Below are 55,204 nucleotides of genomic sequence, written 5' to 3' on the forward strand. Positions count from 1 at the left end.
GCAACTGCCAGACTTGAGCCACATCGATATCAGCCAACTGCCCCACTCGCTGCAGGCCCTGATCGACTGCATCGGCATCGACAACGCCTACCAGCTGACCTGCGCCTACGGCGGCAGGCCCAAGTACATCCCCAAGCACCGCGAGCGCACCAAGCTTGCCGACGTGCTGCCGGCCGAAGCGCTCGACGCACTGATCAAGCGCTTTGCCGGTGTCGCCCTGGAAATTCCCAAGGCTGACCATTTCATGCGCCAGTTGCGCAACCTGCAGATCCAGAAGGAAAGCGCCAGCGGCTTGTCTCGCAGCCTGCTCGCTGACAAGTACGGCCTGAGCCTGCGCCAGATCGGCAACATCCGCCGCCAGGAACATTGCGCGCGCTAAAGCCCAGGCATCGTGACCACGATTGATAGCCACGTTTTGAACTCAACCAGAAGAGAACCCAGCAATGTCGATAGATAACAGCCTCATCGGTTCCGTAATCAATGCCTTGCCGATGGACCGCATGATCGCAGGCCCCCTGCAGGCCATGGTCCAGGCCCAGGTCACGGCCAGCAAATCCTACGCCGACTTCCTGATGCAGGTGTGCGTCCAGGACGGCAAGGCCGTGGCCATCCAGTTCGACTACGACGAAACCATCGTCGACGAACAAGGCGAGTACAAGGGCGTGGTCAGCAAGACCATGAAAGTGCCGCTGGTGGCAGCCATCACCCACCCGAACATTTCCATCGAAGAAGGTAATGTCGAGTTCGAACTGGTCATCAACCAGATGTCGGAAGACGTTTCCAGCAAGGACATGAATGCCGAGGCAAGCGGTTCGCTGGGCTGGGGGCCGTTCAGGCTCAACGTGAAAGGCAGCGTCAGCCACAAGTCCACGCAAACCCGCAAGACTGACACCCGCGCCCGCTACGCCTTCAACACGACCTTGAAGCGCCAGGACCCGCCTGAAGCGATGATGCGGGTGATCGACTTCCTGACCGACGCCGCGACAAAGCCGACCGTGGTCAAAACCGCCACACTGGAAAGCCAGGACTTGATTTCCCAGGCCGATACCTTGAAGAACCCTGCGGCCGACGGCGCTCCGGCCCTCGGCACCGCCACCTCTTGAGGCGCACCTCCCCGCCCCGAACAGCCCCCCTGACCAGCAACAGGGGGGCACCACCTGGCCTGAGGAGTCGAAGCATTGGATAAATCCCCCGCCCCCATGACTTCCATCGACCTGCGCGAAATCACCCGTGGCCTGCAGGAAGCCGCCAGTGCTACCAACAGCCTGATCGCGCAGCAGTACATCAACCTGTTCGACCAGTTCTTCGAATGCGACACCGAAGCGTTGGGCGCGCCCATGAAAGCCAAGATGGTCGAAGTGGCCATGGACGGCCAGCACATCATGCGCGTACCGCTGTTCGCGTTGGTGTCGCCCAAGGGCCTGGCCCTCGAGCGCATGCAGGTCGACCTTTCGGTAAGGGTCAAAGGCACCGAAGCACAGCAGGCACTGCTGACCGCAGGCGAAAACAAGGCGGCCAGCTTCAAGGTGACCATCGGTGGCCAAAGCCGTCAGGGCGACAACCGTGACCCCGATGAAGTGCAGATCCGCATGCAGTTCCAGGCCAGCGAACCACCAGAAGCCCTCAACCGGCTGATCGAGGAGTACACCAGCCTGATCATCCCAGTACGCGCCCCCAGCCCGCCGCCCTCGCCCGACACCAATGAGTTCATCGAGGCGGCCATCGTCCGTTGACGGCCGCCCCCGCGACGGCTCAGAAGTCGCGCTTGTAGAAGATGTCCAGTGAGCTGGCCAGCCCGCTGGCAGCCTCGAGGTAAACCTTCTTGCTCAGCTTGTAGCGCAATGCAATGGTGTTCGCAGGCTCGAACACCCCCACCCCATAGCGCAGGCTCAGTTTCTCGGTGAGGTTGCCGCTGGCGACCACGCTGGTGGTATTGCCCGAACCTTCGGTGTCCAGCTGGAAGTCGTCGATACCCAGGCTCGAGGCCAGGCTGCCGGTGATCCCCGCGCTACCCGCCAGGCCCAGGCCCAAGGCCGCTTCGGCAAGCATGTTGTTGTCTTCGCCGGACGCGCCCAGAGGCCGCCCCAGTACCAGGTACGACAGCGCCTGCTCCTGGCTCATGGCCGGCTCCGAGAACACTTTGCTGGTGGGCTGCTCGGCACTGCCGCTCAGGCGGATACCGGCAATCACGTCGTCGACCTTGCGGATCGCTTCAATGTCCAGGTACGGCTGGTCGATCGGGCCTGCGAACAGCAGCCGCGCACGGCGAATGGTCAGGCGCTGGCCGTAGGCACGGTAGCGGCCATCGGCCAGGCTCAGCTCGCCACGGGTGTCGAGGTTGTCGCCGATGTGCACATGGCCGAGCAGGTTGGCCTTGAGGCCAAAGCCACTGAACGAAAGCTTGTCGCGGCCCACTTCGACATCGATGTCCATGGCCATCGCCATGGGTGGCTTGCCCTCTTCGGTCTGGTGGCCGACGATCACCGTGTCATCCGAGACCTTGACAGTGGATGGTGGCAGCTCGCGTACAATGATCGTGCCCTTGGGCACCTGTACCTTGCCGGTCACCGCCAGCTTGTCGTCGATCAGGCGCAAGGTCAGGTCCGGGGCGACCTCCAACGTCGCATAGGGCTCGACCGTGACGGGCAGTTGCTGGCCCTGCAGACGCAGGTCCATGCCCAGTGCCTGGCCCCAGGTGAGGTTGCCATTCAACTGGCCACGCCCCACCTCGCCACTGCGCCAGCCGCCATTGAGCTGTACCTGCTCGCCGGCAATCAATGCCTGCAATGACAGGTCCTCGAGGCTGACCGGCAGCTCGGCACCGCTGACTTCGCCACCGCTGAGCATCAGGTTGCCGTTGACCTGCGGCGCCAGCAAGGTGCCCGACAGCCGGCCACTGCCATTGAGCTGCCCGGCCAGGCGCTCGACCATAGGCACGAACGGGCGCGCCACCGACAGGTCGAGACCGGCAAGGCGGAAATCACCCGACAGCGGTTTGTTCTTGCCCAGTGGATCGAGGCGGGTGTTGACGTTCAGCTCGCCCAGGCGCTCGCCGCGGAACGCCAGGCGGGTATCGATGCGCCGTGGCGCCAGCATGCTGTCCAGGCGCAGGGCCTGGTACGGGAAGTCGACCCAGCGGTCCTTGTCGCGCACGCGCAGGGTACCGCCACTGGCGTCGACGACGATGTTGCCCTTGGGGCCGCTGGCCGGGATATCCAGATTGATGTCGGCATTGAGCAGGCCCTGCCAGGCGAAGTCCTTCGGCAGCCACTGGGCCAGGCTGTCCAGCGGGAACTGCTTGAGGTGGTAGCGCAAGCGTGGCTCGGGGGCCAGACGCTGGTCGTCGCCACACAAGCTGGCCTGGCCGGAGCGCCAGCAGTGCGCAGCAAAGTCCAGCTGGCCGCTGGCCAGCCGCTGCAGGCGCGCCGGTGCCTGCAACTGCCAGTCCTGGCCGCCGGCCTGGATCCGCCCACTGGCCAGGCGCCCACGCCAGTCCCCCTTGTTCAACTGGCCGTCCAGGCCGAGGTCGAGCTTGAGCTGCGGGCCGTCCAGCGCCAGGGTCAACGCTTGCTGGCGAATGTCGCCTTTGCCGTTGGCCTGCAAGGTGCCCAATACCGTGTCACCCAGGTGAATGCCGCTGGCCTTGAGTTCGATCACGCCGCGCTGGGCGTTGTCCAGGCGGGCATCCAGGTCCAGCTGCTGCAAGCGGTTTTCCGCCTGGGCCAGCCGCTGGCCCTGCAGGGTCAGCGTACCTTGCGGGGCCTGCAAGGTGCCAGCGACGTCCAGCCGACCCTTGACCTGGCCCTGCAACCTTGGCCACAACTGGCCCAGGCGCGGCAGGTCGAGGTCGACCCGCCCGGCCAGGCGCTGCTGCAGGCTGCCACTGCCATTGATGCGGTTATCCCCCAGCTGGATTGCCAGGGCGCCCAAGGTCCAGCTCTGCCCTGCCCCCTGGGCCTCGACCTTGAGCATTGCCGGCTGGCCGCGCAGGCGGCCTTTCAGGTCAAGCTGGGCATCGAGGCTCAGGGCGTCGCCTTTCATCTGGCCTTTGCTGCGCAGCGGCCCCGCCAGGGTACCCGGCAGCTCGGCCAGCCAATAGGCCGGGTCGAGCGCCGACAACTGCAGGTCGACATCCCATGCCAGGGTGTCGGCAAAGCGTACGGCGACACTGCCGGCAGCCTTGCCTTGCCCGGCGCTCAGCGCCAACTGCGGCAGCTTCACCTGGCTCAGGTCACCTTCGAACGGGCTGGCCAGGCTGAACGCGCCGGCCGGGCCATCCAGGTCGCCATTGAAGGTGCCCTGGTAGTTGCCATCGCGATAATGCACCTGGGCCATGAACCGCTTGAGGGTAACCTCGGGCGGCGTCTCCAGTGGATACAGGCGCAGCCACGGGAAGTCCTGCCAGTCCAGTCGGGCGTCGGCGACCAGGCCTTGCTGCCAGTCAGCCGTGGCTTGCAACTTGACCCGCTGGGTATCGCTGGCTTTCAGGTCCAGGGCATCGAGCCTGGCGCCTTTGCTGTCGACCAGCCCGGACAACAGCAAGGCGATCGGCGACTGCTCGGCCGGCAGGCTGGCCGACCCCGACAGTTGATAGCCCTTGAGCAGGTCGCCCCGGGCGTCGAGCTTGAGCTGGTTGAACTGCACGGTGTCGGGCAACGAGGCGGCCGGCTTGAATGCCTCGGAGCGGATCTGCAAGGTCGCCGGCAGGTGCTCGGCCAACGCCTGCAATTGCCCGTTCAGCGTGGCGTCAAGGTAACCACTGCTGGTGCCGGCGAGTTTCAGGGTTTTCTGCAGCTCGCCGGTGGCGGTCAGCGCCAGCTGCCAAGGTTTGCCGTCCACCGCTGGCAGTTGCAGCTGCGCCTGGAGTTGCACCGGCCAGTCAGCTTCGGGCTGCAGGTCGCCCTGCAGGTTCAATTGCAGGTCATCGCGCTGCAGGTGCAGGCTGTCGATGCGCAGCCCTGTATTGGTCCAGTGCGCCGCCAGTTGCAAGTCGCCAAGCAGGTCGCTGCCATCCAGGCGCAACTGGCCAACCTTGACCTCTCCCAGTTCGATGGCCAGCGGCAAGCGCAGGGCAGGCAACTGCAGCGGGCCACTGTCGGCCGATTCGGCGCTGGGCGCGAAGGCCATGTCGATGCGCTGTGCCTGCAACTGGTCAATGCACAAGGTAGAGCGCAGCAGGCATGCCGGCGACCAGGCCAGCAGCGGTGCCTGCACCTCTACCGTGCTGCCGGCATCGGCCCAGCTCAGCCGGCTGGCTTGCCAGCTACCGGCCAGGCGGCCCTGGAAGTCAGCCACCTCAAGCCCGGGCACCTTGCCCAGCACCCAGCGGCTGCCGGCCTCGGTCCCCAGCAGCAGGCCGAGTACCAGGCCCAGGCTTGCGGTTACCCCGAGCAGGCCCGCCAGAATGTACTTGATCACGCGTTTCACAGCTCAGGCCCCATGGAAAAGTGCAGGCGAATTCCCCCTTCATCATCCAGCGCCTTGGCCAGGTCCAGGCGCAGCGGCCCGACCGGCGACACCCAGCGCACGCCAAAACCGACACCGGTCTTGAGGCTTGGCAGCTCCAGGTCGTTGAACGAGTTGCCCTGGTCGACGAAGGTTGCCAGCCGCCACTTTTCGGTCAGCGAATACTGGTACTCGACACTGCCGGCGACCAGGTAGCGCCCGCCAATGCGGTCGCCGTCGCTGTTCTTCGGCGACAGGGTCTGGTAGTCATAGCCACGCACGCTCTGGTCGCCACCGGCGAAGAAGCGCAGCGACGGCGGAATGTTGTTCTTGAAGCCATTGGTCGCGCTGCCACCGAACTGCACCCGGCCGAGCAAGCGGTGGTCATGGCCAAGCGTTGTCAGGCCCTTGAGCAGCACGTTGCCATGCAGCAGGTTGGTGTCCGAGACCAGCCCTTCCTTGGCCACCTGTACATCGAACTGCAGGCGGTAGCCGTTATGCGGGTCGATGCGGTTGTCACTGCGCAGGAAGGAGTAACTCACCCCCGGCATCAGCAGGTTGCTCAGCCCGGAGTCATCACCCAGGCGGTACTCCTCGCGCTGGTACTTGAGGGAAATCACCCGCTGCCAGCCGCTTGGCAGCTTGCTGTGCCACTCGGGACCCACCGTCAGCAGTTTGCTGAGGGTGTCGGTGCCGGCAATTTCTTCGTTCTGGTAACCGCCGGCAAAGCGCAACTTGTCGGTCAGCGGCGGGTCGAGCGGGATGTCGTACCAAAGGCCGACGTTCTGCCGGGGCGCCGACAGTTCGGTTTCCCAACCGTAGCTATGGCCCTGCGGGTTGACCCAGTGGCGGGTCCAGTTGGCCTTGCCGCGCGGCCCGACGTCGGTCGAGAAGCCCAGGCCCAGGCCCATGGTGCGCGGTTTGCGGGTTTCCAGGCGGACATCCACGGGGATTTCTTCGCCCACGGCGGCGGTGGGCGCCGCATCCACGCGCACGCCTTCGAAGTAGCCGCTCGATTGCAGGTCATTGTTCAGCTCGGCGATCAGTTCCGAGTCGTAAGGTGTACCCGGCTTGAACGAGACCATGCGCTGCAGCAGGTCGTCGTCCAGCGGTGTGTCGCCACCAAAGGTGACGGCGCCCAGGTGATAGCGCGGGCCGCTCTGGTAGACCAGTTCGATATCGGCCACACCCGCCTGAGGGTCGACCGCCAGGCGCTGGCGGCTGAAGCGCCCACTGAAGAAGCCATAGCGCGACGCCTGGTTCTGGATCAGCCGTTTGGCATCCTCGTAATGGCCATGGTTGAGTTGTTCGCCGGCGCGCAGGGCCTTGCTGTCGGGCACGCGAAAGGCCTTCATCTCGCTGGCGGGGCCTTCGATGCGTACGGTCACGTTGCGCAGGCGAATCGGCTCGCCGGGGTCGATGGTGATGATCAGTTGCGGGGAGCGGTCAGCCTCGCTGGCGGGCTTGACCTCTGTGTCGATCTGCGCCTGGTAGTAGCCAAGTGCCTGCGCGGCTTTGCGCGCCTGCTCCTGGGCGCCGCGACTGAAGCGCAGCAGCGCTTCTTCATCGCGGTCACCAAGGGTACCGATATAGCCTTCGACATTGGCCTTGAGCGCCTTGTTGGCCGGTTTGACCTTCACCAGCAACTCGCTCTGGCCCCATGCTGCGAAACTGGCGACCCAGATAACCAGGCCCCAGGTCAATCTTCCTGAATACGTCATGCGGCGCATGCTACCAGAGCCGGGCGCTCAAGGGAGCCGCCGCGCAGTCTGCTCAGGCAAAAGCAGAATTGGAAGAGACCGGGTTGGGATGGAAGAACACCCTCTCACGGATTGGTCCTACAGCCACCTCGCCAATTTCCTCATAGCCCTGGCGCTGGTAAAAGGCCAGGTAGTGCTCGTTGCCGGTGTCCAGCACCACACCCTGGGTACCAGGGTCGTCTGCGCACCAGTCATGCACAGCTTGTAACAATTGCTCGCCGTAGTGCTTGCCCTGAAATTGCGGGTGCACGCCCAACAGCGGCAGCACATGCACCTCGTCGGTGGGCAGGCAGGTGGCCAGGGCGGCCTGGTAGTCCATGTAACGGCGCGTACAGCGCAGGCCGGTGCCCATCATCATGCGCAGGCGCCAGGCCCAGCTGTCGGCCACGCCCAGCCGGCGCAGCGGCGGCACGATCAGGGCCAGGGCGATCAGGCGGTCCTCCACCAGCAGGCCGATGGCGGGCAGTTGCAGGTAGAAGTGCTGGCGTACCCACTCGCGCACCATCACCCGCAGGCGCCGCTCATAGCCTGGGCGCTGGGCCTCGAAGATATAGGCGAAGGTAGGTTCGTGACGGTAGGCGTTGTACAGCAACGAACGCGCCTCGCGGCTGTAGCCGTCATCGAGCAGGCAGACACGGGCCGGAGTGGCAGTGGTTTCGGGCATTGCGGGCAGTCCTCCTGGAATGGGCTTACAGTGCCCTGGGAAGGACGTTAGCAGCAGGCTCCCGAAGCCGCCATGCTGGTGATGGCAAGCGATGTCGGCTAGCATCGCGCCTTTTACCGGGATTATCTTTCCATGAAGATCGTCTGTTTCAACATCAACGGCCTGCGGGCCCGCCCGCACCAGCTGGCGGCGCTGATCGAAAAGCACCAGCCGGACGTGATCGGCCTGCAGGAAACCAAGGTCAGCGACGATCAGTTCCCGCTGGCCGACGTGCAGGCGCTGGGCTACCACGTGCATTACCACGGCCAGAAAGGCCACTATGGCGTGGCCCTGCTGTCGCGTCAGGCACCGCTGAGCCTGCACAAAGGCTTTGCCAGCGATGAAGAAGACGCCCAGCGCCGCTTCATCTGGGGCACCTTCGCCGATGCCGATGGCAACCCGATCACCATCATGAACGGCTACTTCCCCCAGGGTGAAAGCCGCGACCACCCCACCAAGTTCCCTGCCAAGCAGCGCTTCTACAGCGACCTGCAGGCGCTGCTGGAAGGCCAGTTCCGCAACGACCAGCCACTGCTGGTGATGGGCGACATGAATATCTCGCCGCAGGACTGCGACATCGGCATCGGCCCGGACAACGCCAAGCGCTGGCTCAAGACCGGCAAGTGCAGCTTCCTGCCGGAAGAGCGCGAGTGGATGGAACGTTTGAAAGGCTGGGGCCTGGTGGACAGTTTCCGCCACCTGTACCCGGAAGTTTCCGACCGCTTCAGCTGGTTCGACTACCGCAGCCGCGGCTTCGAGGACGAACCCAAGCGCGGCCTGCGCATCGACCTGATCATGGCCTCGCAGCACCTGGTGCCGCGGATCAAGGCGGCGGGTGTGGACTATGAACTGCGCGGGATGGAAAAGCCGTCGGACCATGCGCCGATCTGGCTGGAATTGAGCTGATCGCCAGCACCTGTAGGAGCGGCCTTGTGTCGCGATAGGGCCGCAACGCGGCCCCAGGATTTCAGCTTCGATGCACAAATTGCTGGGGCCGCCATGCGGCCCTTTCGCGACACAAGGCCGCTCCTACAGGGACCGCGCATCTGTTACAAACCCAACCGCAACGCCTCCCCCACCCCCGCCCCGCGCACATCGTCCGCCGCGCTGACCAGAGCAAAGTTGTAGGCCCCATGCGACCAATACCGCGCCTCCAGCTGGCCATCCACCCGCTGCCCGTCCGGCATGCGCCGATACTGATCACCTGGTGAGCGCAGGAACAGGCTGATGCGCTGGCCCTTGCCATCCTCGAACACCAGCAACGCCGCCGGCCCCTGCTCATTGCTCAGCAGGCGCGCGCCCACCGGTTTGAAGCCGTAGCCCGCCAAGTCCGGCAACTGGCCCACGCGGCTGAAGTGGCGCCCCAGCCAGTCACGCAACTGGCCCGGGTCGCTGGCCTGGATATCCAGCGCCTGGCTACCGGCAAACAAGCGGTGTGCCTGGACGGCATCGGCCATCGGCAGGTCGGCACGCGCCAAGGTCGCGTCGCGCACCTGCCACCCACCCAGGCCACCCACGCCCAACGCCAGCAGCAACACCGCCGCCGTGGCCCAGCGGCGCTGGCGGCGTTGGCGCAATTGCCGGCGCAACTGCCCCAGGTCCAGCTGCGCCGCCCCGGGCACTTCGCCAAACCCGGCCAGTGCCGTGCGCAGGCGGCGGGCGTCGGCACGCCAACCCTCGACCTTGGCCGCGGCCTGCGGGTTGGCCGCCAGCCAGGCCTGCACCTCGGCCCGGCGCACAGGCTCCAGGCGCTCGTCGACGTAAGCGTGCAGTTCGTCTTCGCTGGGGATCAGGCGCGTCATTTCAGTCTCCGCAAGGCCGGGGGCTGCGGGCTGCCCTCGGTCAGTTCGCGCAAGGCATTGCGGGCGCGCGACAGGCGCGACATCACAGTGCCGATAGGGATACCCAGGGCCTGGGCGGCCTCCTTGTAGCTCAAACCCTCGATGCTGACCAGCAGCAACAGCGCACGCTGTTCTGCCGTGAGCCGGGCGAAAGCCTGCAGGTCGGCCTGGGCCAGGACAATGGCCTCGAGGTTGCCGCCAACCGGCTCGTCGTCGCGCTCACCACGGCCGAACCAGGACAGCCAGCGCGCATGCAGGCGTTCGCGGCGCTTGCCGTCGAGGAACAGCCGATAAAGGATGGTGAACAGCCAGGCCCGCAAGGCATCGGCGTCGCGTTGCTGGTCGCGCCGGCTCAAGGCCCGCTCGACCGTGGCCTGCACCAGGTCGTCGGCGCTGCCCGGCTCGCGGGTCAGCCATACGGCAAAGCGGCGCAGGCGGGCCAGCAGCTCGCGCCACTGGTGGTCGTCCAGATCATGCATGGCAAAGTCCCGGCCTCTGGGGCTGTCAGTGTAAGAGGCAGACGCCTGTGAGGAAATTCTATTCCCGGCGAGGGAATAAGTTTTTCCCTGCGCCGTCGTACCGGCACCTTCACCGAACCGGACAATGACCATGAACTCACCCCTGCACGGCCCGGCCAAGGCCCTGCGCCTGGCCGCCATCGGCGCCGTGATGCTGGGCGCGGGCGCCGCCTTTGCCTATGCCGCCGGCTGGCTTGGCGAAACCCGCCTGACCCCGCAGCGCATCATCGACACCTTCGAAGCCCAGGCCGGGCATTACCCGGGTTACCGCAAGAACCACGCCAAGGGCCTGTGCGTCAGCGGCTACTTCCAGCCCAGCGGGCAGGCCGCCAGCCTGTCCACGGCACGGGCGTTCAGCCAGCCGCGGGTGCCAGTGATCGGCCGCTTCGCCATCGGCGGCGCCAACCCGTTCGCGCCGGATACCGGCATACCGGTGCGTAGCCTGGCCATCGAGCTGAGCACCGACGACGGGCAGGTCTGGCGTACCGGCATGAACAACCCGCCGGTGCTGGCGGTAAGCACGCCACAAGCCTTCTATGAACAGGTGCTGGCGGGGGCGCCAGACCCGGCCACCGGCAAGCCGGACCCGGGCAGACTGCAGGCGTTCTTCGCCGCCCACCCGGAAAGCGCGGCGTTTCGCCAATGGGCGGCGGGTTACAAGCCCAGCAACAGCTTCGCCAGCACGCAGTACCACAGCATCAACGCCTTCCGCCTGATCGATGCAAGCGGCGCGGCCCACCCCGTGCGTTGGCAACTGGAGCCGCAAACAGCGTTTGCCGCCCTGCCTGCCCAAGTCGATGACAAACAGTTCCTGCAGCACGACCTGCAGCAAAGGCTGGCCCAAGGCCCGCTGCGCTGGACCCTGCGCCTGGTGCTGGCGGAACCTGGCGATGCGGTGGACGACCCGGCCAGCCCCTGGCCTGCCGAACGACGCAGCGTGGACGCCGGCACGCTGGTACTGGAGCAGGTCGACGGCCCCGAGCAAGGTGCCTGCCGTGACCTCAACTTCGACCCACTGATCCTGCCCCGGGGCATCCAGGCCTCCGCCGACCCGATCCTCGCCGCCCGTTCGGCCGCCTACTCGGAATCCTTCAATCGCCGCAGCCGCGAATCGCTCGGCACCGGAGCCCACCCATGAAAACCGACGCCTTCCACCCCCTCGCCCGCCTGTTGCACTGGCTAATGGCCGTGCTGATCCTGGCCATGTTGTTCATCGGTGTGAGCATGGTCGCCGACCTGTCGCCGCGCCACCCCGTGCTGATCGGGTTGCACAAGGCAACCGGCCTGGCCCTGCTGGTGCTGGTGCTGCTGCGCATTGCCGTTCGCCTGGCCCTGCCCCACCCAGCCCTGCCGCACGACCTGCCCACACTGCAACGCTGGGCCGCCGGGGCCTCGCACCTGCTGCTCTATGGCCTGATGCTGGCCATGCCGCTGCTGGGCTGGGCCATGCTGTCGGCCGGTGGCTACCCCCGCCCGCTGGGCTTGCCGGCGATTGCCCCGCATGACCTGCAGTTGTACGCCGTGCTGCGTCAGGCCCATGGCTGGGCCGGCTACCTGCTGTTCGCCACGGTGCTGGTGCATGTGGGTGCGGCCTTGATGCATGCGTGGGTGCGCCACGATGGTGTGTTGCGTAGCATGTGGCCTGGCCCACTGCGCCGCAGCGAATGAAGCTCGGCAGCCCAGGGGGTCGACAATCGATAACAATTCCCAACAAGATCGGCTTTCTATTTGCCGTACCCCCTGGACTGACCTATGAACGTCGCAAAGGATCCTGCCACCCTTGTACCCGCCAGCGCCCTGGACTTGCGTCCGCTGCTGCTGGCCAACATGGCCTGTACCATGTCGATGATGGCCTTCGTCGCCCTGATCGGCCCGATCGCCCGCCAGCTCGGAATGGCCACCTGGCAAGCCGGTGCCGCCGTGACCGTGGCGGGCGTGGTCTGGGTGCTGCTGGCCCGGCCCTGGGGGCGCGCCGCAGACCGCCTGGGCCGTCGGCGCATCCTGCTGCTGGGCAGCGCCGGTTTCACCCTTGCCTACTGGCTGCTGTGCCTGTTCGTCGAAGGTGCGCTGCGCTGGCTGCCGGGGGCGACCCTGGCCTTTATCGGCCTGATGGTCGCGCGCGGCTGTATCGGCGCCTTCTATGCTGCCATCCCGGTGGGCTGCAATGCGCTGATCGCCGACCATGTCGAACCGCAACGCCGGGCCCGGGCCATGGCCTCGCTGGGGGCGGCCAACGCCGTCGGCCTGGTGGTGGGGCCGGCGCTGGCGGCGCTGCTGGCGCGGCATAGCCTGAGCCTGCCGTTCCATATCATGTCGCTGCTGCCGGCCAGTGCCTTCCTGGTCCTGCTGTTCACCCTCAAGCCGCAGGCGCTGCCGCACAGCCATGCCCCCAGCCCGGTGCGGCTGAACGACCCGCGCCTGCGTCGGCCCTTGCTGGTGGCGTTCAGCGCCATGCTCAGTGTCACGGTATCGCAGATCATCGTCGGTTTCTTTGCCCTCGACCGCCTGCACCTGGGCCCTGCCGAGGCGGCCCAGGCCGCCGGCATCGCCCTGACCACGGTGGGTGTGGCGCTGATCCTGGCACAGGTGCTGCTGCGCCAGCTGGAATGGCCGCCGTTGAAGATGATCCGGGTCGGCGCCACGGTTTCGGCCCTGGGCTTTGCCTGCGGCTCGCTGGCAACCACGGCGCCCTGGCTGTGGGCTTGCTACTTTGTCGCGGCGGCGGGCATGGGCTTTGTCTTCCCGGCGTTTTCGGCGCTGGCGGCCAATGCCATGCATGCTTCCGAGCAAGGCGCCACGGCCGGCTCCATCGGTGCTGCCCAGGGCATGGGCGCAGTGATCGGGCCGCTGGCCGGCACCTTGGTTTATGCCGTCGATCCGCGCTTGCCATTCCTGGCGGTGGCGGCGCTGTTGCTGCTGGTCGGGTCATGGCCGATGCCCCGCGATCAGCGGGCCTGACAAGCACAGCGCGCAAGCGCGCAGAGTGTGTTTTAATGCGCATCGCTCATTATTATTGACACCTCTGATTACAAGGCGGCTATGGACACGGGGACGCGACTCAAACTGGTGCGTGAACGCAACAACCTCTCCCAACGGGAACTGGCCCGCCGCAGCGGGCTGACCAATTCGACGATCTCGCAGATCGAGCAGAATCGCGTCAGCCCTTCGGTCAGCTCCCTGAAAAAACTGCTCGAAGGCATTCCGATGAGCCTGGCGGAGTTCTTCAGTTTCGACGAGCCGGTGCGCGAAGAGCGCTACGTGTTCCGTGGCGGCGAGCAGCCAGACCTGGGCCGCAACGGCCTGCGCATGCTGCTGGTCGGCGCCAGTGTCGAAGGCCGGCAGATGCGCATGCTGCGTGAACTGTATGCACCGGGCGCCGATTCGGGCGAACCGATCGTGCATGCCGAGGGTGAAGAGTGTGGCCTGGTCACCCGCGGCACCGTCGAGTTGTGGGTCGATGGCCAGGTGAGCGTGCTCAACTCGGGCGACGGGTACTACATCCCCACTACCCTGCCGCACAGCTTCAAGAACATCGGCCCGGACGAGGCCGAGATCATCAGCGCCAACACCCCGGCTAACTTCTGATTGGGTGATGCAGGGGCTGCCCTTTCCCAGCCCCGACGTACGCGGTCTTTGTGGGAGATTGCCCAGCCCTTTGGGCTGCGCTGTCGCACAGGGAACAATATTCGAGAGCGTGTCACAATCCCTTGTGGGAGCGGGCATGCCCGCGAACACCGGCGCAGCCGGTGCCATACACCGCGTTGGCCGTTTCGCGGGCACGCCCGCTCCCACACCGCTTGTGCACTCAGCTGGAACGGCTACCGGCGCCCTGACACAGCGCCTCTTCGACAAAGTCCAAGCGGTCCTGCCCGAAGAACATCTCGTCACCGACAAAACAGGTCGGCGCGCCGAACACCCCGCGCTCCACTGCCTCTTCGGTCGCGTGCCTGAGCGCGGCCTTCACCTCGTCATCACCCGCCAGCGCGCGAAATGCCTGCGGGTCGAAGCCGCCTTGGCTCAGCGTGTCGTCGAGGACAGCGTTATCGCCCAGGTTGCGGCGCTGCGCAAACAGCCCATTGAACAGCACCGCCAGCAACGCCTCGAACCGCTCCGGCGAACGCAGCTGGGTGCCCACTGCCCCGCGCATCAGGGTCAAGGTATTGACCGGGAACCCCGGCGGTAACTCGAACGGTACTCCATAGCGCGCGGCGAAGCGCGCCAGGTCGGTGAACATGTAACGGCCCTTGGCCGGGATCATCACCGGCGAGGCGTTGCCGGTGGCCTGGAAAACCCCGCCCAGCAGCATCGGCCGGTAACGCAGCGTGGCACCCTGGCGGGCACACAGGCCAGGCAGTTGGGTCCAGGCCAGATAGCTGGCCGGGCTGCCCAGGTCAAAAAAGAAATCGACAGTCTTATGCATGGTTGCGGTCCTTGCTCGGAGAAAGGGGCTTACCAACGCTCCATCCAGGGGCGCAGGTCCAGCTCGAAGGTCCAGGCGTCGCGGGGCTGGGCGTGCAGGAACCAGTAGCTGTCGGCGATGTGGGCCGGGTCTAGGATGCCATCCTGGTCCTTGAGGGCATAGCGCTCGGGGAAAGTGTCACGGATGAAAGCGGTGTCGATGGCCCCGTCAACCACCACGTGGGCGACATGGATGTTCCGCGGCCCCAGCTCGCGCGCCATGCTCTGGGCCAGGGCGCGCAAGGCATGCTTGGCCCCGGCGAATGCCGCAAAGCCCGCCGCGCCACGGGTGCCGGCAGTGGCACCGGTGAACAGGATGGTGCCGCGCTCGCGCTGGACCATGCGCCGGGCCACCGCCTGGGCGGTGAGGAAACCGGCAAAACAGGCCATCTCCCAGATCTTGAAGTATTTGCGCGGGGTTTCCTCGAGAATGCTACAGGGCACATTGGCACCGATATTGAACACAAACGCTTCGATCGGGCCGATATCACGCTCGATGGTTTCGACCAGCGCCGCCACCTCCTCCTCCTTGCGCGCATCGGAGCCAAAACCGTGGGCCTGGCCGCCGGCAGCACGGATTTCGTCCAGCAGCGGCTGCAACTTGTCAGCCTGGCGCCGGGTAACACAGGCAATGTAGCCCTCGCGGGCAAAGCGCTTGGCGATCTCGCCGCCGGTAGCATCCCCCGCGCCAATCACGAGCACCACTTTTTGTTGTTCTGTCATGCCTGCCTCCATTGGTGAATGATCGTTTAGTAAACGAACGCTATGTTATGATCGCCGCCACCGTCAAGCCCGCCTGCAGAGGCAACTGAATGCGCTACACCAACGAACACAAGCAGCAAACCCGCGAGCGGCTGCTGGCCAGCAGCGGCTCGCTGGCCAAACGCGGGGGTTTTTCCAGCACCGGCGTGGCCGGGCTGATGAAGGCGATCGGCCTGACCGGCGGCGCCTTCTACAACCACTTCCCGTCCAAGGACGACCTGTTCACCGAGGTAGTGCGACAGGAACTGTGCAACAGCCCGCTGGCGCGCCTGGCCAACCAGGGCGCCAGCCGCGAACGCCTGGGCCGTTGCCTGCAGCAGTACCTGAGCCTGGCCCACCTGCACAATGCCGAAGGTGGCTGCCCGCTGCCGCCATTGGGGGTGGAGATTGCCCGGGCCGAAGCACCCGTGCGCGCCGTGGCCGAGCATTGGCTGGTGGAGCTGCACCAGGCCTGGAGCGAAACCCTGGAGGACGACGAATTGGCCTGGGTGCTGATCAGCCAGTGCGTCGGTGCCTTGCTGGTCGGGCGCATGCTGGCCACTGAAAGCGTGCAGTCGCAGGTACTGGACGCCAGCCGCAACTTTGTCGAGAAGGCCCTGCATGAAGCGGATTAGTCTACTGCTGGGGCTACTGCTGAGCCTGCCTGCACTGGCCGAACAGGCCTGCCCGCCAGGGCAGTACCAGGTGTGCCTGATGGGGTGTTTCTGTGCGCCCATCGACCCCGGCCAGGCCGGGCAGATTTTCAAGGATGTGGAAGTGTTGGCTTCGTCCAGCCTGACCTACGCCCTGCAGCAGGCCCGCGACGAAGCCACCGCCAGCGGCGTCGAGCCGATCCCGTTGCATATCCGTGCGCAACTCGAACCCTGGTACGACTTTGCCGTGCTCGACGCGGCGCGCTTCCGGGTGGGTGACGAACAGCAGATGAGCGCGGCCAATGCGCTGCTGCAGAACCCCGACGTGAACGCCGTGACGCTGATCGACACGATCATTTTCCGCCGCCCCGCCGATGCCGAGGACAACGTGGCGTTGTGGGCACACGAGCTCAAGCATGTGCAGCAGTATCAGCAGCTGGGTGTGGAAGAGTTCGCCCGGCGCTACACGCGCAACTACGACGACCTGGAAGCGCCGGCCTACAAGATCGAGGGCGAGGTAAGCAAGGCGCTGCGCGAGCGTGGTTCAGGGCAGGTCCGGTAAGTCTGGGGCTGCCTTGCAGCCCATCGCCGGCAAGCCAGCTCCCACAGGGACTGCACAGGCCTTGAGAGCTGTGCGGTCGAGGTGGGAGCTGGCTTGCCGGCGATAGGGCCCTGTCAGGATGCCGCCGAAGCTTCTTCAGCCACCTGCTCACGGCTGGCATAACGCTGCGCCAGCACCGCACAGACCATCAGCTGGATCTGGTGGAACAGCATCAGCGGCAGGATCATCGCGCCAATGCCACTGCCGACGAACAATACCTGCGCCATTGGCACCCCGGTAGCCAGGCTCTTCTTCGAACCGGCGAACAGGATGGTAATGCGGTCCTCCAGGTCAAAGCCCAGCAGCTTGCCGAGCAGCCGGGTACCGTACAGCACCACTGCCAGCAAAATCCCGCACACGGCAAACAACCCGGCCAGGTGCTGCGGCGATACCGTGTGCCACAGCCCGGTGACCACCGCCTCGCTGAACGCGGTGTAGACCACCAGCAGGATCGAGCCCTGGTCCACCACCTTGAGCCAGCGCGCATTGCGCTTGACCCACGCACCGATCCAGCGCCGGGCGACCTGCCCGGCCACGAACGGCACCAGCAGCTGCAGGGTGATCTTCAGCACCGCATCCAGGCCGGAACCGGTATCGCCGCTGGCCCCCAGCAACATCATCACCAGCAACGGCGTGAGGAAGATACCCAGCAGGCTGGATGCCGCCGCGCTGCAAATGGCCGCCGGCACGTTGCCACGCGCCAGCGAGGTGAAGGCGATGGCCGACTGCACGGTGGCCGGCAAGGCACACAGGTAGAGCACGCCAAGGTACAGCTCGTTGCCCACCAGCGGCACGAACAGTGGCTTGAACGCCAGGCCCAGCAACGGGAACAGCACGAAGGTGCAGGAGAACACCAGCAAGTGAAGGCGCCAGTGCCCGGCACCGGCGATGATCGCCTCGCGCGACAGCTTGGCGCCGTGCAGGAAGAACAGCAGGCCGATAGCCAGGTTGGTCAGCCAACCAAAGTACACCGCGCCGTCGCCCGAGCAAGGCAGCACGGTGGCAATCAGCACCACCCCGAGCAAGGCCAGGGTGAAATTGTCGAATAACATGCGCAAATACTTCATCACAGTTTCCGTCTTGTCATTGTGCAAGGGCAGACGATAAGGTCTTCGGTTTTTCGCCGCTAACGCCGGAACCCCCACCGGTGTCGCTCAACGGACACGCTCCAGCACAGGACCCGCTCATGCCCCTCTCCCGCCTGGCTGCACTTGCAGCCGCCATCACTCTCACCCTGGGCTACAGTGCCGCCCAGGCCGACGACCAGTTGCAGGCCAAGGTCGACCAGATCATCCGCCCGTTGATGCAGGAGCAAGGCATCACCGGCATGGCCGTGGCCATCTATGCTCGCAACCACGCGCACTACTTCAGCTATGGCGTGGCCAGCAAGGCAGACAATGTGCCGGTCAGCCGCGACACGCTGTTCGAGATCGGCTCGCTGAGCAAGACCTACACCGCCACTTTGGCCGCACTGGCCAGTGCCGAAGGCAAGCTGGACCTCGATGCCCCGGCCAAGCGCTATCACCCTGCCCTCGCCGGCGCCCCCATCGGCGACGCAAGCGTGCTGGAACTGGGCGCCTACAGTGCCGACTGCCTGCCGTTGCAGTTCCCGGATGCGGTGCAGACCCCGCAGCAGGTGGTCGATTTCTTCCGTCACTGGCAACCCCGCGCCAAACCTGGCACCCAGCGCTGCTACTCGAACCCCAGCCTGGGCCTGTTCGGTGACCTGGCCGCCCGCGCGCAGCATCAGCCGTTTTCCACGCTGATGAGCGAGGGCCTGCTGAAACAGATGGGCCTGGAAAACACCTATCTGCAGGTCCCGTCCAGCGCCCAGGGGTTGTATGCCCAAGGCTACGACAGTGCCGACAAACCGGTGCGTGTCGGCCCCGGCCCTTACGCCGACGAAGCCTACGGCATCAAGACCAGCGCCAGCGACCTGCTGCGCTATGTGCGCCTGCACATGCAGCCGGAGGGGCTGCCGCCGGCGCTGGCGCAAGCCACCGCCATCACCCAGCGGGGCTACTTCCAGGTCGGCGCCATGACCCAGGGCCTGGGCTGGGAGCGTTACCCCTACCCGGTCACGCTGGGCACACTGGTCGATGGCAACGGCCCGCAGCTTATCCGTGAACCGCAGGCAACCACGCGCTTGCATCCAGCCCTGCCGCCGCTGCCGGCAGCCTGGTACAACAAGACCGGCTCGACCAATGGTTTCGGCGCCTACGCCGCGTTCGTGCCCGCCGAACAGCTGGCCGTGGTGTTGCTGGCCAACCGAAATTACCCGAACGAAGCCCGGGTGCGCGCGGCCTTCGACATTCTGTCCGGGCTGTAGTGCGGGCAGCGATTGTCGAACAAAACGACACGATGTAGTGGCTAAAAATATTCACTACAAAATGGTTGACGCCGTTCATCGCCCTTGGGCATGATGAAGCCGTCTCCCTGATCGGGAGCGGTGGCAAGGGTGTTCCAGACGGCCTGCGCGGTAACGCAGGCCGTCCGTGGAGAGGGAAACTGTCCAAAAGGCAGCGTGAGAAAGCCCCTGTTGCGATGCTGCTGTAGCAGCCTTGGTAGTGCGCTACACCGTGGTAGCGCCAACTGTGAAAAATCACCTACGAATGGGTAATGGGGGCTTTATGATGAACTTGAACAACAATCCGACTATCGACCAATTGGCTCAGCTGTTCGCCGTACGCAAGGACAGCCTTGACGACCATCTGCTGTGGGTCAGCCAGACCGGTGAAGTGCGCCTCGACCGCCTGCCACCGAACACCGTCGAAGATGAATTCGAAGAGCACCTGCCCAGCATGCGTGCCCGCTTCAAGGTCTACCGCCGTGGCCAAGGCTACGTCGGCAAGAAGGCCGCCGCCGACACCGAGTTCGTTGGCCGCGTCCTGCAGACCCTGCAACAAGAATGGCCCGCTGCCCGTGAGCAGCAGGCAGTCAAGGTGATCGAACCGCTCAACTGAGGGTTCCCACCCTTACCTGAGCCCGGCCCGCATAGGCCGGGCTTTTTCATGCCTGGCGCCGCTGGCTGCGGTGCTCTGGCAGCGGCAAGGCGCCGGTTGCCATCGCCCGGGCACGGTCGACACCCCACACCAGGGCGCGGGTCATGGTCTCGCCTGGCCGTGCGGGGTAATACTCCTCCAGCAATGCTCGCCCATCCCCGGCATACAGCCCCAGGAACAGCTGGGTCGCCCCCAGGCGCGACAAGCGCACCTGCACGTCCAGCGTGGTGCCGTCACTGAGTGCTTCGTCGTGGCAGCGGCTGTGCAGCTGGGCGTCGGCCCATTGCCAATAGGTCTCTTCCCTGACTCGCATGAGCATTCAATCCTCCGTTGCTGGAATGCCGCGCAAGAAAACCACAGCCTTGGCCATCCTGCGAGCGCTACCCGGCAATGCCATGAGGCGGATCAAGAAATGGCAATAAAAACCCCGCCATTCGGCGGGGTTGTGCTGGAGCGGGATCACTTCTTCAGCGGAACCCGCGGCATGAAGCGGCCTTTTTTGCTGCGCTGCAGGTGTGCAGGCTGGAGCTGTTCGGAATCATCCAGCGTCATGTGGGCGAAGCCCAGGCGGAATGCCGCCTGGCCGCAACGCACCTGGCTGTTGATGGGGAACGCGTCGTTCAGGTCTTCGAAAAAGGATTCGCTCATGCCCTGTCTCCCTCCAGTGGCGGACGCGCCGGCAACCAGAACAGTTGCTCCACCAAACGCGACCTGTGAAGGTGAGACTAGCTGGTCATTTGCGGACCGCCCAGACCGAAGCCCTGGACCCGACCAGCGGCAGACGCTCTACTTCAGGCGCACCGCTGTGCCGGTAGCAAATACCACGACCATGCCGCCCTGTACCGACGGCATGCTGATCTCGAAATCCACCCCCACTACCGCATCGGCTTGCAACTGGCGTGCCCGCGCCTTCAGTTCTTCGGTGGCCTGTTCCCGGGCTTCGCGCAGTGCGCTTTCCAGGGTTTGCGAACGGCCACCGAAGAAGTCGCGAAAACGTGCAAAGAAATCGCGCACGAAGTTGATGCCCTGCACCGATTCGGAGCTGACCACGCCCAGGTATTCGGCAATAGGGCGGCCTTCGAGCTGGCTGGTGGTGGAAATGATCATGGGGTGCACTCCATTGGCCTGGCAAAAGAGGCCGATTCTAACAGAGCGCCCTGTTTGCAACGCGCATTTGTGGGAGCGGCCTTGCGTCGCGAAAGGGCCGCAACGCGGCCCCAGGATCTCAACAGCATGCAGAAACCCGGGGCCGCTTCGCAGCCCTTTCGCGACGCAAGGCCGCTCCCACAGAGTCAGCTACGCGCTGACAGCTTTTAACCGGCGCCCAAGCCTTGCGCCAAACACGTTCACCAGCAAACCTGCCATCACCAGCAATGCGCCCCAGCCCTGGGTCGCGGTCAAACGCTCGCCCAGCAACAACGCCGATGAACTCAGGCCAATCACTGGTACCAACAGCGAGAACGGCGCCACCTTGCCGGCCGGGTGGCGCGACAGCAGCTTGCTCCACAGGCTGTAGCCGAGCATGGTGGCGACAAACGCCAGGTAAGCCAGGGCCAACACCGAACTCCAGCTGATATTGGCAAGGGCATGGCCAATACGCTCCGGCCCCTCCAGCCACCAGGACAATGCCAGGAACGGCAGTGGCGGAATCAACCCGCCCCAGATCACCAGCGCCACCAGGTCAACCGAGCCAAAGCGCCGGGTAATGATGTTGCCCATGCCCCACATGGCGCCGGCACACAGGGTCAGCACCAGCGCCAGCATCGGTACATGGCCGCCGTCTTCGCTGCCGATAAGCGCCAGGCCGCTGGCGGCCACCAGCAGCCCCAGCACGCTGGCCAGGCGCAACCGCTCGCCAAGGAACAGCGCGGCAAAGCCGAGGGTGAAGAACGCCTGCGACTGCAGGATCAGCGAGGCCAGCCCTGGCGGCATGCCGCTGTACATGGCCTGGAACAGAAAAGCGAACTGGCCCAGCGAAATGGTCGCACCATAGGCGATCAGCCAGCGCCAGGGCAGCTTGGGCCGCTTGACCAGCAGGATCGCCGGGAACGCCACCAGCAAGAAGCGCAATGCCCCCAGCAGCATCGGCGGCAACCCATCGAGGCCAACCTTGATGACCACGAAGTTGACTCCCCAGGCAACAATCACCACCAGGGCGATGAGCAGGTCCTTGAGCGGCATTGCGACATCCTTCTTCAAGCGTTCTAGACATATTTCGTTACAGCATAAGGCTATTCCTTCGACAGGGACCAGCACAGTTGCAACCCATCATTGCGCAACAGCACGACTGTTTCACTCGCAAGAGATGGCTTGACCGTACTTGTATATACATGCTCATATCATGCGAGGTCATCCGCCTTGCGTCCCGCCGATGACTGACTCGCTTACACAAAAACAATGAAGCGGAGCCACTGAATGTCCAGCAAACCCGTACTCGAGCGGCGCTCGATCGACTACATACCCGAGACTGAACGCCATGGACGCGTGTACAGTCAGTTCACCCTGTGGCTCGGAGCCAACCTGCAGATCACGGCAATCGTGACCGGCGCCCTGGCCGTGGTGCTCGGTGGCGACGTGTTCTGGTCGCTGATCGGCCTGCTGCTCGGTCAATTGATCGGCGGCGCGGTCATGGCCCTTCATGCCGCTCAAGGTCCTCGTCTGGGGCTGCCGCAGATGATTTCCAGCCGCGTGCAGTTCGGGGTCTACGGCGCGGCCATACCGATGGTGCTGGTATGCCTGATGTACCTGGGCTTCACCGCCACCGGCACGGTGCTCTCCGGACAGGCGATCGGCCAATTGCTCGACGTCAGCGACAGCACTGGCATCCTGATATTCGCCAGCATAATCGTGCTCGCCACCCTGGCCGGATACCGGGTGATCCACTGGATCGGCCGAATCGCCAGCGTGCTGGGCATCATTGCCTTCGTCTACCTGTTCAGTCGCATCATGATGCTGGCCGACATCGGGCAGTTACTCGACAACCGCCACTTCAGTTGGGCATCGTTCCTGCTCGCCGTATCACTGGCTGCGTCCTGGCAGATCGCCTTCGGCCCCTATGTGGCCGACTACTCGCGCTATCTGCCAAGCAGTACATCGCCAGTGAGGACCTTCCTCGCCGCAGGCCTGGGCTCGGTGATCGGTGCCCAGGCATCAATGATCCTCGGGGTGTTCGCCGCCGCCATCGCCGGTGCCCAGTTCTCCGGTCACGAAGTGGCCTACATCGTCGGCCTGGGTGGCGCCGGTAGCACCGCAGCGCTGCTGTATTTCTGCATCGCCTTTGGCAAGGTGACCATCTCGACGCTGAACTCTTATGGCAGCTTCATGTGCATCGCAACCATCATCAGCGGCTTCCGCGGCCACCTGGCGATCAGCCGTGCGCAACGCCTGCTGTTCGTACTGGGCATCGTCGGCGCCGCCACCCTGGTGGCCTTGCTTGGCCAGCATTCGTTTCTCAGTGCGTTCAAGTCCTTCATCCTGTTCCTGCTGACGTTCTTCGTGCCATGGAGCGCGGTCAACCTGGTCGACTACTACTTCATCACCAAGGAGCGTTACGACATCCCCGCCCTCGCCGACCCGCAAGGCCGATACGGCCGCTGGAACTGGCCTGGAATCATCGTCTACACCGTGGGCGTGCTGATACAGATGCCGTTCATCGACACCAAACTGTACACAGGGCCGCTAGTCGCGCACCTGGGCGGTGTGGATATTTCGTGGCTGATCGGCCTGGTAGTGCCGAGCGTGCTGTACTACTGGGTGGCACGGGGGCGGGCGCACGAAGCACCGGCAGCGATGATCGCGCCTGAGGTCCGGTAAGCTCTCGCCGACAGCGTAGAAACGTCTTGCCCTCGCGCCGCAAACGCGATGCGAGGGCAAGACGGCTTTCACCGCGAGCGCGCCAATGTCAACGACGATAGTCCGGCGCGACTCGCTCCAGCATCCGCAACAACGCCGCCCACGCCAGCTGCAGCGCATCCGGATCCGCCAGCTCGCCCTGCTTCAAGCCCCGCCCCGGATCATTGAACTGCCGCTCGGTATGCCTACACACTTCGGCGGGCGGTAAAATCACCTGCCCGGCGCTCTGTGCCGCCAACTGGATCTCGCACGCCTTCTCCAGGTAGTACATGCGCAGGAATGCTTCAGCCACGCTGCGCCCGGTGGTCAGCAGGCCATGGTTACGCAGGATCATCACGGGCTTGTCGCCCAGGTCGGCTACCAGCCTTCGCTGCTCATCCATGTCCAGCGCAATCCCTTCATAGCCGTGGTACGCCACCTTGCCATAAAACTCCATGGACATCTGGTTGAGCGGCAGCAGCCCACATTCCAGCGCCGCCACCGCACAACCTGCCCGGGTGTGGGTGTGCAGCACACAACGGGCATCCTCGCGGGCAGCATGGATGGCGCTGTGGATGACGAAACCGGCCGGGTTGACCGGGTGCGGCGTCGCTTCCACTGGCCGGCCTTGCAGGTCGATCTTCACCAGGCTGGAGGCCGTGATCTCATCGAACAGCAAGCCGTACGGGTTGATCAGGAAGTGGTGCTCCGGCCCCGGCAGGCGCAGGGAAATATGGGTGAAGATCAGGTCGCTCATGCGGAAATGGGCGATCAGCCGATAGCAGGCGGCCAGCTCCTGGCGCAGGCTTTGTTCCGTTGCGGTCATCATCGTTATTCCTTTGCAGAACGCTATTTGCTGGCCCACGCATTGAAGCGCTGTTCCAGCTCTTCGCCATGGTCGACCCAGAATTCCACATTCATCGCCAACGCCCCCTGCAGGTTCTGCGGCGAAGTAGGCACCCAACTGGCCAGGGACGGGTCGAGCTTCGCTGCCGCCTGGGTGTTGGTCGGCCCATAGGGGATCTGCTGCACATAACGCACCTGGGTGTCCGGCTGGTTGGCGTAGGCAATCAGCCGCTTGGCCTGGTCGACATGCCGCGAGCCCTTGATGATCGCCCAGTAATCCATGCCATACAGGCTGCCAGGCCAGACCACTGCCAGCGGGCTGCCCTGCTGGGCCGCCACGGCGATGCGCCCGCTGTAGGTCGAGGTCATCACCACGTCACCCGCCGCCAGCCACTGGGCAGGCTGGGCGCCGGCGTCCCACCACTGGATATGCGGCTTGAGTTCGCTGAGTTTGGCAAAGGCACGCTCGACCCCGGCCGGCGTGGCCAGCACCTTGTATACATCCTCGACCTTGACCCCGTCGGCGAGCAGGGCGAACTCCAGGTTGTACACCGCACGCTTGCGCAGGCCGCGCTTGCCCGGGTACTTGCTAACGTCCCAGAAGTCGGCCCACGACGCAGGCGCCTGGGCCAGCTTGCTGCGGTCATAGGCAATGGCCACGCTCCATACCAGCGCGGCCGAGCCGCAGGCTTGTGCCGCGTCGGCAATCAGTTCACCCGCATGGCCCATGCGCTGCCAGTCCAGCTGCTCGTAGATGCCCTCGTCGCAGCCACGCATCAGGTCAGGCCCTTCGATCTGCACCACATCCCAGTCGACATTGCCGGTGTCGGCCATTACCTGGATCCGTGCCATTTCGCCGTTGTACTCGCTCTGGATCAGCTTGCTGCCATCCTGGGCACTGAACGGTTTGAAGATCGCCTCGTCCTGGGCTTTCTGGCCGGCACCACCATAGCCGACCACGACCATCTGCGGCGCCGCTTGCGCACTGCCCAGGCCCATGGCCAGCAACGCTGCGCAAAGGCTGCTTACACGTGGGAATACCTGCATCGTAGTTGCCTCCTGCCGGTGCCCGAGGGGCCCGTTTTCTTGTTGTTGTGAGGTCACGCCCTCGCCATGAGGGTGAGAAAAACCTAGTCGTCGACCAGTAAAAAAACAAGTTGATTTTTTACTGGCGCTACACTTTCATAAAAAAACAAGAACAACACCGCACCGGAGCCGCCTGTATGCAGACCGCCTTCCCTCACCTGTTCGAAGCCTTGCAGATCCGCGGCAAACGCTTGAAGAACCGCATCATGTCCACCGGCCACGACACCTGCCTGCCTACCGACAACCTGGTCAATGACAAGCTCATCGCCTACCAGCGCTCCCGCGCCGCCGGTGGCGTCGGCCTGATCGTGCTGCAGGTGGCCGGGGTGCATGACAGCGCCCGCTACACCTCGCATGTGCTGATGGCCACCGACGATGCCTGCATCGACGGCTATCGCCAGCTTGCCGAGGCCTGCCATGAGCATGGCACCGTGGTGCTGTCGCAACTGTTCCACCCCGGGCGGGAGATCATGGAGTCGGCGGACGGCTTGCTGGCGGTGGCCTACTCGGCGTCCGCAGTGCCCAATGAACGCTTCCGGGTGATGCCACGCGCGCTGGACCAGGCAATGATCGACGAGATCGTCCAGGGCTATGCCAGCGCTGCCCGCCGCCTGCACCAGGCCGGGCTGGATGGCGTTGAAGTGGTGGCCAGCCATGGCTACCTGCCTGCGCAGTTCCTCAACCCGCGGGTGAACCAGCGCACGGATGGCTACAACGGTGAGCTCGAACAGCGCCTGCGGTTCCTGCGCGAAGTGCTGGCTGCAGTACGAGCGGCCACCGACGAGCAGTTCATCATCGGCCTGCGCATCAGTGCCGACGAGCGCGACAGCCAGGGGCTGAGCGAGGACGAATCGCTGGCTGCAGCGGTTGCCTTGCAGGGCCAGCTCGACTACCTGCACATCGTTGCCGGCACGTCGGCATCACTGGGCGGCGCCGTGCATATCGTGCCGCCGATGGCCATTCAACCGGCCTACCTGGCCCGGGAGGCCGGCACCTTCAAGCAGCACCTGGGCATCCCGCTGTTCGTCACCGGGCGTATCAACCAGCCCCAGGAAGCCGAACTGATCCTGGCCCGTGGCCAGGCCGATGTCTGCGGCATGACCCGTGCGCTGATCTGCGACCCGCAGATGCCGAACAAGACCGAGCATGGCCAGGTCGAGGACGTACGTGCCTGTATCGCCTGCAACCAGGCTTGCATCGGGCACTTCCACCGCGGCCTGCCCATTTCCTGCATCCAGCGGCCAGAAACCGGCCGCGAATTGCAGTACGAGCAACTGTCCATCACCACCCACCCCAAGCGCATCCTCGTGGCCGGTGGCGGGCCCGCCGGCATGAAAGCCGCCGCCGTGGCCGCTGCGCGTGGGCATCAGGTCACGCTGTACGAGGCTGGCCCGCAGCTCGGTGGCCAGGTGCTGCTGGCCCAGTTGCTGCCACGACGCAGCGAGTTCGGTGGCGCCAGCACCAACCTGCAGCGGGAAATGGCCCTGGCAGGCGTGGAAGTTGTGCGCAACACCCGGGTCGACCGCGCACTGGTAGAACGAGAACGCCCCGACCTGGTGATCGCGGCCACCGGTGCCACCCCCTACTGGCCGGCCTTCGAGCGCACCGGTGAGCTACAGGTGGTGGATGCCTGGCAAATACTGCGCAATGAAGTAAAACCGGGGCGCTCGGTGCTAGTGATCGACTGGCGCTGCGACTGGATCGGCCCAGGCATCGCCGAACGCCTGGTACGCGAGGGCCACCAGGTGCAACTGGCGGTCAATGGCACCCATTGCGGCGAAAGCCTGCCGCTGTACGTGCGCGACCAACTGGCCGGCGAGCTGCATCGCCTGGGTATTCCCGTCACACCGTATGCCCGCCTGTATGGCAGCGACGACAACACGGTGTACCTGCAGCACACCGCCAGCGGCGAACCGATGATCTTCGAAGGCATCGACACCCTGGTACTGTGCCTGGGCCATCAACCGGAAGACCGCCTGGCCACGGAGCTGGCCGGCCTGGTCGAGGTGCGCCGCATTGGCGACTGCCTGGCGCCGCGTACCGCCGAAGAAGCGATTCACGATGGCCTGACGGTTGCCTGGGCGCTCTGAGGCTGTACATACTGCGGCTTTTCACGATGGACCGACGTGCATGAGCCAACTCCCCCAGCCCCCCGCCAGCGAAGCCGGGGGCGCCGCGCCGCAGTTTCTCGGCAGCCGCATTCGCGGCCTGCGCAAACGCCGTGGCATGACCCTGGCGGAGCTGGCCACGCACAGTGAACTGACTGCTGGCTACATCAGCCAGCTGGAGCGCAACCTCTCCTATCCATCGATTCCGGCGCTGTTCAACATCGCCCGCAGCCTGGGGGTGACTATCCAGTGGTTCTTCGCCAGCGAAGCCACCACTGCGCCCGAGGACCAGGGCTATGTGGTACGGCGCAACAGCCGCCTGAGCGTGCATTACGAAGATGGCATCGTCGATCAACTGCTCACGCCCCAGCCCAACCGCCAGCTGGAAATCCTGCATTCGCGCTTCCCTCCGGGCAGCTACAGCCAGCAGAGCTATAGCCACGACGGTGAAGAGGCCGGCTACATCCTCAGCGGCAGCTTCGAGCTGTGGGTGAGCGAGCGGCATTTCCAGCTGGGTGAAGGGGACAGTTTCAGCTTCTCGAGCCAGGAACCGCACCGCTATGGCAACCCCGGCGAGGTGGATGCCGTAGTGATCTGGGTGATCACGCCGCCAACATTCTGAAGCATGCTCGCTCCCCAACATCCAGCAACAGGGTCTACCTTGTTAACCGAAATTCAGAGGAGCACAACCATGAAGCAGATCCTGATCATTGGCGCGGGCTTTGCCGGCCTGTGGAGCGCGCTCAGCGCCGTCCGCCAGCTTGACCTCCACGGCCGCAAGGATGTCGAGGTCACCTTGCTTGCCCCCCAGGCCGAGCTGCATGTGCGCCCGCGCTTCTACGAGCCCGACGTCCATGCCATGGCCGCGCCGTTGCAAGAGCTGTTCGATGCCGTCAACGTCCGCTTCGTGCAGGGCACGGCCTTCCACATCGATGAAGCGGCCCGCCGCGTCAGCTACCGCACCCGCAGCGGCACCCAGTGCAACCTGCCCTACGACCGCCTGATCATGGCCTGCGGCAGCGTGCTCAACCGGCCCGACATGGTCGGCATCGAGCATGTGTTCGATGTCGACAAGCTCGACAGCGCCGCGCGCCTGGAAACCCACCTGAAGTCACTGGCGAACCTGCCCGACACACCGGCGCGCAATACCGTGGTGGTGGCCGGCGGTGGCTTTACCGGCATCGAGACCGCCACCGAACTGCCGGCCCGTCTGCGCGAAATCCTCGGCGAGGACGCGGCGTTGCGCGTGGTGGTAGTCGACCGTGGGGCGAGGATTGGCGCGGCCCTGGGTGACGGCATCCGCCCCGCCATCGAGCAGGCCTCCGAGGCCCTGGGCGTGGAGTGGATCTGTGGCGCCACGGTAGCCTCGGTCGACCCTGGCGGCGTGCTGCTGGACAACGGCCAGCGCATCGACGCCAGCACGGTGATCTGGACCGTGGGTTTCAAGGCCAACCCGCTCACCGAGCAGATCAGTGGCGAGCGCGACCGCCAGGGCCGCTTGCATGTCGACGGCAATCTCAAGGTGAAAGGCAATGATGCCGTGTACGCGGCAGGTGATGTGGCCTACGCCGCCTGCGACGAGGCTGGCAATTACGCAGTGATGTCCTGCCAGCATGCGATTCCGCTGGGGCGTCATGCGGGCAACAATGCGGCGGCCGAGCTGATTGGCGTGGCACCTAAGACCTACAGCCAGCCCAAGTACGTGACCTGCCTGGACCTTGGGGCCTGGGGGGCGGTGTATACCGAAGGGTGGGAACGCACGGTGTCACCACCGGAGGACAAGGCCGAGGCCAAGGTGTTGAAGGCGCAGATCAATACCGTGTGGATCTATCCGCCGGCGGCCGAACGTGCTGCAGCGCTGGCAGCGGCTGACCCGGCTATTCCAGTGGCCTGAGGTTGATTGTGGGAGCGGCCTTGTGTCGCGAAAGGCCGCTCCCACAGAGTTCGCGCAAGCCTTTGAAGCTTGCGCAAGACAGCAGGATCAGGCAGCAGCAAACAGCTCGTTGGCAATCTGCGCCTGGGCAGCATCCATCGCCTGGCTGCGGTGCTCAGGGCCATAGGCCAGGCCATGGGCGCGGACGATTTCCAGGTCGGTGACACCGATGAAGCCCAGGAACACCTTGAGGAAGTCCTCATGCCCGGCGCCAGTCGGCTGGCCAGCGTGCAGGCCACCGGCGGTGGACACCAGCACTACCTTCTTGTTGCCGCACAGGCCTTCCGGGCCGGCTTCGGTGTAGCGGAAAGTCTTGCCGGCGACGGCAACGCGGTCGATCCAGGCCTTGAGCTGGGTCGGCACGGTGAAGTTGTACATCGGCGCACCAATCACCACGGCATCGGCAGCCAGGAACTCTTCCAGGGTTTCCGCGCTCAGCTTGGCTTCGAAGGCCTGGGCTGCGTCGCGCATGTCTTCCGGGGTGCCAGCCGCTACCAAGGTAGCCGCGGAGAAGTGGGCGATGGCGTCAGCGGCCAGGTCGCGGTACACCACTTCCACGCTCGGGTCGGCGGCTTTCCAGGCTTCGACCACTTCGCGGCTCAGTTGGCGGGAGGCGGAATTGTCGCCCAGGATGCTCGAATCGATATGCAACAGTTTCATGGGACTCTCCTGTGAATGAAGACCGCGACGTTGGGCGATCACGATGGGGAGAATCCTACCGACATCAACAATAGCTGATAAGGCAGCAAAAATGCGTTAGTTTGTCCTACAGGTGGAACAGTGAGACATTCCCATGCAAGACCTCAACGACCTTTTCTACTTCGCCCGCGTGGTCGAAGCCGGCGGTTTCGCCGCAGCCGGCCGCCAGCTGGGCATCCCCAAGTCGCGCCTGTCGCGGCGTATCGCCGAGCTTGAAGAACGCCTGGGCACGCGCCTGCTGCAACGCACTACAAGGCAACTGAAGCTCACCGCGGTGGGCGAGCGCTACCTGCACCACTGCCAGGCCATGCTGCTAGAAGCCGAAGCCGCCGACGAGGCCGTCGCCAGCATGAGCAGCGAACCGCGCGGGCGCTTGCGGGTGTCCTGCCCGGTGGCATTGGCCCACGCCTTTCTGCCGGATGTGATCAGCCGCTTTCTCGCGCAGTACCCGCTGGTGCAACTGGACATGGTGCTGCTCAACCGCCGGGTCGACCTGATTTCCGAAGGTATCGACGTGGCCCTGCGCGTACGCGACCTGGGCGATGAAGACCCGGCCCTGGTCACCCGCCGCCTGCGCCAGGCGCAGATGCAGCTGGTTGCAGCGCCCGGTTTCGCCGACCACATCCGCGAACCGGGCCAACTGGCATCATTGCCGGTGCTGGGCGCTGCCGAGGCGGACCGGCTGGTACACTTCCGCCTGTTCGGCCCCCATGGCAAACAGCAGGAAATCGCCCTGGAACCGCGCCTCGCCATCGATGATTTCGTAGTACGTAATGCTGCTGTACGGGCAGGCCTCGGGTTTACCGCGCTGCCCAGCATGTTCTGTGAAGAAGAACTGGCGCGCGGCGAACTGGTGCGCCTGCTGCCGGACTGGTCGCTGCCGGGTGGCTACCTGCAGGCGGTGTACCCGCACCGGCGCGGCTTGCTGCCTGCGGTACGGGTATGGATCGACCACCTGGCGGCGTCGTTCGAGGCCTGTGGAGAAAAGTATGTCTGAGCGGAACATGAGCGAAGCCCAGGTGGCAGCGTTCTGCCTGAGCCTGCCGGGTGCGCGGGAAGACTACAAATGGGGCGGCATCCGGGTGTTCTCGGTGGCGGGCAACAAAATGTTCGCGGTGCTCGACCTGGCGGGTGCGGGGTTATCGTTCAAGGTGGCCGACGAACTGTTTCTCGGCTATTGCGATCGCCCGGGGGTGCGGCCTGCGCCGTACCTGGCGCGGGCGCGGTGGATCAGCATGGCATCGCCCTACCCCATGGGGCGTGAGGAGCTGTGTGATCTGTTGCAGCGCTCGCACCAGTTGGTGGTGCGGCGGTTGCCTAAGCGGTTGCAGGTGGGGTTGGTAATCTAGCTAGCCTGTGCCGGCCTCTTCGCGGGCTTGCCCGCTCCCACAGGTATTCCACTGGTCTTGAGGGCAGTGAAAACCCTGTGGGAGCGGGCAAGCCCGCGAAGAGGCCGGCACAGTCACATATCAACTGAAGGGCAGATACCGCCCGCCAAGAAACAGCCAGTCCGCCCAGAACACCTGGTGCACCAGCACAATCCCCCAGAACACCAGCTGGTACGCCACCTTTCGAGTCTTGTGCCGATACAGCTGCTGCGCCAGCAGTGCCCCCGGCCAGCCGCCCAGCAGCTCACTGGCATGCAGCACCTTCTCGGGCGTACGCCAGGCCTGGGTACGCGCCTGCTGTTTGTCCTGCCAATACAGCAACAGGCTGATCAGGCTCATTGCCGGGTACAGCGCCAGCGGCCACCAGGCCTGGTCGACCCAGGCCATCCGCGCCGCGCCCAGGCCCGGCAGCAGGCACAGCAGGCCCAACAGCAGCAGCTTCAAGCGCACATTACGTACGCCCTCCCCCCTTTGCCCCCGCGCTGCCTCAGCCATGTGCCGTCGCCCAGTCGACCCAGCCGAACTGCCAGGTCGCCAGGATCAGCAGGCCAAAGGCAATGCGGTACCAGGCGAACACCGCGTAGCTGTGGTTGGCAATGAACTTGAGCAAGCCACGCACGGCAATCATGGCAAAGATGAACGAGGTCACGAAGCCGATGGCAAATACCGGCAGGTCGCCGGGCTGGAACAGGTCGCGGTACTTGTAGCCCGAATACACCGCCGCACCGACCATGGTCGGCATCGCCAGGAAGAACGAGAACTCGGTCGCCGCCTTGCGCGACAGGCCGAACAGCAGGCCACCGATAATGGTCGAGCCGGAACGCGAAGTGCCCGGGATCATCGCCAGGCACTGGATGAAGCCGATCTTCAGCGCGTGGCTCCAGCGCATGTCGTCCACGTGGTCCACCTCCACACGGTGCTCGCGGCGCTCGGCCCAGAGCATGATCACCCCGCCCACCACCAGCGCAGCCGCCACGGTGATCGGGTTGAACAGGTATTCGTGAATCAGGTCGGCGAACAGCACGCCCAGCACCACTGCCGGCAGGAACGCCAGCAACAGGTTACCGGTGAAACGCCGCGCCGTGGGCTGGCTGGTCAGGCCGAAGACCACGTCGAAGATCTTGCCGCGAAACTCCCACACCACCGCCAGGATCGCCGCCAGCTGAATGATGATGTTGAAAGCCATGGCCCGTTCGCCACCAAACCCGATCAGGTCGGCGACGATGATCTGGTGGCCGGTACTGGAGATCGGCAGAAACTCCGTCAGCCCTTCGACCACGCCTAAGATGATTGCCTGGAAGGCAGTCCAAAAATCCATCGTTCCCCCGATGGAGCGCTGCTCGTTGCAGGCCCCTTGTTCTTGATTTGCTTGAAGTTGCCGCACGCGGCCCGGCTGTTTTACAGCGACTGTTGGGCGCAATGCCAGTAGAAAAGTTCACGCCGCCTAAAGGTTTCATCTTGCGCGGCCGAAATCCTAGCAGAGCGCGTTTGCAATCGCCTTGTACAAACTGCTGCAGACTATTGGATGGACAGCACTTAGCCATTAGTCGAGTGGGGGCGTGGCGCAAAGCATGCTTGGATGCGCCTGAATAAAAAGAACAATGCGGGAGCTGTGGTATGAAAACCCTGAGATCGATGTCTATCAGCCGCCGTCTGTGGCTGATCCTTTTGGTGGCGGTGGCCATGCTGGTGGTATTGGGCCTGCTGATGCTGCGCCAGATCCACGGTGACCTGTACCAGGCCAAAGCGGAAAAGACCCGCCACGTGGTACAGACCGCAGCCGGTGTGCTGGCCTATTACCAAGGCCTGGAAGCAGCCGGCACACTCAGCCGCGAAGCGGCCCAGCAACAGGCGCTGCAAGTGGTGCGCGCGCTGCGCTACGACCAGAACGACTACTTCTGGATCAATGACCTGGGGCCGAAGATGATCATGCATCCGGCCAACCCCAAGCTCGACGGCCAGGACCTGTCGGCCATCCGCGACCCCGACGGCTTTGCCGTGTTCAACGAGATGGTCGCCCTGGCCCGGCAGCAGGACGCCGGGCCGGTCAACTACCGCTGGCCCAAGCCCGGTGCCAGCGAGCCGGTGGCCAAGACGTCCTACATCCAGCTGTTCAAGCCCTGGGGCTGGATCATCGGCTCAGGCGTGTATGTCGACGATGTACAGGCCGAATTCGCTCGCCAGTTGCGTGACGCCTCGCTGGTAGGCGTGGCCATTGCCCTGCTGATGGCGCTGGTGGTCATGCTGATTGCCCGCAGCATCGCCCGCCCGCTGCAGGAAGCGGTGCAGGCCATGGGCAACATCGCCAGCGGCGAAAGCGACCTGACCCGGCGCCTGGACACTCACGGCCGTGACGAAATCACCCACCTGGGCGAACACTTCAACCGCTTCAACGGCAAGCTGCAAGGCGTGGTCGGCCAGCTGCAAGGGGCGGCCCATGCCCTGGCCCGGTCCGCCGGGCATGTCGGCGACAATGCCGGTGCCGCGCAACAGCACAGCGCCCAGCAATCGCTGCAGATGGACCAGGTGGCCACTGCGGTCAACGAAGTGACCTACGCCGTGCAGGATGTGGCCAAGACCGCCGAACAGGCCGCTGGCGAAATGCGCACCGCACAACAGCAGGTAGCACACGGCCAGGAGGCCATTCACGGCAGCCTGGCGCAGATCGACCGGCTGTCGCTGACCATCGACCAGGCCGTGCAGGTGATCCGCGACCTGGCCGGGCACAGCACGCGCATCGGTGGTGTGCTGGACGTGATCCGCTCCATCGCCGAACAGACCAACTTGCTGGCGCTGAACGCAGCCATCGAGGCGGCGCGGGCCGGCGAGCAAGGCCGTGGCTTTGCCGTGGTCGCCGACGAGGTGCGCCTGCTGGCCCAGCGCACGGCGCAGTCGACGGCCGAGATCCATACCATGATCGAGCACCTGCAAAGCCAGTCGGACGCTGCGGTCAAGGCCATCGACACCAGCAGCGAGGCCTCGCGCCAGACCGTCGAGCAGGCCCGCGAGGCCGGTGCCAGCCTGGATGCCATCAACCAGTCGCTGAACAACCTCACTGCGTTGAATGCCTCAATTGCCAGCGCCACCTTGCAGCAGTCGCACGTGGTCGAAGAGATCAACCGCAACGTGCTGGATACTGCCGGGTTGTCCCAGCAGACCGCCGATGCGGCGCGGCAGTCCAGCGATGCCGGGATGGCGCTGGGGCAGCTGAGCGAAGAGCTGGAGCAGTTGTTGCGGCAGTTCCGGGTATAAGGTTGAGAATGCCGGGGGCGCTTTGCGCCCCTTTCGCGACACAAGGCCGCTCCTACAGACGATCGCGTCCCCCTGTAGGAGCGGCCTTGTGTCGCGATGGGCTGCAAAGCAGCCCCAAAGGCCCCAACGCCCTACACCTTACCCGGCCGACCCGCTACAATCGCGCCCCTCCCCCGCAGTCTCCAAGGATCGCCGATGTCCGGCCTTGAACTCATCGCCGCCGTCCTCGGCGTCACCGCTGTCTGGCTCACGGTCAAGCAGAACGCCTGGTGCTGGCCGATCGGCCTGGTCATGGTGCTGATCTATGGCTGGCTGTTCTACGAGGTGAAGCTGTACTCGGGCATGCTGCTGCAAGTGGCCTATGCCATCCTGCAGGTCTACGGCTGGTGGCAATGGAAGCGCCCGGGCCATGCTGAAGACGCCCGCCAGGTCACCCGCCTGCAGCGCCCGGCATTGCTCGCCGGCCTGGCCGGCGGGGTGCTGCTGAGCGCCGCCCTGGGCGCGGCGATGGCCACCTGGACCGACGCCGCCCTGCCCTGGCTGGACGCTACCCTGACCGGCTTCAGCCTGGTGGCACAACTGTGGATGGCGCAGAAGCGCCTGCAGTGCTGGCCCCTGTGGGTGGTGGTAGACATCATCTACGTGGGCCAGTACCTGCACCAGCAGCTGTACTTCACCGCAGGCTTCTTCGCCGTGCTCACCCTGATTGCCGTGCGTGGCTGGCTGGAATGGCGCCGTGACCCGGCGTTGGTGCAGCCATGAGCGCGGCACAATCCATGAAAGTACTGGTGCTGTGCGGCCCGGAATCCAGCGGCAAGAGCTGGCTCAGCGGGGTGATCCAGGCGCATTTCGGCGGCGTGGTGGTGGCCGAATACGTGCGCCACTTCATCGACCAGGAATGCCGCGACACCTGCTATGCCGACATCCCTGCCATCGCCCGCGGCCAGCTGGCCTGGGAAGACCACGCACGCGAGCAGGCACCGCCGCTGCTGATTCTCGACACCCATCTGCTCAGCAACATGCTCTGGAGCCGCGCCCTGTTCGGCGACTGCCCGGCCTGGCTGGAGCAGGCGCTGCTGGCACGGCATTACCACCTGCACCTGCTGCTGAGCCCGCAAGGCGTGGATTGGGTTGCCGATGGCCAGCGCAGCCAGCCCGAACTGCGCGACCGCCAGCGCTTTTTCGACGACAGCCTGCACTGGCTGCAACGGCATGACCAAGCGTACAAAATAATTGAGGGCAATTGGCCACAACGCCAGTTGCTGGCACTGCAAACAGTGGCTAAGCTCATTGGTAGCGATGCGCCATCCTGCCCCACCGAGTGTTAATCCCCCGACACACCCCTGTGGGGCGAAGCCCCTGAAAACATGGGGTTTTGCTGGGCGTCGAAGGTAGTGTCAAGGCGCTGAAACACTCCTGCAAAAACCCTTCCAATCAAGGCCAACACTGGCTTTGCCTGCACCGCCAGCGGCTGCCTGTTTCAATCCCGAGACAGAATACGCCGCAGCTTGTCATGGTACTCACCTTAAGCTTTTGATCTGAAAACGCTTCTCAAAAGCGGCACACCTTCTGCTGCCTGGTTCGCATCGCTGAACAGGGCCAGCGCTCATTGAAGGAGTTGCCGTCGTGAGGAAAACTGACAAACGCCTCTATCACCTGTTGCTTATGGGATGTGTGCTGGGCTCGTTGAGCCTGACGGCCCAGGCCGACAACGGCATCATCGTGATAACCCGTGACGTGCAGACACGCAACGCCGTTGTCCCGCCGTTACGACCCGACCCCAACCCCACCACCGTCAATGCCAACCCTTCCGCCCACATCCTCAAGCAAACCAACGAACTGAGTGATGGCGACTTCGCCAACATCAGCAGCGGTGCAGGTATCAGTACCCTGATTACCCAGCAGACCAACAACCTGGGCGGCAACCTCAACAACCAGTCCCAGCTGCCCAACCTGGCCGGTGGCCGCGGCACGGGCTCGGGCAATGGCATCTCGAACATGGTCAATTCGAGCTTGCAGCGCGGCCTGGCGCCGCTGCAGATCCTGACCGGAGGCAAGTGAGATGAAGCACACGCTGCTGATCCTGATCACGCTGTGCAGTACATCGACCTTCGCGCAATCCCCGGTTCCCGTGATCAACAACGCCGATATCGACAATTCGGGCAGCCGTTACCAGGGCAACCTGTCGGTCAATCAAGCGGCCGGTGACCAACAGCAACAGGCCAACGCGCGCGCCTTCGCCGTTGGGCCCGAGGCCAGCGCCACCACGCAGATCCGCCAGCGCCTGAACACCCCAGCAGACCCCGCAATGAACGCACGCTCGACCATACAGGGCGACGCCTTCAGCAACGGTAGCGGCGCCCTCGGAATCAACCAGAGCGCCGGCGCCAACACCCAGCAAGCGAACGCACTGAGCATCAGTATCGGTGCCCAGCCGCAAAGCATCGACGACAGCGTCCTCATGCAGCAGAACGTGGCGCTGCTCAACAACTCCGGTCCGATTGACACTTCAACTGGCCATCGCCAGGTCACCACCAGTGACCAGGCCTTCACCGGTAGCCGTGGAGTGATTCAGTTGAACCAGAGTGCCGGGGTGGGAAACCGCATGGCCAACACCCTGAGCATCCGGGTCGCGGATTGACCCTGCCAGTCAAGAACGACACTTAACCTAATCGTACGGAGAATCACCATGAAACCCTCGATGGCAATAAAGCCTCTGGTTTTCGCAATTGCTGCGGTCATGGCTGTTGCTGTACAAGCTGATCAGAACGACCGGCGTGGCGGGCACCACAATGGTCACCACAACAACGGGCAGCACACGCCTCCTCCCACCAGGATCCCTGTGTTTGCCACCGCCAACGCCATGGACAGCCAGCGCAGCACCGGCAACACCATCACCAACCAAGGCACCATCAACGAAGCCGAGATGAGCAGCTCGGCTTCTGGTGCCAGCGGCAACGTAGGTGTCAACGTGGCGGCCGGTAACGGCAACCAGCAGGACAATGCTGCGGCCATTGCCAACGCATCGTCCGAATCCAGCCTGGACAACAGCTTCGTGTTCGGCTCCGCCGAAGCCACCGCTGACGTTAGCCAGTTCAGCAACAACAACCGTGTCGACAACTGGTCCACCCAGAACTCGGCAGTCATGACCGGCTCGGCCGATGGTGCAGAGGGTAACGTCGGCGTCAACATCGCTGGCGGCGACCTGAACCAGCAGAAGAACACCATGGCCATCGCCAACACCGGAGCCCCACTGGGCAACGCCACTGCCACCGCCTCTGCCGACCAGAACGGCCCAGGCCTGACGGTGAACAACGGCGCCGACCGCACCTACCGGGTGGATACGCTGACCATCACCACCACCAAGAGCGGCTCCAGCTCGCGTGAGGGCACGTTCAACTCGACCGACGACCGCAGCTCGTCCTCGAGCTTCAGCGTGGCCGGCTCGCAAAGTGCCAGCTCCAGTGGGTCCAGTGGCTGGAACTCCAGCGGTTCGAGCAGCATGAACGCCAGTGGTTCGCGCAGCTCCACTGCCAGCGGCTCCAATAGCTGGAATGCCAGTGGTTCCATGGCCAGCAACGCCAGTTCGTCCAGCAGTTCCAGCCTGAACGCCACCCTGGCCGCTGCTGCCGATGCGACCCGTACCGTGACCACCGATGACGGCCGTCGCGAGCGCACCCGCACCGATAGCTTCGATGCCTCGCTCAATGCCTCGCTCAATGTAGATGTCGACCGTTCGCGGGAAAGCTCGCACGACGCGTCGTTCGAGAAGGCGTTCGACTCGTCGTACGACAAGGCCCGCCAATCGAGCTACGAGAAGTCTCGCGACTCCTCGTATGAGAAGGCTCACGAGTCGTCCTATGCCAATGCATCGGAATCGGCGTTTGAAAAGTCTGGCGAGAAATCGTCTCAATCGTCGAACGACGTGTCGAAGAGCTACAGCGAAAGCAGTGCCTACGACTTGAGCAATACCGTGTCCTTCCAAGTGCTGACCCCGACCGGCTGGGCCAACCCTGTTACCAACACTGCAACCCTTAGCGGTTCGGTGAACGGTGGCAGCGGCAACCTGGGCGTGAACGTGGCAGCCGGTGTGGGCAACCAGCAGAGCAACTCGCTGGCCATCTCCAACACCTCGTTCTGATCGCTGCGCTTGAGGCCCCCTTCGGGGGGCCTTTCTTCAACAGAACCGGAAGGCATCCGATCATGCGCATCATTGCCTTGGCGTTTTTGCTGTGCCTGGCCAGCGTGAGCGAAGCGGCGCAAATGCCGCTGTCCGTACTGCCGGGCGGTGCCGTGGTGTTCAAGCCCATCCAGAGCGTACGCGAGCGCAAGTTCGCCGACCTGGTGCAACAGAAGACCGACTTCAGCTGCGGCGCCGCCGCGCTGGCCACCATCCTGCGCCAGGCCTACTGGCTGGACGTGGACGAGCAACAGATCATCGAAGGCATGCTGGCCCACGCCGACCAGGACTTGGTACGCACGCAAGGCTTCTCGATGCTCGACATGAAACGCTACGTGGAAAGCCTGGGGATGCGTGCCCGCGGCTACCGGGTGGCGCCCGAGACCCTGCACAGCGTGCGCATCCCGGTCGTGGTGCTGATGGACGTGCGCGGCTACAAGCACTTCGTGGTCATGCAGAAGGTAGACAAGGGCTGGGTGTACATCGGTGACCCGGTACTGGGCCACAAGCGCTACAGGGTCGACGACTTTCTCAAGGGCTGGAACGGCATCATCTTCGCCGTGATCGGCCAGGGCTACGACAAGAACAACATCCTGCTCGACCCGCCCCTGCCCCTGACCGCCAAGGGCCGGGTGAACAACTTCACCCCGGTGCAGGATGCAGAGCTGCTGGACTTCGGGTTCATCAAAAGCGACTTCTTCTAACGACTCTTGCAACGACAAGGAGCACGAGGCTCCGGGGAGCACCCCAATGAAGAATGCATTCTGGCTTGCAATCGCGTGCCTGACCGTCAGCCTTCCTACCCAGGCCGAAACCTTCAAGCCCATCGAACTGAAGGACCATGAGCTGGCGACCTTGCGTGGCCGCTACGTGATGCCGGGGCGGATCGTGAGTTTCGGTATTGTCATGTCCAGCACCTGGCAGAATGCCAAAGGGGACGTGATCGGCGCGACGAGCACGATGCAGATTCAGCAGTCGACCATCAAACCGCAATTCTACGTGTCGTTGATCGACGAAAGCGGCACTGGCACAGCGTCAGCTGGAGCCACGGCACCGGGCACCGGTACCGTTACAGGCGGTACCGGCCTCAACACCACAGAGGGTGTTACCCAGGTGGTACGCGCAGCTGGCGACAACAATACCGCCTACAACAATGTCGCCATCAATGTTTCCAAGGCCGATCAGGCGCCCACCGTGCAGCCACAGGGCCAGGCACTGGCCAACGGCCAGACACTGACAGGCGCAAACGGCGCAGGGGCGCTGAGTGTCTCCGCCAGCGGCGTAGGGGTGCAGTTCAACATCAGTGCCAGTAACAACCAGGGCAGCAGCGTGCAGCGCCTGGCGCAGGGTGGCCTGATGCAGAACTCGACGCTGCTGGGCAATGGCAACCGGGTCAATAACGTCACCACGCTCAATGTAGTGATGCGCGAAAGCGTGCCGACAGCTGCTTCGTTGAACGGCAGCCTCGACCAGCTCAAGGGCTTGCGCACATTCGGTTATTGATCTCCAAGTTCAAAGGCAGTCGAAAGGGACGGCAAATCCATGCACCGATCATTCACGCTCAGCGCCATTGTCTGTTTGACCACCCTGGCTCCGGCCACCTCCCTTTTCGCAGCTGCCGACCCGCAGGTCGAGGCACTGAAGCAGGAACTGCTCGAACTCAAGCAGCGCTACGAGGCACAGCAACAGGCGCTGATGGTACTGGAACAGCGCGTACGCCAGGTCGAGGAAACCCCGGCAGCCCCCCCACCCAAACGCCTGGTCAGGTCCCCGGCCGAAGGGGTCAAAGGTGCACAGACGGTGGCTTCGGGCGCACCGGGCACTACCGGCAGCTCCTATGGCCAGGCGCTGACCGCCGACGCTGAACCGGCTCAGAGCGTGTCCAACCTGTACGATGAGGCCAGCGGCTTCTTCGGCGGCGGCAAGTTCAGCTTCGAGACCGGTGTTACCTATACCCACTACGATACCCGGGCGCTGGTGCTCAACGGCTTCCTGGCGCTGGACTCGATCTTCCTCGGCAGTATCAACCTTGACCGGGTGAAGGCAGATAACTGGACCCTGGACATGACTGCCCGCTACAACCTCGCCCAGCGCTGGCAGTTCGACATCAACGTCCCGGTGGTGTACCGCGAGTCCACCTACTCTTCCGGCGGTGCGGGCGGCGCCGGGGCGAGCACCTCGGACGAAACCGTAACCCGCGACCCGGAAATCGGCGACGTCAACGTCGGTGTCGCCTACAAGTTCCTCGACGAAGACGAGACCTGGCCTGACGCCGTCGCTACCTTGCGCATCAAGGCGCCGACCGGCAAAGACCCCTATGGCATAAAACTGCGCCAGGTAGAGGGTAACGACAACCTGTCAGTACCGGAAAGCCTGCCGACCGGCAACGGCGTCTGGTCGATCACGCCGGGCATCTCGCTGGTCAAGACCTTCGACCCCGCCGTGCTGTTCGGCAGCCTGTCCTACACCTACAACATGGAAGACTCGTTCAGCGACATCAGCCCACAGGTCAACAGCAAGGTACCGGGCGATGTGAAGCTGGGCGACTCGTGGCAGATCGGCGGCGGTATCGCCTTTGCCCTGAACGAGAAGATGAGCATGTCGTTCTCGGTGTCCGACCAGTTCGCCCGCAAGAGCAAGATCAAGCCGGATGGCGGCGACTGGCAGTCGATCTCCAACAGCGACTACAACGCGGCCAACTTCAACATCGGCATGACCTTCGCCGCCACCGACAACCTGACCATCGTACCCAACCTGTCCATTGGTCTGACCGATGACGCGCCGGACTTTTCCTTCAGCCTGAAATTCCCCTACTACTTCTGATACTTGCCATCGGCCGGGCCCGCGCGAACGGGCCCGGCTTTTGGTTACCAGCCTTGTCCCGGACCGCCTTCCCTGCCACGGCCTGTTATCATCAAGCACAGTTACATGACGATTTAATGGCAAAAGGGATGTTTTTGTGAAGAACCTGTCAGACCACCCACGTACCCGGCTTGTCGCCCTGGCGACCCTGGTACTGGTGATCCCACTGGGTACGCGCGCCATGCTGGGCTGGTCCAACCCACTCGGTTACCTGTCCGACCTCGCCCTCGGCAGCTTGCTGGTCTTGCTGCTGCACCGTCGGCCGTGGTGGCTGGCGTTCCCCGTATTGCTGGCCTGGGCGGCCCTCTGGGTGGCTTCGGCCGAACTGGTGAGCGCGGTGGGCCGGTTGCCCACCAGCGCCGACCTGACGTACCTGCTCGACCCGCAGTTCATGGAAAACTCGACCGGTGGCGGCCTGGCCCATGCCTGGCTGCCCTGGGCCATGGGCGCCGGCCTGCTGGCCTGGCTGGCCAGCGCCTGGCGCAGCCGTACCCAACCCAGCCAGCCGCTGCCACGCACGGCCTGGGCCATTCCGCTGCTACTGTTCGGCGCCCATTGGGGCAGCCAGCAACTGGTACCTTCCGACGCCGACCAATGGCGGCAATACAACCTCACCCACCAGCTGCTGTCGGCCGGGGCCGGCAACCTGCAACGCCAGGTCGAAGGCTGGATGGGCCGTACGCAAACCTTCACCCCTCTGGCCAGCACCGGCCTGACCCAGTCCGACCTGCATGGCCAGCGCCTGCTCGCCGGGCCAGGCAACGCCCGGAACCTGCTGGTCATCACCGTGGAAGGCATCCCCGGGGCCTACCTGCGGCCCAACCGCCAGGCCCTGCACAGCCGCTTCGACGAAGAGCTGATGCCCAAACTCAGCCAGTGGGCCGAGCGCGGCATGAACACCCCGGACTACGTGCTGCATACCCATCAGACCATCCGTGGCCTGTACGCAATGCTGTGCGGTGACTACGACAAGCTGGCCAACGGCACGCCCAAGGGCGTGGAACTGCTGACCCAGAACGAACGCAACCAGGCCTGCCTGCCGGCGCAGTTGCGCCAGGCCGGCTTCACCACCCACTACCTGCAGGGCGCCGGCCTGCGCTTCATGGCCAAGGACCGCATCATGCCGCACATCGGCTTTGACGCGGTGCACGGCCAGGAGTGGTTCCGCAACAGGAACTACCTGGACTTCCCCTGGGGCAAGGATGACCGCGCCTTCTTCGAGGGTGCGCTGGATTACGTCGGCCAGCTGCAAAAGCAGGACAAGCCATGGATGCTGACCCTGCTCACCGTGGGCACCCACCAGCCCTACTCGGCACCGGCCGAGTACCTGGAGCGCTACGACACGCCGAAACAGGCGGCAGTCGCCTACCTGGACGACGCACTCGGTGCATTCCTCGACAACCTCGAACGCCAGGGCGTGCTCAAGGACACCCTGGTGGTGGTGACTTCCGACGAGTCCCACGGCATCGACGGTGTGCGCCTGGCCTCGTCCTGGGGCTTCAACCTCACCCTGGCGCCGGAGCAGGCACAGTTGCCACGGATCAAGCGCGGTACCTATGGCCATATCGACCTGGCCACCTCCCTGCTCGACTACTTTGCCCTGCCCATCCCCATGGCGCTCGGCGGTCGCTCGCTGTACCGCGACTACGACAGCGGTCGCGAGATGATCTCCTACACCAACGGCATGCTGCGTTATCACGACGGCCAGGGTGTGTTCACCGAATGCGACTTCCAGCAGCGCTGCCGGCGTTACGCCAGCGAGGGCTTCATCGCCGACCAGGCACGTTACCTTGGCCCGGGCGACAGCCTGCTCGGCCAGCAGATCGGTGCCCTCGCCGGGGTGCTCGACCAGTCCCTGCTGCAGACACCGCTCAACCTGCGTTACCAGTTCGGTGGCCCATCGCCGATCCGGCTGCGCAAGCGCATCAAAGATGACTGGGCCGACAACCTGATTGGCGCCCAGTACCTGGAAATGCCCGAGGGTTCGCATACCCGTGTACGGGTCAAGGTACGTTCGCTGGACCCCAAGCGCGCAGCCTATATCCAGCTCAAGGCCAAGCAGCTGGAGCAAGACGTACCGCTGGGCTTGCCTGACGAAGTGAAAGTCACTGCCGACGAGCCGCTGGAGATGGAGTTCAGCTTCGACAACCCGATCGCGCGCAAGGCGTTTTCCTTCCATCTGCTGGGCTATGGCGGTGGCCAGGTGGAAGTCAGCGACTTCAGCGTGATCACCGCGCTGCCTGGGGAAGATGAAGCAGCGGATGAACTGACCGAAGGGCATATCGCCCATTCGGGCTGAGCAGTACCACTCATCGCCAGGCCGCCGCGGCCTGTCGATTGGACCCGCCCGTGCTCGACTAGTGTGTGAATCCCCCAATGTGGAGACAGCACCATGAGCACGAGCGAAAGCAGGCACCCGGTGGTTTCCCGCAGCCAGTGGCTGGCGGCCCGTCGGCAGCTGTGGTTGCACGAAAAAGCCTTTACCCACCACCGCGACGCGCTGTCCGCAGCCCGTCGCGCCCTGCCCTGGGTCAAGGTGGAGCACGACTACCGCTTCCAGGGGCCGGACGGCGAACTGAGCCTGGCTGATCTGTTCGCGGGCCGCAGCCAGTTGCTGGTTTACCACTTCATGTTCGCCGAAGGCTGGAGCGAAGGCTGCCACGGCTGCTCGTTCCTGGCCGACCACTTTGACGGCGCCAACCTGCACCTGGCGCATCACGATGTGTCGCTGGTGGCGGTGTCGCGGGCACCGTATGCCGAGTTCCAGGCCTTCCGCCGGCGCATGGGCTGGCAGTTCCCCTGGTATTCGTCACATGGCAGCGGGTTCAACGAGGACTTTGGCGTCAGCGTTGGCAGCGAGGGCCAGCGGCAGTACAACTATGAGCCATACGAGGGCGATGAAAGCGAGCTTCCCGGGCTGAGTGCGTTCTATCGCGAGCCGGATGGCTGCGTGTACCACACCTACTCGACCTATGCCCGCGGGCTGGACATCCTGGTCAACACCTACAACTTCCTCGACATTGCGCCACTGGGGCGCAACGAGGCCGGGACCATGGACTGGGTGCGGCACCATGACCGTTATGAAAGGCAGCCGGACAAGCCCAACTGCTGCCATAAGTGATACTCAGCCCGCACGCGGTCGTTGTAGGAGCGGCCTTGTGTCGCGAAAGGGCCGCAAAGCGGCCCCAGGATATTCAGCGTCGACGCACAAATTGCCGGGGCTGCCTTGCAGCCCTTTCGCGACACAAGGCCGCTCCTACAAAAGCCCGCGCAAGCCTGCAGTCACTCAGCCACGCCACTGGGGCGCGCTGCCGCAAATAACGTGAGGCAACACATTTCCCTTGTGGGAGCGGGCATGCCCGCGAACACCGGCAAAGCCGGTGCCAGGCACCGCGTCGCCTGTTTCGCGGGCGCGCCCGCTCCCACTGGGGCCGCGATATGTCACCCGCGCACGCCCAGCATCCCGCGCTCGACGATGAAGTCGATCACCGCCTGCAGCCCCTCGCCCTTCTTCAGGTTGCTGAAGGTCCATGGCCGCTGCGGGCGCATGCGCTGGGTATCGCGCTCCATCACTTCCAGCGAAGCCCCCACATAGGGCGCCAGGTCGGTCTTGTTGATCACCAGGAAATCCGACTTGGTAATCCCCGGCCCACCCTTGCGCGGGATCTTCTCGCCTTCGGCCACATCGATCACGTAGATGGTCAGGTCGGCCAGCTCCGGGCTGAAAGTGGCACTCAGGTTGTCACCGCCGCTTTCGACGAAGATCACCTCGAGGTTGCCAAACTTGCGCGCCAACGCTTCGACCGCCGCCAGGTTCATCGAGGCGTCCTCACGTATCGCCGTGTGCGGGCAGCCGCCGGTTTCCACACCGACGATGCGCTCCGGCTCAAGGGCTCCGGCTTCGGTGAGGATACGCTGGTCCTCCTTGGTGTAGATGTCGTTGGTGACCACTGCGATCTGGTAGTGATCGCGCATGGCCTTGCACAAGGCTTCGAGCAGCGCCGTCTTGCCGGAGCCGACCGGGCCGCCGACACCGACGCGCAGGGGTTGTTGATAGCTTTGCATGCAGGCAGTCCTCAGGAACGGAACAATCGGGTGTATTGGGTTTCGTGTCGCGATGAGGCAATGGCCAGCAACGGCAGGCCGCCGCCAAGCTGGTCATCACCCAGGCCCAGTGCCTGGTCGAGGGCCGCGGGCAGCCCTGCCCCCAGGTCGCGCAGCAAGGTCTGGGCAGCCTGCTGGCCGAACGGCACCAGCTTGACCCCGGCCATTACCGCGCCCTCCAGCCAGGCGAAGCCATGGCCCAGGGCCAACTGGCGCAGTGGGATCGCCCAGTGCGCAGCCAGCCAGGCCATACCGCCCAGCTGGGTGAGTTCGAGGCTGGCCCGCCAGGCCGGTGCCTGGCCCAGTTGCCAGCCGTCCAGCAGCCGTGCCAACGCCGCACCGCGCTGCTGTTCTTCCAGGCGCAGCTCGGCGGTTTCGCGGTTGGCCAGCAGAAAGCGGCTCCAGTGGCCGAAGGCCTCGGCGTCCTCGGCCTGGCAGGCGTGGTACAGGCGCGCCAGCACCGGCCAGTCGAGGCAAGCCAGGGTGTCGTCGATCTGCTCGCGCTGCCAGGCAGCGAAACCATCCACGCCCCGTACCCAGCCCGCCTCGACCGCCCACTCCAGGCCTTGCGAGTAGGTGAAGCCACCCACCGGCAAGCCAGGGCTGGCCAGCTGCAGCAGGCGCAACAACGCCAGGTCGCTGTCCATCAACCGGCCAGTACCAGCGCGGCGCCGGCCAGCAGGCCACCGCCAAAGGCCTTCTGCAGGCCGCTATGCCTGCGCAACAGGCAACCGACCGCAAAGCCGGCCGCCAGCAACAGGCCGCTGACCGTGACGAAGCCGGCGCTGAACTGCCAGAACGCGCTTGGCGTGGCTTCCACGCCATGGGCCCAGCCATGGAACAGGGCGAACACCGGCATGGCCATGGCCAGCAGCAGCTGGCGGCTGGGCAGCAGCACGGCACCGGCAGCCACCAGCAGCGACACGGCAATCAGGGTTTCCATGCCCAGCACATCGCCGAACAGGTGGCCGCACACCGCGCCGCCGAACATCGCCGCCAGGGTTGCCAGGGGTAGCGTCAGGCTGCGCCGGGTCAACGCGGCGAGTACACCAGTGCCCAGCAGCATCAGCAAGTGGTCAAGGCCGGTCAGCGGGTGCAGCAGGCCGTCCTGCAGCGGGTTGGCGTCGTGCCCGGGGTGGGCGAAGGCAGGCAGAGCCAGCATCAGCAGAAACAGGGCGAAAGTCTTTTTCATCGGTTGCTCCAGGCAGTTCAGGAATGGGCAGGCAGGCGCACGAACGGGTGATCGTGGCCATGGCTGTGGCTGTGGCTGTGCGGCGCGCTCTGGTAGGCGCCCGCTTCAGGCTCGAACGGCGCCTGTTCGGCCTCTACCGTCAGGCCAAGGCCACGCAACATGTCGTCCAGCACGTGGTCGTGCTGGAAGCGCAACAGGCCGGGTTCGATCTGCAGAGGTACATGGCGGTTGCCCAGGTGATAGGCCGCGCGGGCCAGCAGGTGCGGGTCGGCGCAGCGCACCGTGGACACCGCTTCGGGCGCCGCCAGCACGCGGATCAGCTGGGTGCCCTCGGCATCGGCCAGCAGTTCGCCCCCGCGCAGCAGGTGGCCGCGCTCGAGCATCAGCCCGGCCTCGCGACCATCATCCAGGGTTACCCGCAGGCGGCTCTTGATGCGGCTGTCCACGTCCAGGGTAACGGTGCCGGTTTCGCCCAGCTGGCCGGGGTCGGTGATACGGCGGGTCAAGACAATCATCGGTGCTCCTTCAGAACAGGAAGTAACGCTGGGCCAGCGGCAGTTCGCGGGCCGGCTCGCAGACCAGCAATTCGCCGTCGGCACGCACCTGGTAGGTCTGCGCATCGACCTCGATCAGCGGCTGCAAGGTGTTGTGGACCATGTCGGGCTTGCGCACCCGGCGGCAGCCGTGGGCCACGCCGATCAGGCTGCGCAGGTTCAGCTCCTCCGCCAGGCCACGGTCCATCGCCGCCTGGGGCAGGAAGGTCATGCGCGTGGCATGCCGTGCCGCGCCCAAGGCGCCGAACATCGGGCGGTAATGCACCGGTTGCGGCGTGGGGATGGAACCGTTGATGTCGCCCATGGGCGCGGTGACGATCATTCCGCCCTTGATCACCAGGGCCGGCTTGACTGCAAAGAACGCCGGCGCCCACAGCACCAGGTCGGCCAGCTTGCCGACTTCCACCGAGCCCACTTCGTGGCCGATGCCGTGGGTCAGTGCGGGGTTGATGGTGTACTTGGCGATGTAGCGCTTGACCCGGAAGTTGTCACTGTAGCTGGTGTCCGGCGCCAGTGGCCCACGGCGCAGCTTCATCTGGTGGGCCACCTGCCAGGTGCGCAGCACCACCTCGCCAACCCGGCCCATGGCCTGGGAGTCGGACGAGGTCATGGCAAAGGCACCCATGTCGTGGAGGATGTCCTCGGCGGCAATGGTTTCGCGGCGGATGCGCGACTCGGCAAAGGCCACGTCTTCGGCGATGCTCGGGTCCAGGTGGTGGCAGACCATGAGCATGTCCAGGTGCTCGTCCACGGTGTTGACCGTGTACGGCAGGGTCGGGTTGGTCGAGGACGGCAACACGTTGGCCTGCCCCGCAGCGCGGATGATGTCCGGGGCGTGGCCGCCACCAGCACCCTCGGTGTGGAAGGTGTGAATGGTACGGTCGCCGATGGCCGCCAGGGTGTCTTCGATGCAGCCGGACTCATTGAGGGTGTCGGTGTGGATCGCCACCTGGATGTCCATTTCCTCGGCCACGCCCAGGCAGCAGTCGATGGCTGCTGGTGTCGAACCCCAGTCTTCGTGCAGCTTGAGGCCCACGGCGCCGGCCGCGATCTGCTCGCGCAGTGCTTCCGGCCGCGAGGCGTTGCCTTTGCCCAGCAAGCCGATGTTGATCGGCAGGCTGTCGGCGGCCTGGAGCATGCGCGCCAGGTACCAGGGGCCGGGCGTGCAGGTGGTGGCGTTGGTGCCGGTGGCCGGCCCGGTGCCGCCGCCGATGAAGGTGGTGACACCGCTGTTCAGCGCCTCGTCCACCTGCTGCGGGCAGATGAAGTGGATGTGCGAGTCGACGCCACCGGCGGTGACGATCTTGCCCTCGGCCGCGATCACCTCGGTGCCGGGGCCCACGGGCACGTTCACGCCCGGCTGCACATCAGGGTTGCCAGCCTTGCCGATCACCGCGATACGCCCGTGCTTGATGCCGATATCGGCCTTGACGATACCCCAGTGGTCGATGATCAGGGCATTGGTCAGTACCAGGTCCATGGCTTCGGCGGCCAGCATCTGGCCCTGCCCCATGCCATCGCGGATGACCTTGCCGCCACCGAACTTCACCTCTTCGCCATAGATGGTGAAGTCGCGCTCCACCTCGACCCACAGCGCGGTGTCGGCCAGGCGTACGCGGTCACCCACGGTGGGGCCGAACATGTCGGCATAGGCCTGGCGGGAAATGCGGCTCATGCCCTGCCCTCCAGCGCGCCCATCACCTTGCCCTGGAAGCCATGGACCTCGCGCTTTCCAGCGTAGGCCACCAGTTGCACGGTACGCGCCTGGCCGGGTTCGAAACGCACGGCGGTACCGGCGGGTATATCCAGGCGAAAGCCCAGGGTCGGTGCGCGCTCGAACACCAGCGCCTCGTTGACTTCGTAGAAGTGGTAGTGCGAGCCGACCTGCACCGGCCGGTCGCCATGGTTGGCCACGCTGACGCTGACCGTCGCACGGCCGCTGTTCAGCTCGATGTCGCCGGCGGCGACCTGGATTTCACCTGGGATCATGCGGGGCTCCTGGGCAGTTTCAGACGATGGGGTCATGCACGGTCACCAGCTTGGTGCCATCCGGGAAGGTCGCTTCGACCTGCACGTCGTGGAGCATTTCGGCAATGCCAGGCATCACCTGCTCGCGGCTCAATACTTCGCGCCCCAGGCTCATCAGCTCGGCGACGGTGCGGCCATCACGGGCGCCTTCGAGCACGGCGGCACTGATCAGCGCCACTGCTTCCGGGTAGTTGAGCTTCAGGCCACGGGCCAGGCGCCGCTCCGCCAGCAACGCGGCGGTGAACAGCAGCAGTTTGTCTTTCTCTCTCGGGGTCAGCTCCATGGCGCTCTCTCAGGTGGCCCAGATACGCGGCGGGCAGGCCGGCAGGCCGAGGACGGCCGGGCGCAGCACATGCCACAGGCGTTGCAGGGTGCGTTGCAGGTGTTGGTTGTCATGGTCAAGCACGCGTATCACCAGCAATGACCCAAGCAGGGTCGCGCCGGCCGGGTTGGCCATCTCGTCGAGTAGCGGGCGCACCAGATCCAGCACGGCCTGGTCGGCGGGTGCGGCGCAGAAGGTGGCCAGCAACGGATGCCCGCCAAGCTTGTCCAGGCGCCCGCCTTCGACGCGCAGGCGCTCGTGCAGGCCCACTTCGTCAGGCAGTTCGATGTGCAGGCGGCTGTCGAGGGCACCCTGCTCGAAACGCTCGTTCATCACCGGGCGCCCCAGGCACAGGGTTTCCCAGGCCAGCAGGCGCGCCCCCGGCTCGAGGGTGAAACGGCTGGCGAGGCTGGCGCGGGCGCCGGAGAAGAAGATGCTGTCCTGCGGCAGCCACTCCAGGGTGCTGCCGGCGGCCAGGTGAAAGCGCTGGGCCAGCCGCGCGGTCGGGCCGATGCTGCGGTAGAACTTGCTGGCGCCGGGCATGGTCAGCAGCGCGTGGCTGCCCGGCTCCAGCTTGATATCCAGCTCCAGGCGGTCGCCGGCGACGATCCCACCGGGTGGGTGCAGCACGTAGACATGGCACGGTGCACCTTCCGGATAGAACGGCCGCTGCACCAAAAGAGGTCCGAAATGCCGCCACGCACCAAGGCGGGTCACCTCGTCACGCCTGACGAAACGCAACTGCAGGTGAGCGCTCCAGCCGGCATCGTCGTGTTGTTGTTCGATCTGCTCCGCGAGCGACATCCTGCGGCCCCTGAAATCCGTGGCCTGCTGGCCGTTTAGAGGGGCAGGCACGCACGGCTACGGCGCGCGCGGCCTGACCACTCGATCAAATTCGCAGGCTGGATATAGCAGGTTGCGGGCCAACTCCGCAGGTGAACGAAGATGAAACTTTTGCCCAAGCCGCTCTGGCATCGGGCATACAGGGGGATGGCGCACAAAGTGGGGGCGCACTCAGGCCCTGTTTAGGTGCTGGACTGAGAGAATGCTGGGGCCGCTACGCGGCCCATCGCCGGCAAGCCAGCTCCCACAGGGATCGCGCATGGCTTGAGGTCAGCGCGGTCGGCGTGGGAGCTGGCTTGCCGGCGATGGGCTGCACAGCAGCCCCAAGTGTGACGAAACTCAGTAATCGAAGCGGTCCACCGCACGCCGGCGTTCGTTGTCATCACGCCGGTCATAGATGGCGGTGGTCTGGATATTGGCGTGATGCGCCAGCTTCTGCGCAATGGACAGGTCGTGCTCTTCGATCACCCGGGTGATGAACGCCCGGCGGAAGTCGTGCGGCATGATCTTCACGCCCACCTGCACCCCACGCTGGCGGGCGATGTAGTAAATGGCATGCTTGGTGATGCGCGCCCGGGTGATATGGCTGCCACGGCGGATGCGGTTGAACAGGAACGGGTCGTCTTCGGCCCCAGCCGGCAAGTCCTGGCGGCGCAGGTCCAGCCACGCCTGCAACTTCTCGAACGCCCATGGCGGGGCGTACTTGATCAGCTGGCGGTTGCCCTTGCCCAGCACCTGCAGGCTGCGCGCCTCGAAGTCGACCTGGTCCAGGTCGATGTCCACCGACTCCGACTTGCGCATGCCGGTGCCGTACAGCAAGGCGATGATCGCCGCGTCGCGCACACCCTGCGGCCGTGGGTCGGCCGCGCACACATCCATCAGCTCGCGAATCAGGCTGCGGCGCAGGTTGCGCCCCGGCGGCAGGCGGCTGCCGGTAGCTGGTTTGACCTCGCGGATGCGCAACAACTGCTCGTGATCGATCAGGCCCTGGCGCCAGGCTTCGTTCATCACACCGCGGATGGCGTTGACGTACAGCGACGAGCTGTTGGGTGCGTAACCGTCGGCACGTAGCGCCGCCACCAGGGCGATCACATGGCCGGGCTCGAGCCGATGCCAGGGCACATCGACGATATTGCAGTCCACAAAACCCAGCCGGTCGGCAGCGTCCTGAAGGATGTAGCGCATGGTTTGCTGGCTGGATGGGGCCAGGCGGGCCATGTACTGCAGCAGTGGATTTTTCGAGAGGTCGGACAAAACGTGAATCCTGTAGCGAAGCGTTGGCCAGCGGCGAACCGGCCAGACCCTGAAGCAAGTCAATACGACATACAAGCAGGTCCAAATAACAGCAGAAAACGCATGTCATTCGGACCCGGAGAGGTGCCATCACCTTGATATAAAAGGGGTTCGGAGCTGGCACGGATCGTGATCTTACCCCAATTGAGCCTACTGAACGAACGAAGGTCCGCCCATGCTTGTGCAGCCGATCGCTTCACGCCCACGCCAGGCCGTCTGGGGCCTGGGTTTCCGCCCATTCTTCCTGGGTGGCAGTTTGTTTGCGCTGCTCGCCTTGCTGTTATGGGCCGGTGTACTGGCCGGAGTGCTGGAGCCAACGCCCCCCGGCGGCATGCTTGCCTGGCACCGCCACGAGATGCTCTATGGCTTTGCTGCCGCCATCATCGCCGGTTTCCTGCTGACCGCCGTGCAGAACTGGAGCGGCACCCCAGGCTTGAGCGGGCGTGCGCTGCAGGGTTTGTTCCTGCTTTGGCTGCTGGGCCGGGCGAGCTGGTTCCTGCCATTACCGGGCAGCTTGCTGGTTGTGATCGAGGGCAGCTTTCTGCCACTGGTGGCACTGGCCCTGGCACGGCCGATCGTGCAACGGCGCTTGCGTAACAACTACCCGATCGTCGGCCTGGTGCTGTTGATCGCCGCCTGCCAGTGGCTGACCCTGGTCGGCTGGCTGCGCCAGGACGAACTGTGGCAGCGCCGCGGGGTGTTTGCTGGGTTGTGGCTGGTGGCCGCGATGATGACCGTGCTTGGCGGGCGGGTGATCCCGTTCTTCACCCGGCGCGGCCTGGGCAACATGGCCCCGGCCCCTGCCCGCCCCTGGCTGGACCGGGCCTGCCTGCTGCTGAGCGTGGCGGTACCGCTGGCCTTTGCCTCGGGCTTGGCCGATACGCCACGTATCGGCCTGGCCGTGCTGTTCGGCGCCTTGTTCGCCCTGCATACGGCCCGCCTGGCCTTGTGGCATGACCGCGGCTTGTGGCGGGTGCCCCTGCTGTGGTCGCTGCACCTGGCCTATGCCTGGATTGCCATAGCCTGCCTGGGCATGGCGCTGTGGCATGCCGGAGTGGCGCTGAGCCCGAGCCTGGTGACCCACCCCCTGACCGTGGGCGCCATGAGCGGCTTGATCCTGGCGATGATGGCACGGGTCAGCCTGGGCCACACCGGCAGGCCGCTGCAGGTGCCGACCAGCATTGCCTGGGCCTTTGCCTTGATACAACTGGCGACGCTGGCGCGGGTGGTGCTGCCGCTGTTCACGCCGCTGGGGGTGAGCCTTTCGGTAGTGTGCTGGAGCCTGGCGCTGCTGCTGTTCCTGCGTCACTACCTGCCCATCCTGCTGCGGCCACGGGCTGACGGTATGCCGGGCTAGCCTTGATGCCCAGATTGGGGCCGCTTTGCGGCCCATCGCCGGCAAGCCAGCTCCCACCTCGACTGCATCGACCTCAAGCATTGTGCAGTACCTGTGGGAGCCGGCTTGCCGGCGATGGGCTGCGAAGCAGCCCCAAGGTTTCAGCGCAGACGCACAAATTGCCGGGGCCGCGTTAACCTCCCGGCGCTGGCCACCACCCCGGGAACATCTGCTGCACCCGGGGTTCGGCGAAGCGCTCGTCGATCAAGACCAGAACGCCACGGTCCTGGTCGCCCCGGATGACCCGGCCTGCCGCCTGGATGACCTTGCGCACGCCCGGGTAGAGATAGGCGTAATCGAACCCCGCACCAAACTGCCGCCCCAGACGCTGCTTGAACTGCTCGTTGACCGGGTTGACCTGCGGTAGCCCGAGGGTGGCGACAAACGCGCCGATCAGCCGTGTGCCCGGCAAGTCCACCCCCTCCCCGAATGCACCACCCAGCACCGCAAAACCCACCCCGCGGCCATCCGCAACAAAACGGTCGAGAAAGCCCTGGCGGGCCGCTTCGTCCATGCCCGGTTCCTGGGCCCACATGGGTATCTGTGCATGCCGCTCGGCCAGCAGCCCGGCCACCTGTTGCAGGTACTCGAAACTGCTGAAGAACGCCAGGTAGTTGCCCGGCATGCGCTCATACTGCCGGGCAATCAGCTCGACGATCGGCGCCAGCGAAGCCTGGCGTTGCTGGTAACGGGTGGATACCTGGCTGGCGATGCGCACTTCCAGCTGTTCGGCGCGAAACGGCGCGGCCACTTCCAGCCAGGCGGTATCGGCCGGCATGCCCAGCAGGTCGCTGTAGAAGTGCCGTGGGCTCAGGGTGGCGGAAAACAGCGTCACGCTGCGCGCCGCCTGCATGCGTGGGCCCAACAGGCGCGCCGGGGTGACATTGCGCAGGCACAGGGTGGCCAGCCGCCGCTTGCGCGGGCCCTGGCGCTGGCTGATGTCGAACAGGAAGTGCTCGTCGAACAGCTCGGCAACCCGGCTGAACTGCAACGCCTGGTAGAAGAACTGCAGCACCTGCGGGTCCATTTGCGCAGGCGTCTGGTTCATTTGTTCCTGGATCAGCCCGATGCATTGCTGCAGGGCACGCAGCAAGGCCTCTGGCAGCGACTCGCTGGCCTGGTACGGGGCACGCTGCTCCTTGTAGAGGGCGTTCCACTGCCGGTTCAACCGGTCCAGCGCACTGACCAGCCCGGGCGGTTTGCTCTGGCGCAGGGCCTGCAACTGGCCCTGGTCGAGGCTGGCGCTGTACATGCCGCGCCCGCGCTCGACCAGGTTGTGCGCCTCGTCCACCAGCACCGCGACCCGCCACTGGTTGGCCTGGGTCAGGCCGAACAACAAGGCATGGGCATCGAAGTAGTAGTTGTAGTCCGCCACCAGCACGTCTACCCAGCGCGCCATCTCCTGGCCCAGGTAATACGGGCATACCTGATGCGCCAGGGCCACTTCGCGCAGCTGAGCGCGGTCGAGCAAGGGCAACGCTGCCGCTGCCTGCCGCGCGGCCGGCAGGCGGTCGTAGAAGCCTGCGGCCAAGGGGCAGGATTCGCCATGGCAGGTCTTGTCGGGG

57 protein-coding genes (2 of these 57 cut by a window edge) are annotated in these 55,204 nt (G+C 64.8%); 30 read left to right on the plus strand and 27 right to left on the minus strand.

Going from position 1 to position 55,204, the window contains the following annotated elements:
• The 3 genes from CAG22_RS05795 to CAG22_RS05805 all read left to right on the plus strand — a co-directional run.
• Positions 1 to 379 carry the 3' portion of a Mor transcription activator family protein gene (locus tag CAG22_RS05795; RefSeq protein ID WP_046616589.1) on the plus strand. It extends 2 nt beyond the left edge of the window, so only the last 379 of its 381 coding nucleotides appear in the window; the start codon is cut by the window's left edge — 1 of its three bases falls inside, at position 1; its stop codon occupies positions 377 to 379.
• A gap of 64 nt (positions 380 to 443) precedes the next feature.
• Positions 444 to 1,103 carry a DUF2589 domain-containing protein gene (locus CAG22_RS05800; RefSeq protein ID WP_085704860.1) on the plus strand — a complete coding sequence of 220 codons (660 nt, stop codon included), beginning with the start codon at positions 444 to 446 and terminating at the stop codon, positions 1,101 to 1,103.
• Positions 1,104 to 1,178: 75 nt separating this feature from the next.
• Entirely contained in the window at positions 1,179 to 1,733 is a 555-nt protein-coding gene (locus tag CAG22_RS05805; protein ID WP_025338935.1) for a DUF2589 domain-containing protein, read from the plus strand.
• Between the two features lie 19 nt (positions 1,734 to 1,752).
• On the opposite strand, the gene CAG22_RS05810 is transcribed toward CAG22_RS05805, so the two are convergent.
• From CAG22_RS05810 to CAG22_RS05820, 3 genes are read right to left on the minus strand one after another with little or no spacing between them, the layout of a single operon-like run.
• Entirely contained in the window at positions 1,753 to 5,427 is a 3,675-nt protein-coding gene (locus CAG22_RS05810; RefSeq protein WP_085704862.1) for a translocation/assembly module TamB domain-containing protein, read from the minus strand.
• Positions 5,424 to 7,166, minus strand: a complete 1,743-nt coding sequence (locus CAG22_RS05815; RefSeq protein WP_085704935.1) for an autotransporter assembly complex family protein — start codon at positions 7,164 to 7,166, stop codon at positions 5,424 to 5,426. The genes CAG22_RS05810 and CAG22_RS05815 overlap by 4 nt, the downstream gene beginning before the upstream one ends.
• A 52-nt stretch (positions 7,167 to 7,218) precedes the next feature.
• Complete coding sequence (locus tag CAG22_RS05820) at positions 7,219 to 7,869, minus strand: N-acetyltransferase (protein ID WP_075045090.1); 651 nt, start codon at positions 7,867 to 7,869, stop codon at positions 7,219 to 7,221.
• 132 nt (positions 7,870 to 8,001) lie between these two features.
• Here CAG22_RS05820 and xthA point away from each other — a divergent pair, with 132 nt between their 5' ends.
• Positions 8,002 to 8,814 carry an exodeoxyribonuclease III gene (gene xthA, locus CAG22_RS05825; protein ID WP_025338931.1) on the plus strand — a complete coding sequence of 271 codons (813 nt, stop codon included), beginning with the start codon at positions 8,002 to 8,004 and terminating at the stop codon, positions 8,812 to 8,814.
• Between the two features lie 143 nt (positions 8,815 to 8,957).
• On the opposite strand, the gene CAG22_RS05835 is transcribed toward xthA, so the two are convergent.
• Positions 8,958 to 9,710, minus strand: a complete 753-nt coding sequence (locus CAG22_RS05835; RefSeq protein WP_025339389.1) for an anti-sigma factor — start codon at positions 9,708 to 9,710, stop codon at positions 8,958 to 8,960.
• Positions 9,707 to 10,228, minus strand: coding sequence for a sigma-70 family RNA polymerase sigma factor (locus CAG22_RS05840; protein ID WP_013972484.1), 522 nt, complete (start codon positions 10,226 to 10,228; stop codon positions 9,707 to 9,709). Before CAG22_RS05840 ends, CAG22_RS05835 begins: the two co-directional genes overlap by 4 nt.
• A gap of 124 nt (positions 10,229 to 10,352) precedes the next feature.
• On the opposite strand from CAG22_RS05840, the gene CAG22_RS05845 reads away from it, so the two are divergent.
• From CAG22_RS05845 to CAG22_RS05860, 4 genes are all read left to right on the plus strand, one after another.
• Complete coding sequence (locus tag CAG22_RS05845) at positions 10,353 to 11,405, plus strand: catalase family peroxidase (RefSeq protein WP_075045377.1); 1,053 nt, start codon at positions 10,353 to 10,355, stop codon at positions 11,403 to 11,405.
• Positions 11,402 to 11,935: a cytochrome b gene (locus CAG22_RS05850; protein ID WP_085704864.1), complete on the plus strand. Its 534-nt coding sequence runs from the start codon at positions 11,402 to 11,404 to the stop codon at positions 11,933 to 11,935. The genes CAG22_RS05845 and CAG22_RS05850 overlap by 4 nt, the downstream gene beginning before the upstream one ends.
• An 84-nt stretch (positions 11,936 to 12,019) precedes the next feature.
• Positions 12,020 to 13,225 carry an MFS transporter gene (locus CAG22_RS05855; RefSeq protein WP_085704866.1) on the plus strand — a complete coding sequence of 402 codons (1,206 nt, stop codon included), beginning with the start codon at positions 12,020 to 12,022 and terminating at the stop codon, positions 13,223 to 13,225.
• 81 nt (positions 13,226 to 13,306) lie between these two features.
• Entirely contained in the window at positions 13,307 to 13,852 is a 546-nt protein-coding gene (locus CAG22_RS05860) for a cupin domain-containing protein (protein WP_003248033.1), read from the plus strand.
• Between the two features lie 220 nt (positions 13,853 to 14,072).
• Here CAG22_RS05860 and CAG22_RS05865 read toward each other — a convergent pair whose 3' ends face one another.
• On the minus strand, positions 14,073 to 14,687 hold the full coding sequence (locus CAG22_RS05865) for a 2-hydroxychromene-2-carboxylate isomerase (protein ID WP_085704868.1): 615 nt from the start codon (positions 14,685 to 14,687) through the stop codon (positions 14,073 to 14,075).
• 29 nt (positions 14,688 to 14,716) lie between these two features.
• The gene (locus tag CAG22_RS05870) at positions 14,717 to 15,448 is read right to left on the minus strand and encodes an SDR family oxidoreductase (RefSeq protein WP_013972478.1); all 732 of its coding nucleotides are present in this window, start codon (positions 15,446 to 15,448) and stop codon (positions 14,717 to 14,719) included.
• Between the two features lie 89 nt (positions 15,449 to 15,537).
• Here CAG22_RS05870 and CAG22_RS05875 point away from each other — a divergent pair, with 89 nt between their 5' ends.
• Together CAG22_RS05875 and CAG22_RS05880 are read left to right on the plus strand one after the other, a co-directional pair.
• The gene (locus CAG22_RS05875) at positions 15,538 to 16,101 is read left to right on the plus strand and encodes a TetR/AcrR family transcriptional regulator (protein WP_085704870.1); all 564 of its coding nucleotides are present in this window, start codon (positions 15,538 to 15,540) and stop codon (positions 16,099 to 16,101) included.
• Positions 16,088 to 16,681, plus strand: coding sequence for a DUF4157 domain-containing protein (locus CAG22_RS05880; protein WP_085591238.1), 594 nt, complete (start codon positions 16,088 to 16,090; stop codon positions 16,679 to 16,681). Before CAG22_RS05875 ends, CAG22_RS05880 begins: the two co-directional genes overlap by 14 nt.
• Before the next feature lie 113 nt (positions 16,682 to 16,794).
• Here CAG22_RS05880 and CAG22_RS05885 read toward each other — a convergent pair whose 3' ends face one another.
• A complete protein-coding gene (locus CAG22_RS05885) occupies positions 16,795 to 17,787 on the minus strand; it encodes a bile acid:sodium symporter family protein (RefSeq protein ID WP_015270181.1) in 993 nt (330 codons plus the stop codon).
• Positions 17,788 to 17,906: 119 nt separating this feature from the next.
• On the opposite strand from CAG22_RS05885, the gene ampC reads away from it, so the two are divergent.
• Together ampC and CAG22_RS05895 are read left to right on the plus strand one after the other, a co-directional pair.
• Positions 17,907 to 19,049: a class C beta-lactamase gene (ampC, locus tag CAG22_RS05890; protein WP_085591240.1), complete on the plus strand. Its 1,143-nt coding sequence runs from the start codon at positions 17,907 to 17,909 to the stop codon at positions 19,047 to 19,049.
• Between the two features lie 301 nt (positions 19,050 to 19,350).
• Positions 19,351 to 19,683: a hypothetical protein gene (locus CAG22_RS05895; RefSeq protein WP_003253895.1), complete on the plus strand. Its 333-nt coding sequence runs from the start codon at positions 19,351 to 19,353 to the stop codon at positions 19,681 to 19,683.
• Between the two features lie 46 nt (positions 19,684 to 19,729).
• Here the strand turns inward: CAG22_RS05895 and CAG22_RS05900 are convergent, their stop codons facing one another.
• The 4 genes from CAG22_RS05900 to CAG22_RS05915 all read right to left on the minus strand — a co-directional run bounded on the left by CAG22_RS05900 (position 19,730) and on the right by CAG22_RS05915 (position 21,903).
• Positions 19,730 to 20,041 (minus strand): hypothetical protein, encoded by a 312-nt coding sequence (locus CAG22_RS05900; RefSeq protein ID WP_085704872.1) that lies wholly within the window; start codon positions 20,039 to 20,041, stop codon positions 19,730 to 19,732.
• A 140-nt stretch (positions 20,042 to 20,181) separates the two neighbouring features.
• Positions 20,182 to 20,370 (minus strand): hypothetical protein, encoded by a 189-nt coding sequence (locus tag CAG22_RS05905; RefSeq protein ID WP_003253897.1) that lies wholly within the window; start codon positions 20,368 to 20,370, stop codon positions 20,182 to 20,184.
• Between the two features lie 138 nt (positions 20,371 to 20,508).
• Entirely contained in the window at positions 20,509 to 20,829 is a 321-nt protein-coding gene (locus CAG22_RS05910) for a YbjQ family protein (RefSeq protein WP_003258990.1), read from the minus strand.
• A 189-nt stretch (positions 20,830 to 21,018) separates the two neighbouring features.
• Positions 21,019 to 21,903 (minus strand): EamA family transporter, encoded by an 885-nt coding sequence (locus tag CAG22_RS05915; protein ID WP_075045384.1) that lies wholly within the window; start codon positions 21,901 to 21,903, stop codon positions 21,019 to 21,021.
• A gap of 234 nt (positions 21,904 to 22,137) precedes the next feature.
• On the opposite strand from CAG22_RS05915, the gene CAG22_RS05920 reads away from it, so the two are divergent.
• Positions 22,138 to 23,535 (plus strand): cytosine permease, encoded by a 1,398-nt coding sequence (locus CAG22_RS05920; RefSeq protein ID WP_085704874.1) that lies wholly within the window; start codon positions 22,138 to 22,140, stop codon positions 23,533 to 23,535.
• 88 nt (positions 23,536 to 23,623) lie between these two features.
• On the opposite strand, the gene CAG22_RS05925 is transcribed toward CAG22_RS05920, so the two are convergent.
• Both CAG22_RS05925 and CAG22_RS05930 read right to left on the minus strand, forming a co-directional pair.
• On the minus strand, positions 23,624 to 24,379 hold the full coding sequence (locus CAG22_RS05925) for a class II aldolase/adducin family protein (protein WP_025339401.1): 756 nt from the start codon (positions 24,377 to 24,379) through the stop codon (positions 23,624 to 23,626).
• A gap of 23 nt (positions 24,380 to 24,402) precedes the next feature.
• Positions 24,403 to 25,446 carry an ABC transporter substrate-binding protein gene (locus CAG22_RS05930; protein WP_085591246.1) on the minus strand — a complete coding sequence of 348 codons (1,044 nt, stop codon included), beginning with the start codon at positions 25,444 to 25,446 and terminating at the stop codon, positions 24,403 to 24,405.
• A 176-nt stretch (positions 25,447 to 25,622) separates the two neighbouring features.
• Between CAG22_RS05930 and CAG22_RS05935 the strand changes: the two genes are divergently transcribed.
• The 3 genes from CAG22_RS05935 (at position 25,623) to CAG22_RS05945 (ending at position 29,487) form a co-directional block, all read left to right on the plus strand.
• Complete coding sequence (locus CAG22_RS05935; protein ID WP_085704876.1) at positions 25,623 to 27,575, plus strand: FAD-dependent oxidoreductase; 1,953 nt, start codon at positions 25,623 to 25,625, stop codon at positions 27,573 to 27,575.
• A gap of 40 nt (positions 27,576 to 27,615) precedes the next feature.
• Positions 27,616 to 28,215 carry a helix-turn-helix domain-containing protein gene (locus CAG22_RS05940; protein WP_085704878.1) on the plus strand — a complete coding sequence of 200 codons (600 nt, stop codon included), beginning with the start codon at positions 27,616 to 27,618 and terminating at the stop codon, positions 28,213 to 28,215.
• A 69-nt stretch (positions 28,216 to 28,284) separates the two neighbouring features.
• Positions 28,285 to 29,487, plus strand: coding sequence for an NAD(P)/FAD-dependent oxidoreductase (locus CAG22_RS05945; RefSeq protein ID WP_085704879.1), 1,203 nt, complete (start codon positions 28,285 to 28,287; stop codon positions 29,485 to 29,487).
• Positions 29,488 to 29,574: 87 nt separating this feature from the next.
• On the opposite strand, the gene CAG22_RS05950 is transcribed toward CAG22_RS05945, so the two are convergent.
• Positions 29,575 to 30,186: an FMN-dependent NADH-azoreductase gene (locus tag CAG22_RS05950; protein WP_085704881.1), complete on the minus strand. Its 612-nt coding sequence runs from the start codon at positions 30,184 to 30,186 to the stop codon at positions 29,575 to 29,577.
• A gap of 133 nt (positions 30,187 to 30,319) precedes the next feature.
• Between CAG22_RS05950 and CAG22_RS05955 the strand changes: the two genes are divergently transcribed.
• Positions 30,320 to 31,222, plus strand: a complete 903-nt coding sequence (locus tag CAG22_RS05955; protein WP_013972466.1) for a LysR substrate-binding domain-containing protein — start codon at positions 30,320 to 30,322, stop codon at positions 31,220 to 31,222.
• Positions 31,215 to 31,574: an MmcQ/YjbR family DNA-binding protein gene (locus tag CAG22_RS05960; protein WP_043935581.1), complete on the plus strand. Its 360-nt coding sequence runs from the start codon at positions 31,215 to 31,217 to the stop codon at positions 31,572 to 31,574. Before CAG22_RS05955 ends, CAG22_RS05960 begins: the two co-directional genes overlap by 8 nt.
• Before the next feature lie 120 nt (positions 31,575 to 31,694).
• Here CAG22_RS05960 and CAG22_RS05965 read toward each other — a convergent pair whose 3' ends face one another.
• Both CAG22_RS05965 and CAG22_RS05970 read right to left on the minus strand, forming a co-directional pair.
• Positions 31,695 to 32,108, minus strand: coding sequence for a DUF1294 domain-containing protein (locus CAG22_RS05965; RefSeq protein WP_085704883.1), 414 nt, complete (start codon positions 32,106 to 32,108; stop codon positions 31,695 to 31,697).
• Entirely contained in the window at positions 32,101 to 32,931 is an 831-nt protein-coding gene (locus tag CAG22_RS05970) for an undecaprenyl-diphosphate phosphatase (RefSeq protein WP_025339410.1), read from the minus strand. Before CAG22_RS05970 ends, CAG22_RS05965 begins: the two co-directional genes overlap by 8 nt.
• A gap of 299 nt (positions 32,932 to 33,230) precedes the next feature.
• Between CAG22_RS05970 and mcpP the strand changes: the two genes are divergently transcribed.
• The 11 genes from mcpP to CAG22_RS06025 all read left to right on the plus strand — a co-directional run bounded on the left by mcpP (position 33,231) and on the right by CAG22_RS06025 (position 45,028).
• A complete protein-coding gene (mcpP, locus tag CAG22_RS05975) occupies positions 33,231 to 34,865 on the plus strand; it encodes a methyl-accepting chemotaxis protein McpP (RefSeq protein WP_025339411.1) in 1,635 nt (544 codons plus the stop codon).
• A gap of 195 nt (positions 34,866 to 35,060) precedes the next feature.
• Positions 35,061 to 35,627, plus strand: coding sequence for a nicotinamide riboside transporter PnuC (pnuC, locus tag CAG22_RS05980; protein WP_025339412.1), 567 nt, complete (start codon positions 35,061 to 35,063; stop codon positions 35,625 to 35,627).
• Positions 35,624 to 36,193 carry an AAA family ATPase gene (locus CAG22_RS05985; protein ID WP_085691852.1) on the plus strand — a complete coding sequence of 190 codons (570 nt, stop codon included), beginning with the start codon at positions 35,624 to 35,626 and terminating at the stop codon, positions 36,191 to 36,193. The genes pnuC and CAG22_RS05985 overlap by 4 nt, the downstream gene beginning before the upstream one ends.
• 298 nt (positions 36,194 to 36,491) lie before the next feature.
• Positions 36,492 to 36,926: a hypothetical protein gene (locus tag CAG22_RS05990; RefSeq protein WP_085591256.1), complete on the plus strand. Its 435-nt coding sequence runs from the start codon at positions 36,492 to 36,494 to the stop codon at positions 36,924 to 36,926.
• 1 nt (position 36,927) lies between these two features.
• The gene (locus CAG22_RS05995; protein WP_075045393.1) at positions 36,928 to 37,506 is read left to right on the plus strand and encodes an adhesin; all 579 of its coding nucleotides are present in this window, start codon (positions 36,928 to 36,930) and stop codon (positions 37,504 to 37,506) included.
• Positions 37,507 to 37,554: 48 nt separating this feature from the next.
• Positions 37,555 to 39,006, plus strand: a complete 1,452-nt coding sequence (locus CAG22_RS06000; RefSeq protein WP_085704885.1) for a heme utilization protein — start codon at positions 37,555 to 37,557, stop codon at positions 39,004 to 39,006.
• Positions 39,007 to 39,068: 62 nt separating this feature from the next.
• Entirely contained in the window at positions 39,069 to 39,749 is a 681-nt protein-coding gene (locus CAG22_RS06005; protein ID WP_085591260.1) for a C39 family peptidase, read from the plus strand.
• A gap of 46 nt (positions 39,750 to 39,795) precedes the next feature.
• Positions 39,796 to 40,548, plus strand: a complete 753-nt coding sequence (locus CAG22_RS06010) for a hypothetical protein (protein WP_085704887.1) — start codon at positions 39,796 to 39,798, stop codon at positions 40,546 to 40,548.
• A 39-nt stretch (positions 40,549 to 40,587) separates the two neighbouring features.
• On the plus strand, positions 40,588 to 41,868 hold the full coding sequence (locus CAG22_RS06015; RefSeq protein ID WP_085591264.1) for a transporter: 1,281 nt from the start codon (positions 40,588 to 40,590) through the stop codon (positions 41,866 to 41,868).
• A 136-nt stretch (positions 41,869 to 42,004) separates the two neighbouring features.
• Positions 42,005 to 44,206 (plus strand): LTA synthase family protein, encoded by a 2,202-nt coding sequence (locus CAG22_RS06020; protein ID WP_085704889.1) that lies wholly within the window; start codon positions 42,005 to 42,007, stop codon positions 44,204 to 44,206.
• Positions 44,207 to 44,299: 93 nt separating this feature from the next.
• Positions 44,300 to 45,028: a thioredoxin family protein gene (locus CAG22_RS06025; protein WP_085704891.1), complete on the plus strand. Its 729-nt coding sequence runs from the start codon at positions 44,300 to 44,302 to the stop codon at positions 45,026 to 45,028.
• A 320-nt stretch (positions 45,029 to 45,348) separates the two neighbouring features.
• Here CAG22_RS06025 and ureG read toward each other — a convergent pair whose 3' ends face one another.
• The 9 genes from ureG to xerC all read right to left on the minus strand — a co-directional run bounded on the left by ureG (position 45,349) and on the right by xerC (position 52,204).
• A complete protein-coding gene (gene ureG / locus CAG22_RS06030) occupies positions 45,349 to 45,972 on the minus strand; it encodes an urease accessory protein UreG (protein WP_010953755.1) in 624 nt (207 codons plus the stop codon).
• Between the two features lie 11 nt (positions 45,973 to 45,983).
• Positions 45,984 to 46,658: an urease accessory protein UreF gene (locus CAG22_RS06035; protein ID WP_075045400.1), complete on the minus strand. Its 675-nt coding sequence runs from the start codon at positions 46,656 to 46,658 to the stop codon at positions 45,984 to 45,986.
• Positions 46,658 to 47,203 (minus strand): HupE/UreJ family protein, encoded by a 546-nt coding sequence (locus CAG22_RS06040; protein ID WP_025339423.1) that lies wholly within the window; start codon positions 47,201 to 47,203, stop codon positions 46,658 to 46,660. The genes CAG22_RS06035 and CAG22_RS06040 overlap by 1 nt, the downstream gene beginning before the upstream one ends.
• 17 nt (positions 47,204 to 47,220) lie before the next feature.
• Positions 47,221 to 47,718: an urease accessory protein UreE gene (gene ureE / locus CAG22_RS06045; protein WP_085704893.1), complete on the minus strand. Its 498-nt coding sequence runs from the start codon at positions 47,716 to 47,718 to the stop codon at positions 47,221 to 47,223.
• A gap of 10 nt (positions 47,719 to 47,728) precedes the next feature.
• Positions 47,729 to 49,432 carry an urease subunit alpha gene (gene ureC / locus CAG22_RS06050; protein WP_025339425.1) on the minus strand — a complete coding sequence of 568 codons (1,704 nt, stop codon included), beginning with the start codon at positions 49,430 to 49,432 and terminating at the stop codon, positions 47,729 to 47,731.
• Complete coding sequence (locus CAG22_RS06055; RefSeq protein ID WP_025339426.1) at positions 49,429 to 49,746, minus strand: urease subunit beta; 318 nt, start codon at positions 49,744 to 49,746, stop codon at positions 49,429 to 49,431. Before CAG22_RS06055 ends, ureC begins: the two co-directional genes overlap by 4 nt.
• Before the next feature lie 19 nt (positions 49,747 to 49,765).
• Positions 49,766 to 50,068 carry an urease subunit gamma gene (locus tag CAG22_RS06060; RefSeq protein WP_003256923.1) on the minus strand — a complete coding sequence of 101 codons (303 nt, stop codon included), beginning with the start codon at positions 50,066 to 50,068 and terminating at the stop codon, positions 49,766 to 49,768.
• Positions 50,069 to 50,077: 9 nt separating this feature from the next.
• A complete protein-coding gene (locus CAG22_RS06065) occupies positions 50,078 to 50,911 on the minus strand; it encodes an urease accessory protein UreD (RefSeq protein WP_085704895.1) in 834 nt (277 codons plus the stop codon).
• Positions 50,912 to 51,289: 378 nt separating this feature from the next.
• A complete protein-coding gene (gene xerC / locus CAG22_RS06070; protein WP_085704897.1) occupies positions 51,290 to 52,204 on the minus strand; it encodes a tyrosine recombinase XerC in 915 nt (304 codons plus the stop codon).
• A gap of 214 nt (positions 52,205 to 52,418) precedes the next feature.
• On the opposite strand from xerC, the gene CAG22_RS06075 reads away from it, so the two are divergent.
• Entirely contained in the window at positions 52,419 to 53,600 is a 1,182-nt protein-coding gene (locus CAG22_RS06075) for an NnrS family protein (protein ID WP_085704898.1), read from the plus strand.
• A 172-nt stretch (positions 53,601 to 53,772) separates the two neighbouring features.
• On the opposite strand, the gene CAG22_RS06080 is transcribed toward CAG22_RS06075, so the two are convergent.
• On the minus strand, positions 53,773 to 55,204 hold the 3' portion of the coding sequence (locus tag CAG22_RS06080) for an ATP-dependent DNA helicase (protein WP_085704899.1). The gene runs 830 nt beyond the window's last position; the window shows 1,432 of its 2,262 coding nt (coding positions 831-2,262); its start codon lies beyond the right edge, outside the window; its stop codon occupies positions 53,773 to 53,775.

Source organism: Pseudomonas sp. B8(2017) (assembly GCF_002113575.1).
In the GTDB taxonomy this organism is placed as follows: Bacteria; Pseudomonadota; Gammaproteobacteria; order Pseudomonadales; family Pseudomonadaceae; genus Aquipseudomonas; species Aquipseudomonas putida_Z.

Bases quoted from the DNA above. Each gene is read 5' to 3' on its own strand.
- CAG22_RS05800 (WP_085704860.1), top strand. From the start codon at position 444: ATGTCGATAGATAACAGCCTCATCGGTTCCGTAATCAATGCCTTGCCG.
- CAG22_RS05815 (WP_085704935.1), bottom strand. From the start codon at position 7,166: ATGACGTATTCAGGAAGATTGACCTGGGGCCTGGTTATCTGGGTCGCC.
- CAG22_RS05820 (WP_075045090.1), bottom strand. From the start codon at position 7,869: ATGCCCGAAACCACTGCCACTCCGGCCCGTGTCTGCCTGCTCGATGAC.
- xthA (WP_025338931.1), top strand. From the start codon at position 8,002: ATGAAGATCGTCTGTTTCAACATCAACGGCCTGCGGGCCCGCCCGCAC.
- CAG22_RS05835 (WP_025339389.1), bottom strand. From the start codon at position 9,710: ATGACGCGCCTGATCCCCAGCGAAGACGAACTGCACGCTTACGTCGAC.
- CAG22_RS05840 (WP_013972484.1), bottom strand. From the start codon at position 10,228: ATGCATGATCTGGACGACCACCAGTGGCGCGAGCTGCTGGCCCGCCTG.
- CAG22_RS05845 (WP_075045377.1), top strand. From the start codon at position 10,353: ATGACCATGAACTCACCCCTGCACGGCCCGGCCAAGGCCCTGCGCCTG.
- CAG22_RS05850 (WP_085704864.1), top strand. From the start codon at position 11,402: ATGAAAACCGACGCCTTCCACCCCCTCGCCCGCCTGTTGCACTGGCTA.
- CAG22_RS05855 (WP_085704866.1), top strand. From the start codon at position 12,020: ATGAACGTCGCAAAGGATCCTGCCACCCTTGTACCCGCCAGCGCCCTG.
- CAG22_RS05860 (WP_003248033.1), top strand. From the start codon at position 13,307: ATGGACACGGGGACGCGACTCAAACTGGTGCGTGAACGCAACAACCTC.
- CAG22_RS05865 (WP_085704868.1), bottom strand. From the start codon at position 14,687: ATGCATAAGACTGTCGATTTCTTTTTTGACCTGGGCAGCCCGGCCAGC.
- CAG22_RS05870 (WP_013972478.1), bottom strand. From the start codon at position 15,448: ATGACAGAACAACAAAAAGTGGTGCTCGTGATTGGCGCGGGGGATGCT.
- CAG22_RS05875 (WP_085704870.1), top strand. From the start codon at position 15,538: ATGCGCTACACCAACGAACACAAGCAGCAAACCCGCGAGCGGCTGCTG.
- CAG22_RS05880 (WP_085591238.1), top strand. From the start codon at position 16,088: ATGAAGCGGATTAGTCTACTGCTGGGGCTACTGCTGAGCCTGCCTGCA.
- CAG22_RS05885 (WP_015270181.1), bottom strand. From the start codon at position 17,787: ATGAAGTATTTGCGCATGTTATTCGACAATTTCACCCTGGCCTTGCTC.
- ampC (WP_085591240.1), top strand. From the start codon at position 17,907: ATGCCCCTCTCCCGCCTGGCTGCACTTGCAGCCGCCATCACTCTCACC.
- CAG22_RS05895 (WP_003253895.1), top strand. From the start codon at position 19,351: ATGATGAACTTGAACAACAATCCGACTATCGACCAATTGGCTCAGCTG.
- CAG22_RS05900 (WP_085704872.1), bottom strand. From the start codon at position 20,041: ATGCTCATGCGAGTCAGGGAAGAGACCTATTGGCAATGGGCCGACGCC.
- CAG22_RS05905 (WP_003253897.1), bottom strand. From the start codon at position 20,370: ATGAGCGAATCCTTTTTCGAAGACCTGAACGACGCGTTCCCCATCAAC.
- CAG22_RS05910 (WP_003258990.1), bottom strand. From the start codon at position 20,829: ATGATCATTTCCACCACCAGCCAGCTCGAAGGCCGCCCTATTGCCGAA.
- CAG22_RS05915 (WP_075045384.1), bottom strand. From the start codon at position 21,903: ATGCCGCTCAAGGACCTGCTCATCGCCCTGGTGGTGATTGTTGCCTGG.
- CAG22_RS05920 (WP_085704874.1), top strand. From the start codon at position 22,138: ATGTCCAGCAAACCCGTACTCGAGCGGCGCTCGATCGACTACATACCC.
- CAG22_RS05925 (WP_025339401.1), bottom strand. From the start codon at position 24,379: ATGACCGCAACGGAACAAAGCCTGCGCCAGGAGCTGGCCGCCTGCTAT.
- CAG22_RS05930 (WP_085591246.1), bottom strand. From the start codon at position 25,446: ATGCAGGTATTCCCACGTGTAAGCAGCCTTTGCGCAGCGTTGCTGGCC.
- CAG22_RS05935 (WP_085704876.1), top strand. From the start codon at position 25,623: ATGCAGACCGCCTTCCCTCACCTGTTCGAAGCCTTGCAGATCCGCGGC.
- CAG22_RS05940 (WP_085704878.1), top strand. From the start codon at position 27,616: ATGAGCCAACTCCCCCAGCCCCCCGCCAGCGAAGCCGGGGGCGCCGCG.
- CAG22_RS05945 (WP_085704879.1), top strand. From the start codon at position 28,285: ATGAAGCAGATCCTGATCATTGGCGCGGGCTTTGCCGGCCTGTGGAGC.
- CAG22_RS05950 (WP_085704881.1), bottom strand. From the start codon at position 30,186: ATGAAACTGTTGCATATCGATTCGAGCATCCTGGGCGACAATTCCGCC.
- CAG22_RS05955 (WP_013972466.1), top strand. From the start codon at position 30,320: ATGCAAGACCTCAACGACCTTTTCTACTTCGCCCGCGTGGTCGAAGCC.
- CAG22_RS05960 (WP_043935581.1), top strand. From the start codon at position 31,215: ATGTCTGAGCGGAACATGAGCGAAGCCCAGGTGGCAGCGTTCTGCCTG.
- CAG22_RS05965 (WP_085704883.1), bottom strand. From the start codon at position 32,108: ATGGCTGAGGCAGCGCGGGGGCAAAGGGGGGAGGGCGTACGTAATGTG.
- CAG22_RS05970 (WP_025339410.1), bottom strand. From the start codon at position 32,931: ATGGATTTTTGGACTGCCTTCCAGGCAATCATCTTAGGCGTGGTCGAA.
- mcpP (WP_025339411.1), top strand. From the start codon at position 33,231: ATGAAAACCCTGAGATCGATGTCTATCAGCCGCCGTCTGTGGCTGATC.
- pnuC (WP_025339412.1), top strand. From the start codon at position 35,061: ATGTCCGGCCTTGAACTCATCGCCGCCGTCCTCGGCGTCACCGCTGTC.
- CAG22_RS05985 (WP_085691852.1), top strand. From the start codon at position 35,624: ATGAGCGCGGCACAATCCATGAAAGTACTGGTGCTGTGCGGCCCGGAA.
- CAG22_RS05995 (WP_075045393.1), top strand. From the start codon at position 36,928: ATGAAGCACACGCTGCTGATCCTGATCACGCTGTGCAGTACATCGACC.
- CAG22_RS06000 (WP_085704885.1), top strand. From the start codon at position 37,555: ATGAAACCCTCGATGGCAATAAAGCCTCTGGTTTTCGCAATTGCTGCG.
- CAG22_RS06005 (WP_085591260.1), top strand. From the start codon at position 39,069: ATGCGCATCATTGCCTTGGCGTTTTTGCTGTGCCTGGCCAGCGTGAGC.
- CAG22_RS06010 (WP_085704887.1), top strand. From the start codon at position 39,796: ATGAAGAATGCATTCTGGCTTGCAATCGCGTGCCTGACCGTCAGCCTT.
- CAG22_RS06015 (WP_085591264.1), top strand. From the start codon at position 40,588: ATGCACCGATCATTCACGCTCAGCGCCATTGTCTGTTTGACCACCCTG.
- CAG22_RS06025 (WP_085704891.1), top strand. From the start codon at position 44,300: ATGAGCACGAGCGAAAGCAGGCACCCGGTGGTTTCCCGCAGCCAGTGG.
- ureG (WP_010953755.1), bottom strand. From the start codon at position 45,972: ATGCAAAGCTATCAACAACCCCTGCGCGTCGGTGTCGGCGGCCCGGTC.
- CAG22_RS06035 (WP_075045400.1), bottom strand. From the start codon at position 46,658: ATGGACAGCGACCTGGCGTTGTTGCGCCTGCTGCAGCTGGCCAGCCCT.
- CAG22_RS06040 (WP_025339423.1), bottom strand. From the start codon at position 47,203: ATGAAAAAGACTTTCGCCCTGTTTCTGCTGATGCTGGCTCTGCCTGCC.
- ureE (WP_085704893.1), bottom strand. From the start codon at position 47,718: ATGATTGTCTTGACCCGCCGTATCACCGACCCCGGCCAGCTGGGCGAA.
- ureC (WP_025339425.1), bottom strand. From the start codon at position 49,432: ATGAGCCGCATTTCCCGCCAGGCCTATGCCGACATGTTCGGCCCCACC.
- CAG22_RS06055 (WP_025339426.1), bottom strand. From the start codon at position 49,746: ATGATCCCAGGTGAAATCCAGGTCGCCGCCGGCGACATCGAGCTGAAC.
- CAG22_RS06060 (WP_003256923.1), bottom strand. From the start codon at position 50,068: ATGGAGCTGACCCCGAGAGAGAAAGACAAACTGCTGCTGTTCACCGCC.
- CAG22_RS06065 (WP_085704895.1), bottom strand. From the start codon at position 50,911: ATGTCGCTCGCGGAGCAGATCGAACAACAACACGACGATGCCGGCTGG.
- CAG22_RS06075 (WP_085704898.1), top strand. From the start codon at position 52,419: ATGCTTGTGCAGCCGATCGCTTCACGCCCACGCCAGGCCGTCTGGGGC.